The sequence below is a fragment of the Serratia sp. N21D137 genome (assembly GCF_047530005.1).
In the GTDB taxonomy this organism is placed as follows: domain Bacteria; phylum Pseudomonadota; class Gammaproteobacteria; order Enterobacterales; family Enterobacteriaceae; genus Chania; species Chania fonticola_B.
This window is the reverse complement of record NZ_JBLJAJ010000002.1, coordinates 1-56,672: the sequence shown is the minus strand read 5'-3', so window position 1 is coordinate 56,672 and position 56,672 is coordinate 1. Positions and strand designations below refer to the sequence as shown.

Sequence of the window (56,672 nt, the reverse complement as noted above, 5' to 3'; positions counted from 1 at the left end):
CTCACTGATGTTCCTCAAACCGGGGGACCGCGTACCGGTTTCCAAGCTGACTCGTGGTATCAACCTGCAATCCGGTAACGATGCCTGTGTCGCCATGGCGGACTACGTCGCGGGTAGCCAGGATGCGTTCGTGAACCTGATGAATACCTACGTCAAACAGCTCGGCCTGCAAAACACCCACTTCCAAACCGTGCACGGCCTGGATGCGGAAGGTCAGTTCAGCTCGGCGCGTGATATGGCGTTGATCGGCCAGGCGCTGATCCGCGATGTGCCAGACGAATACGCTATCTATAAAGAAAAAGAGTTCACCTTCAACAATATCCGTCAGATGAACCGTAACGGTCTGCTGTGGGATACCAGCCTGAACGTCGATGGGATTAAAACCGGCCACACCAATTCGGCGGGTTATAACCTGGTAGCTTCAGCGACGGAAGGCCAGATGCGTCTGATCTCCGCCGTGCTGGGTGGCCGTACCTATAAAGGCCGCGAAACCGAGAGCAAAAAACTGCTGACCTGGGGCTTCCGCTTCTTTGAAACCGTCGCACCACTGAAAGCAGGCAAAGAGTTCGCTTCTGAACCCGTTTGGTTCGGCGATGCCGATCGCGTTGAGCTGGGCGTAGACAAAGATGCCTACCTGACCATCCCACGCGGCCGGATGAAAGATTTGAAAGCCAGCTATGTGCTGAACACCCCGGAAATTCATGCTCCGCTGGCCAAAAACCAGGTCGTTGGCACCATCAATTTCCAGCTGGATGGCAAAACCATCGATCAGCGCCCGCTGGTGGTGCTGAACGAAGTGAAAGAAGGTGGCTTCTTTGGCCGCATCGTGGATTATATCCGCCTGATGTTCCATCACTGGTTCGGTTAACCCTTGAATCGGCTGAGTTCGGCCCCATATAACAATTAACACTAACTCCCGCCCCGGCGGGAGTTATAATTTAGAGATCCGCCACAGCTGGAGCGCACCTACATGCAAAAGACTAAACTGAACGAACTGCTCGAATTCCCTTGTACCTTTACCTACAAGGTAATGGGTCTGGCACACCCCGAGCTGGTAGACCAGGTGGTTGAAGTGGTGCAACGCCATGCTCCAGGGGATTACAATCCTCAGGTCAAACCGAGCAGCAAAGGCAATTACCACTCCGTTTCCATCACCATCACCGCCACCCATATCGATCAGGTGGAAACGTTATATGAAGAGTTGGGCAATATTGAAATTGTCCGTATGGTGCTGTAATTACAGCATAACTCCCTGCCAGCCAACCTGGTTCAGCGCCACCGCTGTCCGGGTTGCTCTGGTTCGCCAGGGATAAATGCTGGTCGCGGGCCAGAGCGCCCGGTATAATGTTTTTACCACTTCTGTAACCTGACGATGCCCCGCTTGCAACACAATAAGATCATTCTCCGTCAGCTAGGGTTGCAGCCCTATGAGCCTGTATCCCAAGCCATGCACAGCTTCACCAATCACCGCGACGAATCCACGCTCGATGAATTGTGGCTGGTGCAGCATCAAGCCGTGTTCACCCAAGGGCAGGCCGGTAAGGCAGAACATCTGCTTATGCCAGGCGATATCCCGGTGATCCAGAGCGATCGCGGCGGCCAGGTCACCTATCATGGCCCCGGCCAGCAGGTGATGTACGTGATGGTGGATCTGAAGCGCAACAAGGTGGGTGTTCGCCAACTCGTCACGGCCTTGGAAGAGACCGTTATCAATACCCTCGCCCATTTCAAGATCGAATCACGCGCGCGCCCGGATGCGCCCGGCGTGTACGTGGGTGAACAAAAGATTTGTTCATTAGGCTTGCGGATCCGCAAAGGTAGCTCATTTCATGGCCTGGCCCTGAATGTCGCTATGGATCTCACCCCTTTCCAACGCATCAACCCCTGCGGTTATGCCGGAATGCAGATGACACAAGTCAGCGCGCTGGCACCAGGTGTCGGGATCGCCGATGTGCATCCCATTCTGGTACAGGAATTTGTACATTTACTCGGCTACCAGACGGTCGAGCTTCGTAACTGGAACCTGCACGATTATGAGTAAACCGATTCAGATGGAACGCGGCGTCAAATACCGCGATGCAGACAAAATGGCGTTGATCCCGGTAAAAACGGTCATCACCGAGCGCCAGGAATTGTTACGCAAACCCGAGTGGATGAAGATCAAGCTCCCTGCCGACTCTATGCGCATTCAAGGCATCAAGGCCGCGATGCGCAAAAATGGCCTGCATTCGGTCTGCGAAGAGGCGTCATGCCCCAACCTGTCTGAGTGCTTTAACCACGGTACCGCCACCTTCATGATCCTGGGGGCCATCTGTACCCGTCGTTGCCCATTCTGCGACGTGGCCCATGGCCGCCCGGTGGCTCCCGATGCCAACGAGCCGGAAAAGCTGGGGCAAACCATTGCCGACATGGCACTGCGCTATGTGGTGATCACCTCGGTTGACCGTGACGATTTACGTGACGGTGGCGCGCAGCACTTTGCCGACTGCATTACCGCCATCAGAGCCAAAAGCCCGAACATCAAGATCGAAACCCTGGTGCCAGACTTCCGTGGCCGTATGGATCGTGCGCTGGAAATCCTTACCGCCACGCCACCAGACGTGTTTAACCACAACCTGGAAAACGTGCCGCGTGTTTATCGCCAGGTACGTCCCGGGGCTAATTACGAGTGGTCATTGAAGTTGCTGGAGCGCTTTAAGGAAGCTCACCCCTCGATCCCGACCAAATCCGGCCTGATGGTGGGTTTGGGTGAAACCAACGCGGAAATCGTGGAAGTGATGCGCGATCTGCGCCGTCATGGCGTAACCATGCTGACGCTGGGGCAGTATCTGCAACCAAGCCGTCACCATCTGCCAGTGCAGCGCTATGTCAGCCCGGCGGAGTTTGACGAAATGAAAGAAGAAGCGATGGCAATGGGCTTTACCCATGCTGCCTGCGGCCCGTTTGTGCGCTCGTCCTATCATGCGGACTTGCAGGCCAAAGGGCTGGAAGTGAAGTAACCGCGGTAATCTTTTGTTACGCTTCACCTGCGATTAACGTCAAAAAACGGATGTCCTTGCGGCATCCGTTTTTTATGGCTCAACAGCAGAAACGTTTAAACGTCTTTCTTTTCGACGCTCTGCTGCGCGGTAGGCGTTTCAGCCGTATTCTGTGCAGGAGGGGTGTCATCGCCCACCGCTTTTTTAAAGCCTTTCAGCGCAGCACCCAGATCCGCGCCCAGAGTACGCAGTTTGCTGGTGCCGAACAGCAAGACGATCAACACCGCAATGACCAGCAGCTTGGTAATACTGATACCTTCCATATTTACCTTCTTTATTCATTTATGGCTGCAGGACGCAGCGCTGGAACAAACTTTGTCTATGGGTATTTAGCGACTTTATTTCGGCTATAACAACAACCAGTTGTAACAAGGTGAGATCTACCCAAGATGTTCTATGCTTAGATTATAGGGCATATTCTTAGCTATTCGCTTTTTTCCGGCTCCAGGCCGGCTGCATAATTCATCACAGGGATACATGGGATGCCAACAGCTCTATCGGCTATTAACACCCGGCGTGCGGGCCTCAACTTCGCCAGGCGCCTCTACCTGCCACGTATTGTCGGCCTGGGGATTGGTTTCTTGTGCGTACTGACGGCGCTCTATCCAGTTCATCAGCCGGTTGGCGTGTGGATCTTGCTGGCAGTGAATGGTTTTATCTGGCCACATGTCGCTTATCAATGGTCTATCCGCAGCGAAGCCCCCTACGCCACCGAGATCCGCAACCTGCTCATCGATGCACTGCTAGGTGGGATGTGGGTTGCCATCATGGGTTTCAATGCGCTCCCCGCCGTGGTGATCCTGTCGATGATGGGGATGAATAATATCGCTTCCGGTGGGCCGTCTCTGTATTTCAAAGGCCTGATAGCGCAAATTATCGGGGCGCTGGTGACCAGTGCGATACTGGGCTTCCCCTTTACGCCACAATCCACACCGCTGCAGGTTTATCTGTGTCTGCCGATGATCTTCATCTACCCAGTCTTCCTGGGTTATGTGACCTACCAAACCGCCAAGCGGCTGGCAGAAAAGCAACAGGAGTTATTGCGCATCAGCACGCGTGATGGCTTGACCGGCGTGTTTAACCGCCGCCATTGGGAACACCTGCTGCACAATGAGTTTGATAGCTGCCGGCGCTATAACCATCCGGCTACGCTGATCCTGATGGATATTGACCATTTCAAAGCCATCAACGACACCTTCGGCCATGGGCTGGGGGATGAGGCGCTGATCGTTCTGGCGGAAGAATTGGTGTTAGGGCTTCGGGCGATGGATATCGTGGGGCGCTACGGCGGTGATGAGTTTGGCGCGGTGTTGCCAAATACCAGTGCCGAACAGGCCAGCCTGGCGCTCCACCGCATTCAGGAGCGCCTGAACGAGGTCGTCTTCCGTGAAGCCCCTGGGTTAAAGCTGAATATCAGCGCCGGGGTCGCCGATTACCAGCCCGAAATGCCCGGCTACCAGGAATGGTTGAAGGCCGCCGATACCGCACTGTATCGGGCAAAAAATAATGGCCGCAACCGGCAGGAACTCGCCGTACATCAATGCTAGCCCACTAGTTTATTAAGTTGATAGCTTAATGACTTGATAAATTGGTTGGAGAAATGGCGTCGAGAAATAGCGTAACAGGTGTGCGGTGTTAACTGCGGTTATTGAAGTGAGTAATTCCTGTCTGGCTGAAGCTACTACAAAACCACAGCGACAAGGTGTAAAATCTGCCCCGCGCGATTGTTTCGCGCCAACAAACGGAAATGACATTCCTCCATAACCGCCTTTCACAGGCTGATGATGTCTACGTAACCTCTCAGAGAGGTGCGTAGGCGCTTGCCTGAACCTTTCTGAGCATCTTCCATCTTTAGATAGGGTTTATCACCATGTGGAGTTCTTTACTGGCTGTATTTATTGGCGGTGGTTTGGGTAGCGTCTTGCGCTGGGCAGTGAGCCTTAAGCTCAACCCTGTACATCCTCATATTCCCTTGGGCACTTTGACCGTAAACCTGGTGGGGGGGTTTATCATCGGGCTGGCCTTGGCGTTGTTTATCCGTATGACACACATTGACCCAGTTTGGAAGCTGCTGATCACAACCGGCTTTTGCGGCGGGTTGACTACCTTCTCTACCTTCTCGCTTGAAGTGGTTTATCTGTTGCAGGACGGGCGCGTTGTCTGGGCCATCACCAATATGCTGCTCAACCTGGCGGGTTCGCTGGCGATGACGCTGTTGGCCTTTATGCTGGTCAGAGCGTTCTACGGCCAATGAAAACTCGGGGCTTAATGTTTTCTTAATCTGCCATCGGGATAATCCTCGCTCAGTAACCTGTGCTGAGTGAGGAATTGAATGTTTACCCTGCCAAAAACCACTACTGAATGGATTGTCACCCTGACGTGCGTGCTGATCGTCCTGGCCTTCATCAAGGTTTACCTGTTCTCTTAACCTCCCTGGCCTGAAAAAAAAGCATAAAAAACCCGCTCATGGAGCGGGTTTTAACAATTTTGGCTACTGTAGCTTAGATAGCGATAACGTTAGCAGCAGATGGCCCTTTGGCACCGTTCGTGATTTCAAATTCTACACGCTGGCCTTCAGCAAGAGTTTTGAAACCATTGCTAGCGATGGCAGAGAAGTGAACGAAAACGTCCTTGCTACCATCTTCAGGAGTAATGAAACCGAAACCTTTAGATTCATTAAACCACTTAACGCTACCTTTAATCTTAGACATCAAACTTACCTTTAACGTGAATGTAAGACACAAAATGTGTGTCCAATACAGTACAGCAATTAGACGGGATTTTGTCCACAACACAGATCACATAAAATCGATAAAAAGTGAAAAAGTCGGTTATTTACCCTGTAAATTGATGTCCGCGGTTACCAGAGACGGCCAAGGCAGCCCAATCAGCCAAAAAACCTTTGAGAGACCGATTAAACACCTATGTGGCCCATTGTTGCCCCTGAACCCGCCGTTTTTAGGTTTTCGTCTTGCTGATGAAACACCGTCCCCCCTGTCACTGCAAGGCATTACGCGTTATCATTAGCGCTGTTACGAACGACCTGATGAGAATGACCATGAACGGCAAGATAACGACTTTTTTTGAAGACAAAGGCTTCGGTTTTATCACCGACGAGAACGGGGAAAATCGTTATTTTCACGTGATTAAAGTGCAAAACCCAGAGCTGATTAAGAAAAACGCGCTGGTAACCTTTGAGCCAACCAACAATACCAAAGGGCCATCGGCCTATGCGGTAAAGGTACAAGCACCAAGCAAGTACATCACCATCGCCAACGAGAGAATCAAAATCTCCAGCATCAAGTCCTTCGATACCTTCACCAAAGAAGTGCCGGTCAAGGTGGAGGTCGATAAAGAGAACACCGTGTTGTCCGTTGGGTTGCTGATGAACCGTATCCGTCCGCAAGTCGCCGAAGCGCCACAAACCGCCACGGAAACGCTGCGTATGCTCTCAATCACCACCTTCCAGAACGCGACTCACGTCTTCTCTGAGCATGAAATCGATATCGATGAAACCGTGCAGGCGTTGAAGACCCTATAGCCCCTGAAAACATTGGAAGCTATTTAATAGCACCTGTGTTAGCGTGGGTTTTCACCTGACACAGGTACGCGATATGTCTGAATCCACCAGCGTTAAAGGTTACAATAACCGCACCACTCAAATTGCCTGCCCAAAGTGTGCTTATGTTACCGAACAGCAATGTTCAAAACTGCGTAAACTCAGCACCTTGATTTGCCCTAACTGCGGCACGCAATTCGCACCAAAACAGGGCTGAAACGCTATTTGAATATGACATGGTTGAGGCTGTTGCCGCTGACCATGTTAAACGATTCGACGCAGTTACGGCCCTGGGACTTGGCACGATAAAGCGCAATGTCGGCCATATTCATCAGCTGTTCCAGTGATTTATCCTCATTCATTGCCAAACTCGCCACACCCACACTAATCGTGATCCGCAATGGCGCCTTGCCGTTGGGGTTCAGTTCGGCGCTTTCTATCCGCCGACGCAAATGTTCCCCTAAGGCCACGGCCTGCGTCCCCAGCGCCCGCGGCAGCATAATGGCAAACTCTTCGCCCCCCAGTCGGCCAAATAACTGGTCGTGGCGCAGTTCACGCCGCAAAATATGAGCGAATGCCGCCAGAACGTGGTCACCGATGGCATGACCATGGGTATCATTGATCAGTTTGAAGTGATCGATATCGATTAACAGCAACGACACCGCCTCTTTCGTACGCTGCTTCTGTTCCAGCATTTCCTTGCCTTTGCGCGTTAAAGCACTACGCGCCAGAGTCCCGGTAAGGAAGTCGTGATTAGCACTGTGTTCCAGCCGGCGCAGCAGTTTACGGCTAACGGCAATCGAGCTGGACAAAATCAGTGGCCCCATCACCAGCATGGCGATGCCCAAACGGGCTGACATCAGGCTGTCCATCACCGCCCCTCGCGCTCCCGGCGTTTCATACAGCATCAGATTGGCAGAAATGCTGACAATCTCCGTCACGCCGGTAAGAAACGTCAGCAAGGTGACGGTAAATAAATGATAACGCACGGCGCACCATAACAGTGCAGGGATGGGGAAGGCTATGGCGCCCGGTCCACCGATATACACGCTAAGCGCCAATGAAAGCAACAACGCCAGCAAAGGCAGGCTGGAGCGCAATTGCCAGCCAAATTGCAGGCTCAGCAATTGTTTTAAGCGTGGGGCGGCAAGCACGACCGGCAGGATTAACAGGTTGGTCGAGAACTGTTCGCTAAACCAGGACATCCAGGCAATGATCAGCGTATTGTTGTATTGACTGTCAGTGCGTAACACCGACAGCGTTGCCGACAGCGCGGCCCCAAGCAGACAGGCAGTAAACATATACAAAATTGCCTGGGGCTTGCCCATACGCCGTTGAGACTTGGGCAGCATCGACATCACGGCATAGCCGGTGGCAATCAGCGCCATATTGCAGGCATTTAGCCAAAGTACCAATGGCCAGTTTTCGCCGGTGCTGAGATCGGCGGCGATCATGCCAAGATAGGTACCTATCCCCCCCAACATCGTCGCATAGCCAGGTTTACGCAGCATCAAGCCAAGCAAAATAGCATTCACCGGCCAAAACAGGGAGAGCGACCCTAACGGACGGGTGAAAATGCCAAACAAGGAAAGTAGGTAAGCCAATAAAAATACATTGACCAACAAAACCGTCGCTGGCAAACGTTGTCTTTCTACGCTCATGAAATAACCTGCGAGGCAATAATAACAACACTGACTATAAGCATGCTTTCTTTCCCCAAAAAAGTCGCAACGAACCACAACGCCCATTAAAATGGTCAATTAAATCAATCAAAAACCCTATCGTGTCTTATTAGTTTAATTCGCCGATGACAATGTAAAACCCTGTTCGCTGGACTCATCCCTTTAGCGAACATGGTTGTTAACAGCATAGTCTAAATTGTTAACGCTATTGAAATAACAAACCATGAGAAATTATAAGGGTATAAGGTTAAGATTCTTCTTACTTATGGGTTATTTTCCTGCAACGCCAGCAGAAGCGCAATGAGAAAAGCCCGTAAAGAGCTGCGGGCGGGCTGGAGATCGACAACTAAATTGACAGTTTCGGCGCAGGCCCACAGGCCAGTACGGGTAGTGATGGTAAAGCAGCAAGCTTAAGCAGACCCTAGGGGTAAAAAAGCCCGGCTAGGAACCGGGCATAAAGTTACGAAATGCAGTGTTAGCCCAAACGGGCTAATAACTGGCTTATCATAACCCTCAATTGTGCAGAAAAAGTGGATCACTATAAGCTCCCCCCCCCCTCTTGACCAGCAAGTCACCTCGCTATCTAACCGCTGCCAGCCGGGGTAATACCTTGAGCACACTGGACGCGCAAAAAAAATCCCGCACAAGGCGGGATAAAATCAAAGGGATGGTAATACACTACAGGACTAACACAACATCATCGGGCTGGAATAACCTTACCAGCGCGAGTGTATAGAAATGTCATGCTTGGGTAAGGATGATGTGCCAGATGTAACGCCTGATAGAAGGCACTGACAAACTAGTAGTTTTACTTTGACAGGACATTAATTGTAACCAACGGCAACATGGTTTTTTTATGGTGTGTGCAGCATACCAATCGCCGCTTAACGGGTAAATTGCAGACCTTGCATTACAAACCCCTTGGAAACGCCATTGCGTCAAGGTTTATTAATGAGCTATCTCTGCCGTAATAAAAACCAATCTGTAACAACGCTATTTTTCTGTAAAAGCTCTCCCATGTCCTATTTTGCAGGTTAGTGCTATATTTTTTAGGCCCCCCCCCCTACTTCATGATGAGAAGTATATGAAAAAAAATCGTTTTGGCGTTGCCGCGGCCGCTTTGGCTGCAGGTATGTTGCTGGCGGGATGTACCTCCAAGGTTGCAGAAACTACGCAGTATTCCGGATTCCTGCAGGACTACAGCAAGCTGCAAAAAACGGAAACCGCCAGCGGGCATCAGGTATTGCGCTGGGTAGCTCCCGGTTTTAAAGAGTCTGACTATCGTGGCATCTATATTACCCCGTTGGTCTTCTACCCACCGGCAAAACCCACTGCTCGGGTGAGTCAGCAAACGCTGGATCAGATCAGAGAATACGCCAGCACCTCACTAAGAAACGCCGTTGCACAACGTACAACATTGTTGCCTACCCCATCAGGCTCACGCGTCCTGGTCGCTAAAGTCGCCATTACTGCGGTAACGGCTGAAAACGAAGGGGTGCAATTCTATGAAGTTGTTCCTATTGGAGCCGTCATTGCCACCACCATGGCTGCCAGCGGACACAGAACGCAAGACACCGCGTTATTCATGGAAATCAAACTGATCGATCAAGATACCGGTAAAACGGTCCTGGCCGTAGTACGTAAAGGCTTGGGTAAAACGGTCAATAATGAAAATGCCCCAATCACCTTGGCCGACGTGAAGAAAGCCATTGATGATATGGTGACAGATGTTGTGAACTTTCCGAAACTATAATTAGTGCTGCAAAAGAGGGGGAAATAGTTTTCCCCCATCTTTTCCTCTGCTCCCTCTTTCCCCATTTAATATGTGAACACCATCACATCCCCCGTTATCGATAAACAAGCTGGGACAAATGTCCCGAGCAATATTCTAATATCAGAGCCAGCTTCCAGTTTTACGCCCTTTTTGACATTGCCGTCGGACCGGCGTCCTGTCCTTACCTGCCGAGGAACTTTATAGTTAACGCTATGCAGAACGACAAAAAAAACAGTGAATGGTTGAGCGTTGTCGAGTTGGTGACCGGTGATGGCATACTTTACGACCTGCTGAAATATTGCCCGCTGGCTATTTTACGCCGTTGGCAGTTGCAGCAAGTCAGGCCAGGTACGCTGATATGTCAACAACATGAAATTTGTCATGAATTTCACCTGATAGCGCAGGGTAATGTGGACGTATTTATTCACGCCGACGATGGGCGTAAATATTTACAGGCACGCTACCACGCCGGAGACATGCTGGGTGAGCTCGAGATCTTTGAGCAACGGCCGTATATCTGCTCGGTAGAAGCGACCAGTGAAGTGACGTTACTGACGCTTTCACGCAGCGATTTTTGCCACTGGCTGACGGTCGACAACTACTTCAACCAGAAAATCATTCAGTCGTTCAGCAGCCAGTACTATCAGCTGTCGAAAAAAGCGGGCGAAGACAGTCTCTATTCATTGCACCAGCGCGTCTGCCATGCGCTGTGGCAAAGCTACCAACACCAGGGAGCCAAAAATGAAGGAGAAATTACCATTAATAAACAACAGCTCAGCGAACAGTTTGCCGTGGCCCCACGCAGTATCAACCGCATCCTGTTTGAACTGCGCGAGCAGCAAATTATTACGGTCAACGGTGAACGGATTGCGGTAATCGATCCAGTCCGGTTACACCAACAGGCCGAGTTTTAATTTTTGGCCTTAATGCCACCAGTATAAAACGCAGGTAAGTTCCATGACTCAACTACAACCGCATATCCGGCTTAGCCGGCAGATGACACACGCCCATTACGCGCTGTTACCGGGCGATCCACAACGCGTCGAACACGTTGCCCGCTTTCTGGATCAGGTGGAGGATTTTGGCCAAAATCGCGAATACCGGGCGCTGCGCGGTTGGTTTCGTGGCATGGAAGTCCTGGTGATATCCACCGGCATGGGTGGACCTTCTACCGCCATCGCCGCCGAAGAACTACATCAGATCGGCGTAGACTGCCTGGTGCGTATTGGCAGCTGCGGCGCGATGCAAAGCTCAATGAAGCTGGGCGATCTGGTGATTGCCAGCGCGGCAGTGCGCGATGAAGGCACCGGCAATGCCTATATCCCCGCAGCCTACCCGGCCAGTGCCGACTGCGGCCTGGTTTATCTGCTGCGCCAACAGGCACAAAAACTGGGATACAGTACGCACTGTGGCTATGTGCGTAGCCATGACAGTTTCTACACCGACCGCGAACAGGAGATCACCGATTTTTGGTCGGCCAAAGGTATTCTCGCCGCCGATATGGAAACCGCCCCGCTGATGGTCGTTGGCGCACTGCGTAAAATGCGCATCGCCTCTATCCTGAACGTGGTGGTGGAACACCAGGGTTGCCTGGAACAGAGCATCAACGACTATCAACAGCAGGAGCATTCCTGCCAACGTGGCGAGGAACGCGAAATCGTGCTCGCGCTCGAAACGCTGTATCAGGATCATCTTGAGAGGACGCAATAATGGATTTTTTCAGCATCAATAACGTCATGGTCAACATTCCTCTGGGCGAAGGTGGCTATGCGCTGTCATGGATCGAAGCCATAGGTACGGTGTTTGGCCTGCTGTGCATCTGGTTTGCCAGCAAAGAGAAGATTATCAACTACCTGTTTGGTTTGATTAACGTCACGCTGTTTGCCGCTATCTTCTTCCAGATCCAACTGTATGCCAGCTTGCTGTTACAGGTGTTTTTCTTCGCCGCCAACCTGTACGGCTGGTATGCCTGGAGCCGTCAGAACGAAAATAATGAAGCCGCGCTGAAAATCCGCTGGTTGCCACGGCAAAAGGCTCTCACGCTGCTGGTGGTTTGCGTGGTGGCCATCGGCCTGATGTCGCTGTTTATCGATCCGGTATTCGCCGTGCTGACGCGCATTGCCATCGGCATTATGCAGGGAATGGGGCTTTCGGTGGTGATGCCTGAACTGCAACCAGACGCCTTCCCACTATGGGATTCCACCATGCTGGTGCTGTCGATCGCCGCCATGGTGCTGATGACGCGCAAATACGTCGAGAACTGGCTGCTGTGGGTGCTGATTGACGTGATCAGCGTAGTGATTTACGCCATCCAGGGGGTTTATGCCATGTCGTTGGAGTATATTTTACTGACGGTGATTGCGCTGATGGGGTCGTTTGCCTGGATCAACAGTGCGCGCCAACATGGCTCAAAGCCGTTGCAACAAGAGACAGCACTCAAGGCAATGCCTTGAAAATGGCGGGTATCCCCCCCATGTAATCCGTGTTGTCTGCCATTTCGGTAGGTCTAGCGAAAGGAAATGAACATGTTAGAGAATTATTTTGGCTCTGGGATCGCTCCAACGGAAGAGCAAAAACGCAGATTACTGGCGGTGCAGGCAGCACTGGAACTGTTGAAGGCAACGCTGTCTGACACCAACGACGGCAACGGTGTCGAATACCAGCTGAAAACGGCAGAAAAGCACGTCAGCTCTCTGGCAGATGCCATCCAGGCTGCCGTAGAGAAGAAGTAACGTCCTTGCTTTGCTGGCCCCTGCACAATTCACGTTGTGCGGGGGTTTTTATTGGCTGCTCTCTTCAACAAAAACCTCTTGCCTCCTCCGCTGTTTTTATCCGCAATTCATATTTGTGCCAGCACTCACATATTTAACCAGGGAATTTTTGATTCCCATTCACAACCGTTCCCCTCTTCCTATAGTGTGAAAATCAATCACCAAGAGGGCGATAACTAAAAAATCAAACCTGGACTTTCTTATCAGCATTAAATCATGTGCGGCGTAGGTTGCTTATTGGTTCGCTATTATCTGTTTATTGTTAAATAACTTAAATTAATTACCTCAAGCACAAATCGTTAGAGAGTTTAATACATCCAGCTCAACTCATTATTTTTTAGTGAGTCGCTTTAGTTCGCCTCATATTAATAAAAAAACAAGAAAAATGACTTACCTTACACAGGATCATAATAATGAAAACAATACCTCTGGCATTACTCCTTCCTGCCCTGCTAGCCACCAGCGCCGCCGAGGCAGTGACGGTCTATAACAGTAAAGGAACACAACTCGATATTTATGGCCGTATCGAGGCACAAACCGGCAATGAATGGACAGATGAACACACCAATGCCACCAACCTGACCGGCCGTCTTGGCTTTGAAGCCAAACAAAAGCTCGATGAGCAATTCGGCCTGTTTGGCAAGTTGGAATGGCAGGTTAATACTCAGAAGAACGATACCGAGGTCGCCGAAGATAACTGGGATATTCGTTATGGCTATATCGGGATTGACGGTAAGGATCTGGGGAAACTGATGGTTGGCCGTACGCGCAACCCGATGTACCAGTGGATGGGCATCACCGATCGTTACATGAACTACACGGCTAACGTTTACTCCAACTGGGTCGGCACGCGTATCGACTCCTCCTATCAATGGAACCGTCAGGACGGCACATTACAATATGAATATACCTATGCCGGGCTGGACGTTCGCACCGCCTACGTGATGGGTAACGGTGCAAGCGACAGCACCGTTGACGATGGTTATATGGCCAGCCTCGGCTACGCTTTTGAATTCCCGGTGATGGGTACGCCACTAAAAATCAAACCGGTGATTGCCTGGCAGAAAATGACCAAAGACCCCAAAAATACCAGTCTAAGCGGCAACTACACCGATTATACCCAAAAAGGGATTGGCATACGCCTCAGCTACGACAAGGCTTATCTTGGTATCAACGTTGGCCGACAAACCTACGAGCAAACCGGCAAGCCAGATAAAGATTATGATGCCTTCGACTCGCTGGCTGAATACTGGTTTACCAGCAAAGTCGCGCTACGTGGTGGCTACTCGCAGTTGATCGAGTCTGAAAATGATTATGCCCACCGCAAACAGTGGATCTCTGAACTGGAATATCGCCTGAAAAAAGATGTACATCTTTCTGCCACCTACATTTATGACGATCGGCAAAGCTACGATTCGGCAGAAAACCTGTGGGTACTTGGGTTACGTTACGAATTTTAATCACTGCGCAAGGATGGAAAACATGAACAATTTTCTCAGTTTATTCGCCGTGTTAGCGTTGAGCGCCAGCGTCAGTCACGCAGCCGCGCTGCCAAAAGAGAGCGGTAGTTTCGATTTTACCGTGCCACAAACCGGCAAGAAGATGGAGGTCTTCAGCTACCAGCCTCCTGGTGCCAATGCCAACACCCCAGTGGTATTTGTCCTGACCGGACTGAACCGTAATGCTGATGAGTACCGCGACTCGTGGGTAGAAAATGCCAAGAAAAACAAACTTATCGTCATCGCCCCGCTGTTCTCCGAAGCCGATTATCCCGGTAACGACGGCTATAACCTGGGGAATATCGAGAATGCCAAAACCCACCAGGTCAACCCTAAAGGGGAATGGGCTTTCACGGTCATTGACGATCTGTTTGCCGATATGCAAAAGCAGGGGATCACCAAACAACAAGACTATTATTTATTTGGTAACAGCGCTGGCTGCCAGTTTGTTCACCGGATGCTGACCTTTGTCCCTGAGGCGAATGTCAAAGCAGCCATTTGTGCGGCAGCCGGATGGTGGACCATGCCAGATGTGGAAAACCCCTGGCCCTATGGCCTGGACAATGCCCCGGTGAAAGTGACGCAAAAACAGCTGGCCGACTACTTTGCCAAACCCGTGTTGATCACCGTCGGTGAAAAAGATAACGATCCGTATCACCCTTTGCTGCGCCGCTCTTATGAAGCCATGGCACAGGGGGATAGCCGGTTAACCCGTGCACAAAGCTATTTCCTGACGGCGCAGCAGAAAGCCAAACGCTATAAGGTCGACTTCAACTGGCGCTTTACGACCTTGCCCGACGTTGGGCATAGCGGCTCGAAGATGTCTGCCTATGGCGCAGAGCAATTTGCCTGGTTTGAACAGCATGGCGAGTTCAAGGTACAACCGTAACTTGAGGAGAACGCGCTACTGCCAAAGCAAGCGGTAGCGCGGGTCAGAAGGGAATGAGAGATGACACACACTTCTGACAAGGGAATTTTTGATTCCCCTTTTTTCTCCCTTGGGTTTTGTTATTAATGAAGGAAGAAATGGCGTAGAGGGGAAAACTGACATGAACAGAGCGGAATTCACTCAACGTATTGCCAGCATTGATAATCTGACCGAAACGGATCGGCGTATCATCGACCATTTTGACAAACACTTTGAGTCCATCCCCTACAGCAAAGTGATCGATGTTTGCCATGAGATCAACATCGCCAAGTCAACCTTGGGGCGATTTATGATGAAGCTCGGCTTCACCGGCTTTCGTGACTTCAAAGAGTCCACCATCGAGCCAGAGCAGCGCAGAAACATCTCCCCCATAGAACGCTTCGACAACAGCAAAAACAGAAAAAACGGCATCGAATTCATAGAAAAACACTGCGGCGAGATCACCGATAATATCAACAATACGTTGAAAAACATCAATCGCCAGCATTTGGAGAAAACCATCGCGCTGATTTGCGATCCGGAAAAAAGGCTGTATGTGATTGGCAGCGCAACGGCACATGCCTTGGCCGAGTATTTTTATCTGCTTGGCCGCTATATCAAAAAAGACATTGTGCTACTGGATGCCAATATTGCCAATTTACCGCATAAGCTAATCGACTCGAGAAAAGGCGATGTGCTACTGGCGATTTCTTATTATCGTTTTTCCAGCGTGACGACAAAGTTGATAAAATGGTTTTATCAACATCGTGGCGATACCATCGTTATCACCGATAATGCCGTCAATCCGTTCAGCCACTTCGCCACGGCGATGTTGCTGATGGAGAGCCAGCATAGCGGGCTGTTCAGCAGCCGCAGCGCGGGCTTCGTATTAATCGAGGCGCTGGTCAATTATATGGGCGAAGTGAAAAGTAACGAATTAAACGAGAACTTCAACGTCATGGAGTCGTTATTCGAGGCATTTAACGTTTTCAATAAATAACACCAACACCAGGCAGTATTAATATTCACCAACCATCTTTATAGCCCTGTTGCTTCAGGGCTAAGCATTGACTTACCAGAATGCCATGTAGCAATCCATTTCTGGCGTTTATTTAATGAAAAGAGGCTTTATCATGAGCAGTGAAAACAGCGCAATCCCTGTTTGCCCTGAGCAGCAAATTCTACGTACCTCACAGGGGAATTTATCTTTCCGCGCCTGCGGTGAGGGCGAAACCCTGATCTTTTTACACGGTATTCTGGGCAGCTCAAAAGCCTGGCCATTCCAGTATGCCGCCTTTTCTCCCCGCTACCGCGTCATGGCTTGGGATGCACCGGGTTATGCCGACTCCGTGCTGGTTCCGGCCGAGATCGACGCTTTTGTGCAGATGCTGCATGAGTGGGTGCAACACTGCGGGGCAGAGAAAGTCTCCCTCGTGGGGCATTCAATGGGCGGCACCGTTGCCAGCCGCTACGCCGCCCGCTATCCAGAGCGGGTAAAAAACCTGGTGTTGTCCTGCACCCATCCCGGCTATGGCGCGCCAGAGTCGGCCCCAAGTTCGGAAAAGCTGGAAAAGCGGCTGCAAGAGCTTGCCGAAATCGGCCGCGAAGCCTACGGCAGAAACCGCGCTCGAGATCTGCTGCCCTTCCCGGATGTGCCCACAGCGGTGCTGGACTATGCGGCAGACATTGCGGCAGGCACCAATCTGGAAGGCCTGAGGCGTGCCACTCGCATGTTGCAACTCGCCGACAACCGCCCGCTACTGCCCCAGCTCAAGATGCCAACGCTGATCCTCACCGGTGAAAAAGACGCCGTGGTGCAACCACAGCTCAAAGCCGATCTGCTGGCGCTGGTGCCCTACACCCAACATATCGAGATGCCCGGTATGGGCCACGCGCCTTATTTCCAGGCTCCGGACTATTACAACACGCTATTGCATGAGTTTTTTGCCAAACACGCATAAGGGGAAATGATGACTGGATTTATCATCGGGATGATCGTTACCGTATTGGCGGCCTGGTTTATTATCAAAAACTACCAGCCGCAAACCGTGTTACTGCTGGCGGGGCTGAGCCTGCTGCTGATCACGGCGGTGTTCTTTCCCGAGCAATCGATATTGTACGGCAAGGCCAAATCCATCGGCTGGGTTGGCGGGGATATTTTCGCGTTCGTGAAAGAGTCTTTGACCACCCAGGTGGCGGGCATCGGTTTGATCATTATGGCGGCGGGCGGTTTTGCCGACTATATGGATCACATCAAAGCGTCGAACTCGATGGTAAATCTGTGCATCAAACCCTTGCAGATGATCAAGGCTCCTTACCTGATCCTGGCGATCGGCTACATCTTATCCCAGTTGCTGCACGTGGCGATTTCCAGCGCGGCCGGTCTGGCGATGCTGCTGTTGGTCACCTTCTTCCCGGTGTTGGTGCGGCTTGGAGTCAGTAAAGCCGCCGCCGCCTCGATGATCGGCATGTCGGCGTTTATGGATCTCGGCCCGGCGGTGGGCACCGCCAACCTGGCAGCCAAACATGCCGGTATGGAAACCGCCGTCTACTTTGCTCACTACCAACTGCCGGTCGCCACCGGCGTGATGCTGGCGGTAGCGGTACTGATCTTCTTCACCGCACGCTACTTTGACGCCAAAGACGGGCATATCGTCACCCAACAGCAGGTGGAACAGCCAACCAGCGAAGACACAGCCAAGGTACCGGCATTCTACGCTTTCCTGCCGGTGTTCCCGGTGATACTGGTGATCGTCTTCAGCCCACTGGTGATCAGCAGCATCAAGATTGACGTGGTGACAGCGATGATTATCGGCACCCTGTTGGCATTTTTCTGCGAGTTGCTGGTACGGAGAGATTTCAAAACCGCCTGCAAAGGCATCCAGGTGTTCTTCAAAGGCATGGGCACCATGTTTACCAGCATCGTTTCCCTGCTGGTGTGTGCCGACGTTTTCGCCCAAGGCTTACAGATCATCGGGGCCGTTGACTTCATTATTCACACCGTTCAGGCCGCGGGCTTTGGCTTTGGCAATATGACGATAGTGATGGCCCTGCTGGTCTGCGTGACCGCGGCGCTGACCGGCTCCGGCGTGGCGGCGTTCTTCTCCTTCTCTGGGCTGGCTCCAGGCATTGCCGCCAAGTTTGGCGAAAGCGCCGTCAGCATGATCCTGCCAATGCAACTGATGGCCGGTATGGGAAGATCGATTTCCCCGGTGGCAGGGGTGATCATTGCCGTCAGCAAGGCCGGTGAATGCTCGCCGTTTATGATTGTCCGCCGTACGCTGATCCCCGCTGTAGGCGGGATGATCACCATGCTGGTGCTAAACGGCATCTTGAATTAACACCCTGTTAAAACTCGGGGCAGGGAACTCTCTGCCCTATCATCAAATCCTCGCCAACTGTCCATTTCCTGACCATAAACCTGGTCTTTTCTGAAATGTTTCACCGCCTCTATATCGCCTGGTTTTCCCTCTGTACACTGCCTGAAATTACCCCTCACCCCAACCCTCTCCCACAGGGAGAGGGAGCTGTCTGGAGTCTGCGGTTAGCCCGCGCAGCTTCGGAAAATTGGGTGTAAGAACAAGAAAGGCAAGGTATTACGCAAGGCAATCAACGAACTCGATCGGTCCCCTCGCCCTTTGGGAGAGGGTTAGGGTGAGGGGAACCAAAAACACCAAACCAAAACGTCGAATTTATTAACAAGGAGTGTTGATATCATGTTCTCAAAGATCATGTTTATTCTGTTTGCCGCCACCGTGGTATTGGTGCTGATTAACTGGGAACGCCTGTGGGACTATATCCGCCCAATGGTGTAATTCAGCATAACCCTGCCCCTGCAAAAAAGGGGCAGGTAATTCACTGAGCGCTAACGATGGTACAGTCCCATTGCTGGTTTACCTCGCTCTGATTAGCGGGAACGCAGATCTAGCGCCACGTCGACGATCATATCTTCCTGACCGCCCACCATGCGGCGTTTACCCAGCTCGACCAGAATATCCACCGCGTTGATACCGTATTTCACCGCGGCCACTTCACAGTGGCGCAGGAAACTGGAGTAAACCCCAGCGTAGCCCAGCGCCAACGTTTCACGATCGACACGAACGGGCCGATCCTGCAATGGGCGCACCAGATCGTCCGCCGCATCCATCAAGGCATACAGATCCGTGCCATGGTGCCAGCCAAGTTTATCCGCCGCCGCAATAAACACCTCAAGCGGCGCGTTACCGGCTCCTGCCCCCATCCCTGCCAAGCTGGCATCCACGCGATCGCACCCTTCTTCCACCGCCACCATCGAGTTGGCGACCCCAAGGCTGAGGTTATGGTGCGCATGGATACCGGTATGCGTTTCTGGTTGCAACACCGCTTTCAAGGCTCGGAAACGGGCACGGATATCGTTCATATTCATCGCGCCGCCAGAATCCACCACGTAGATGCAGGTTGCCCCGTAGCTTTCCATCAGCTTGGCCTGGCTGGCCAGATTTTCCGGCGTCGTCATATGGCTCATCATCAGGAAACCCACGGTATCCATGCCCAGCTCACGGGCATAGGCGATATGCTGTTTGGAGACATCGGCTTCGGTACAGTGAGTGGCGACACGCACTACCCGCGCCCCGGCGTTATAGGCATCCCTCAAATCGTGAATGGTGCCAATGCCCGGCAGCAGTAAGGTGGCGATTTTAGCGTGGGTGGTGACGTCTGCCGCCGCCGCAATCCACTCCAGATCGGTATGTGCGCCAAAGCCGTAGTTGAAGCTGGAGCCCCGCAGACCATCACCATGCGCCACTTCAATCGAATCCACCTTCGCCCCATCCAGCGCCCTGGCAATGTCCTGCACATTTTGCAGCGTATATTGGTGACGGATCGCGTGCATCCCGTCGCGCAGGGTCACATCCGAGATAGTGATTTTTCTCTCGTTCATAGCCGTTCTCCAGCAACGTGCGCCATGGCCTGAGCCATACGCTCGGCGGTCGCCAGCGCAGCGGAAGTCATGATATCAAGGTTGCCTGCATAGGCAGGTAAGTAGTGCGCCGCGCCTTCAACCTCCAGAAACACCGAGGTTTTCAGGCCAGAAAAACGGCCAATCCCCGGTAAGTTAAGCGGTGCATCGGCAGGGATGACATCGAACTGTACTTTCTGCTTCAGCCGATAGCCGGGCACATAGGCCTGCACGGCCGCCGCCATTTCATTGATTGAAGCCTCAACCTTGTCTTGATCGACGGCTTCACTCAACACATAGACGGTATCACGCATCATTAAGGACGGTTCCGCCGGGTTCAACACGATAATCGCTTTGCCCCTCTCTGCCCCGCCAACTACCTCGATGGCCTTGCTGGTGGTTTCGGTAAACTCGTCGATATTGGCGCGGGTGCCCGGCCCGGCAGACTTACTGGCAATGGAGGCGATAATTTCGGCGTAATGAACTCTGGCCACCCTAGCTACCGCTGCCACCATCGGAATGGTCGCCTGCCCGCCGCAGGTCACCATATTGACGTTGACCTGGCTCAGATTTTCCTCCAGGTTCACTACCGGCACGCAATAAGGGCCAATCGCCGCAGGTGTCAGATCGATCAGCCGGATCCCCGGTTTGGCCGCCCGCAGGATGGCATCATTTTTAACATGAGCACTCGCGCTGGTGGCATCAAAGACAAAATCAATGTCGGCGAACTCAGGCATCAGGATCAGCCCGTTAACGCCGGTATGACAGGTTGCAACCCCCATCCGGCGAGCACGAGCCAGGCCGTCCGATTCAGGATCGATCCCCACCATCGCCCCCATCTCCAGATGCTTGGCGTTACGCAGGATTTTAATCATCAAATCGGTACCGATATTACCGGAACCGATGATCGCCACTTTTCTCTTGCTCATCATTGGCTGTCCTCATAGAAGTGGGCAGAAACCGTGCCGACGCCTTCAATTGTTGCCGTAAAACTGTCACCTGCTTGCACCGGCACCATCGGGCCCAGTGCTCCAGTCAGCACAACATCACCCGCTCGTAACGGCGTGCCGAGGCTGGCCATTTTGCGTGCCAACCAGACGGCAGCATTAATCGGATGCCCAAGACATTCACTTCCACGCCCGCTAGACACCACCTCGTGATTGCGCGTCATGCTCATGCCGCAATGTTGCAGATCCACCTCATCGATGCGACGCACCGGGCCACCCAGCACATACACGCCACAGGAAGCGTTATCCGCCACGGTATCGACAAACGCGATCGACCAGTCCTTGATGCGGCTGCCCACCACTTCCAGCGCTGGCAATACCCACTCCACTGCGCTACATAACTCATCGAACGTGGTATCGGCATGCGGTAAATCACGATCCAGCACCAACGCAATCTCCGCTTCGATACGGGGCTGCATCACCCGCGAAAATGGAATGTCCTGGTTGGTGCCGTAGCACATGTCGGCAAACAGGGTGCCGAAATCCGGCTGGTCAACTCCCAGCTGTTGCTGAACCTTGGGATGGGTGAGCCCTACTTTGCGCCCCACCACTCGGCGGCCAGCAGCCTGCCAATGCTGTACGTTCAACTGCTGGATGGCATAGGCCGCCTCGCCGTTGTCGAGGCCTAGGCGATCGCGCAAGGGCTCAATCACCTTGCCGCTGAACTCGGACTGCCGTAGCGCCGCAGCCAATTGCTCCAAATTGTCATCACTCATCATTCGCTCCCTGATTAATGCTTGAGAAAATCCACGACCATGCGGTTAAAGCTGTCGGCATGTTCCCATTGCGCCCAATGCCCACAGTTGCTGAACACATGCAGTTGTGACCCGGCAATGCCCGCCAGCAGGCGCAGCCCGGTATCCATCGGCACAAAACGATCGTTACGCCCCCAGACGATCAGCGTCTGGGCTTTGATTTCACCCAGGCGCGGGCTAAAATCCGGGAACTGCTTCGGATTGACCGACAGGCTCTTGACGAAGTTCTCCAGGTGGTCACGGTGCGCCAGAATATTGTCGAGGCGGGTTTTGAACAGCGCTTCAGTCAGATCGCTGGGATCGTAAACAAAAATGTTCATCATTTTGCGCAGGTTCTCGATGTTTGGCTCACGGTAGAGCCCCTGCAGCAGCTTGATCCCTTCCGTTGGCATCGGCACAAACGGGCTAGCACCACCGGTACCGCCCCCCATCAACACCAGTTTGCCAACGCGCTCAGGCCAGGTCAGGGTAAACGCCACGGCGCTGTGGCCGCCCATCGAGTTCCCCAGCAGATGTACCTGCTCCAGATCCAGCGCGTCCACCAGCCCTTTCAAAATGCGGGCATTGAGATCCGAACGGGAACCGGTACTGACAATAGAATCACTCTTGCTCCAGCCAGGGAAATCCAACAGGATCACGCGATAGCCCGCAGTCACCAGCGGTTGAATATTACGGCTGAAGTTCGCCCAGCCGCTGGCTCCGGGGCCGGAACCGTGCAGCATTACCACTGTTTGTGCACCGCTGCCACAGTCGTTGTAATGGATACGCAGGCTGGCTTCACCCTCTTGGATTTGCACGAAGCGGCTGGTATTTTCTTCAGTAAGGTCAAAAGATTGCGATGTCATGATGGTGTTCCTTTATCGTTATTATTTCCGCGGTGCGGCGCTAATTGAGCCGAACCCGGTGATCCACTCGGGAAGCTCGCGGTAATAGCGCCCCTCGGTCTGATAAGGACCAAACGCCGATAGTGCAGCAAAGGCGGCCATCCAGGCTTTAACCTCATGGGTCGAACGGCCGGCGATCGCCGACAGTTCGTCATTACCCAACCCATCCAGTTCCGCCAACTGTCCGCCGGAAAGAATGTCCATAAACTGGTTGTCCCAGACCGGGTTGAGAGGATGTAAGGTGCTCTGATCCTGCACAAAAGCACGGGCGGCAGAGATAACGCGGTGCTGGCGTAATTGGCGCTCGTCTGCCGGTAATTGGCGGCCACTGCCCAACAGGCGGTCACGCATATGAGCGTCAGCCTCGGCCAACTGAGGTACCGGCGGCTGGTGCGAAAGCCCACCAGAGCCCAGGATCAATACTCGTTTATCCAGGCCACGGGCAAAACGCCCGATAGCTTCACCCAGCAGGCGCGTTCGCTTGAAGCCAGGCAAGGGTGGCGCGACCCCATTGATAAATACCGGCAGCACCGGGTAGTTCGCCAGGCCACCGAGCAAATACTCCAGCGGCTGGGCAAAACCATGATCCACCTGCATGCAGTAGGAAACCGCAACGTCGACCCCCGCATCCAACACCGATTGAGCGCAGGCCTCAGCCAGCTTCGCAGGCACCGGCAGCTCGCCAGCGGCACTGCTGAAGTCACCTATCGCCGTAGCGGCCATACCAATGCAGAACGGCGGCATGATGTCGTAGAAAAAGCCGTTGTAATGATCTGGCGCGAACAGGATCACCAGTTCAGGATCAAATGCCTGGATCCGCTGCCGTGCGTCGGCAATAGTTTTTTCCACTTCGGCCAGCACCGCTGGGGCCGGATCAACGTAGCCCACTAACGGGGAATGAGAGAGACAATGAAGATAAGCGTTCATATCAAGCCACCTTGTTTTTAATCATTAGCGTGTTTAGCGCGGAACGGCTATTCCAGACGGTTCAGGTTCCGGGCGTAAAAGCCCCCCCTCACCCGCTCGCGACACCAGATCAACTCCCTCTCCTGCGTAAGAGAGTGGGGTGAGGAGGGGAGACCGGTTAGCCATGACAGGGCTAAATCAAGCTCTTTAGTGCAACCTGTGGATCAACCAATAGCCTTTCATCTATCTGGCTACCTTGCTGGATCAGCCTGCGAAGATGGCGCATTTCCCGCCCCTGGTTCAGCGTGATGGCCCCCATCAGCCGACCCTCTTGCAACCCAAACCAGATGGCGCTGTGCGCCTCAACGCTGCCGCGCACCAACCAATATTCGCTCTGCATGGCCCCGATAAACTGAATATTGCTGTCGAACTGATCGGTCCAGAACCACACCGGCACCGTGGGCGGTAACGGCTGTTCCAACATGGCACAGGCCGCCACCAGTGCCTGCTGGTTGGCGTTATCCCAGGTCTCCAGGCGGACAAGTTGCTCACCCTGACGGCGTAAGGTGACATCTCCAGCCGCATAAATATTGGCAACCGAAGTACGGCAATGGTCGTCGACAATGATGCCGTTGGCAGTCGCTAACCCTGCCTGGATAGCCAGACGATCGTTGGCTTCAATGCCGATGCCATAAATCACCGCGTCACCCATCAGCCGTTCACCGTCCTGCAACGTCAGCACTACGTTTCCCTGTTCCAGAGCGGCGTGCTCAATCTGGGCATTAAGGCAAAGACGCACCTGATGCTGTTGATGCAGGCTCATCAGATAATCGCGCACCGGCGGTGGAGCATTGCGCCCCATCACCATCGCCGCCTGCTCAATCACCGTCACCTCACAGCCACTCTGCTTCGCACTGGCTGCCAACTCGAGGCCAATGGTGCCGGCACCGACAATCAGGATCCGTTGGTTGGCAGTCAGTGCTTCACGTAACCGCCTGGCATCTGCCGCAGTACGCAAGGTATGCGATTTATCACCCAACGCATCCAGCGATGTGAGCCGTCGAGCCTTGGCCCCGGTCGCCAACAGCAACCGGTCCCACTCCAGTTCTTCACCATCAGCCAGCAGCACCGTGTGCTGTAAGGTATCGATCGCGACAACCTGCGTATTGCGGCGCAGGACAATGGCATTCTCCTCATAGAAGGAAGCAGGCAGAATGTCTTGCAACTGCGGGGTGGGCGACAGCAACATGGCTTTCGACAAAGGGGGACGTTCGTACGGAATTTCCGGCTCTTCGCCGATCAGGGTGATGCCACCGATAAACCGTTGTGCGCGTAGGGCTGCGGCCGCCATAGCTCCGGCCTGACCACCGCCGATAATCACTATCTGTTTCATGTTGGCTCCTATAGCTGCAATCCACCCGCCACGTGGCGAATACCCCGAATGGCCAGGCCCGCATCGGCATTGATCATCACGCCGCTCAACGTCCGGTTGTTACGGCGCGAGGCCAGCATCAGGTAAGGGCCGGTAAAATCTTCCGGCGCAGGGGAAAATTGCAACGGCAAAATGGCGGCAATCTTTTCCGGCGTCAGCGATTGCATAATCGAGGTGTCCTGCTGCCCAAGCGCCTGTGGACCACGCAAGTCACTGGCCATGCCACAAGGCCCGACGCCATTGACCCGAACCTTGGGGGCCAGTTCATAAGCCAACTGACGGATCAGCCCTACGTCAGCATGCTTGCTGGCGGTATACAGCGGGCCGCCGCCGCCGGGATACCAGGCCGCATTGGAAAGCGTGAAGATCATACTGCCGCAGGAGTGGATCAATGCCGGAGCGCTGGCTTTGGCGCCCAACAGATAGCCTTTGACGTTAACGGCAAACAGCTCGTTAAAGCCGGACTCCAACTGCTCCGCCGGTGTCGCCAGCAACGAGGCATTATGATCCCAGATACCGGCATTGCCGATAAAACAGTCCAGACGCCCAAAGCGGGACAGCGCCATCTCCACCGCACGCTGATTATCGGCAAAGGAAGTCACGTCACCCTGCACAGCCACAACCTGCTCGCCAAACTGCTGCTGTAACCGGCTGACCTTTTCCGCTGAACGTTCCAGGGTCGCCACCCTGGCACCCTCCTCGATAAAGCGCGCCACCAGAGCCAGCCCCAAGCCTGAGCCGCCACCGGTTATCAGCACTACGTCATCTTTAAGATCGGACATCAGACGCCCTCCGGTAAATCGATAAACACGGCCCCCTCTAACACGGTGACCTGGTAGGTTTGCAGCGACTCCGTGGCGGGCATGCACAATGCTTTACCGGTCTTCAGGCAAAAGCTGGCCGAGTGCAGTGGGCATTCCACGGTCGCGTCATCCTCGATATAGCCCTCAGACATCGACGCATTGCCGTGGCTGCAACGATCGTTGATCGCGTAATATTCACCGCCCACGTGAAACAACGCGATCGTCGGCTCAGTATCGAGCCGGAGAGCTTCCCCCTCCGGCAACGCCCCAACAGCACAAGCATGGATTCGTTTTATCAGAACAGGATGCTCATGTTGTGGGAGGTGATAACCGCCTGGTCGAGAATGATTTCACGCCCACACAGCCCCCAGCCCTCCTCGGTTGAACGGCGGCGCAGCAGATCGGTACGGGTGCCAACGTAGATGGTTTCGTCACGCTCTTTTTGCGACCGGTAAAGCAGGTAGTTCACCCGCACGGAGAACACATCGGCCTGCGCCGTTTCGCTGATAATGCAGTTGTTGACCATATGCCGAGTGCGGGACGGCGGCTCCTCAGCCCAGGCCATCCCGGTTTCCAGACGGGCGATCCGGCGTTCAAGCTGTGATTTGGTGTCGTTGAAAATCCAGGTGGTCGGCGGTTGAACGCCTTTGCGCCGATCGCGAGTCTGGGCATTAACCCTAGTGCGCATGGTGTAGCTCAAATCATCGTCAAGCAGTTCCAGCCAGGCACGGAACGCCCAGTCATCCAACAGGGCGGCTTCGTGGTAGAGAAACTGGGTAATCTGATGCTGGAGTTCCATAGAGATCGGATGACTCATTTCATCACCTCCTGCTGGTAGGCTGCGGTTTTCTCTTGGACTTCCTGCCAAGTATCGCTGCTCAGCAAATCCGCCCAACGTTGGTACATGCCGCGCGCGGCGGTTTCAGAAAAGATATAGTTGGTAATACCAGGGATACCGTCTTCACGGCGTTTTTCCTGATTCAGCCCCATCTCCAGGCATAATGGATTGTGACGGGCCTGGTGGCCTTTGAGCAGTTTCTGGATCTCAGCCCAGTTTTCCGAATCATCCTGCTCAAGGAAACCGGCAGGGCCAAAGGCTCGAGTGGCGCTATTTTCAAACGCCGCTTTGGTTTCCGGCGAGGCGGCCTTGTCGGCAATGCAGAACGCCCAAACCTCAACCTGATCTGGCCCACGGGGATGCCAGACACGCATAGTGGCGGTGCCATTGAGCCAGGAAAGCGTAGGGAAAATATTGTTATGCCCGGCCAGGCGCAAAGCACGGATCTTGCCCAGACGCTGCTCGGCTTCGGGGTAGCTTTCCCGGTAGTAGCGCGAGACTTCACCATCAACCCACACGTTGGCGTCCGGCTTTTCGGTAAAGAAGAAGCCGCAGCCGTGGCCATCCTGACCGAATTGCACCGCGTCTTTGGCGGTTTCCCACACCGGGCGTGCGGTCTGGTCATTACCCAGTTTTTTATCGCTGCCATCCTGCATGCCGCCCAGTACCTGTACCGCCGAGACATGGCTGAACAGGGCATGATACTGATCGCTGGCGAACTGCTCGGCCGGGAACTTCCAGTTGCAGTTAATTACCCACTTCTGCACGCCACCGACAATTTCGGTGCCGCCTTCCCGCCGATCCAGCAAACCATTCAGATACCAGGCCATATCACCCAGATACTCTTTGAGTGGCGGAGCACTGGTATCCCAGTTGCCAAATATCAGGCCTTTATAGCTTTCGACACCAGGCACTTCCTTCAGCCCCCAATGCGATTTGCACAAGCCTTGTGGATAGGCGCGCGGCTCCAATGGCACCTCAGTCAATTCGCCATTGATGCCATAAGACCAGCCGTGATAAGGGCAGGTAAAAGCACGGGTATTGCCACTGTCCGCGTAGCTGACACGCATCGCGCGATGGCGACATTGGTTGAGAAACGCTTTGATGGAGCCATCTTTCTGACGGATGACGACTACCGCGTCTTCACCCATGTAGGTGTTAAAGAAATCGCCTGGTTTTGGTATTTGGCTTTCATGGGCCAGAAACAGCCAGCAGCGGCCAAATATACGCTCCAGCTCTAATTGATAAATGTCCGGATCGGTATAGATCCGTGGCAGAACTTGCCCATTCCGGGTGTCGATCAGGCTATAAACATCTAATTTTGCGTTGGTGGTCATATTATTTGATCCTCATCCAAGATGATGTATTGACCTTCGTAGGGGTTACGCAAAGGATGTTGCTTTCCAGTTACTATTTTGTGAAATAGTAAAAAACGACCGTACCAGACATTTTTTCTATGATGGGAGAAAAAGGCATGGAGCTAAGACACTTACGTTATTTTGTCGCGGTAGCCGAAGAACTCAATTTCACCCGGGCCGCCGAGAGGCTACATACGTCGCAGCCCTCATTGAGCAGCCAGATAAAAGATCTTGAGGGTTGTGTCGGCGCGCCATTATTAATAAGAAATAATCGTCAGGTTTCGCTAACCCGCGCCGGAGAGGTGTTTTTACATCAGGCGATCAATATTCTTGAATTGTCAGAGCAGGCAAAACAGCTGGCGCGTAAGGCCATGGAGCAACAGGTTCGGCTGATCATTGGCTTTGTACCCTGTGCGGAAGTGAATATCCTGCCCGACGTTCTGCCCCAGTTACGCCTGAGGCTACCGGCGTCCAGTATCGAACTGGTGAGTATCATTACCACTCAGCAAGAAGATAAGTTATTGAAAGGAGAAATTGACGTTGGTTTTATGCGCCGTCCGATTATCAGTAATCAGCTGAACTACCGGGTGGTTTATCGTGAGCCCTTGGTAGTGGTGATGCCCATCGATCACCCACTGAGTAAAGAATCGCAGCTAGAACCGCATCATCTTGATGGCGAAAATTTTATCAGCACCGATCCGGCCCACTCCGGCGCGTTGTACCAGATGGTGACAGCCTATCTCGCCGAGGCCCGGTGCAAGCCCAAGATCGTGCAGGCAGCGACCAATATTCTGGTCACCATGAATCTGGTGGGAATGGGGCTAGGCTTGTCCATTGTGCCGCGCTATGTCAGCCATTTTCAGTCATCGAACGTGGTCTTCCGCCCGCTACCGGCCAGTGCACCACAGATCGAATTATTGATGGCGTGGCACAGAGAGAACAGCAGCCCGGCGCTGGCACAAATGATTGATCTGGTGGAAGAGCAACCTGAGGTTTAGCAGCATCCAGACCTTTTTTCACTTAGTCTCAGAACCCACTACTTGGGCGGGTCTTTGAGAGATTGCTAGGCGACAGCTTCGCGCTTTTCCTTACGCACCACGTTGACCCGCCAGATGCCAAAGCACACCAGCACCAGCGCCACGGCATAACGCCATTCCATGATGCTTTCCTGTAAGAAAATGGCCGACAGCACCGCGCCGGAAACCGGGATCAGGAAGTTGAACGGCGCAATCATGCCCACGCGGTTATATTTCAGCAGCAGGCTCCAGAGCGCAAAAGCGACCGATGACAGCAGCGCCAGATAGCTCAGGATCGCCACCGATGCCCAACCGTGGAACTCTAACCGTCCCCCCGCCAGATATCCCCCTACCGTCAGCATCACGCCGCCGATGGCCAGTTGCCAGCCGGTCATAATAGTCGGATCGACGGTCTGCGAAATGCGTTTGCCATACAGCGTAGCGGCCGAAAGGATAAACGCAGCGATCACCACAAAACCGTCCCCCAGCCAGCTAAAGCTGAAGTCCATCAGTTGACTGTTGAAGTTCACCACCATCACCCCGGCAAAACCCACCACGCAGCCGACGATTTTATTCATGCTAAGACGATCGTTTTTATAAATGAAATGCGCCAGCAACACGCTAAAGAAGGTGCCGGTCGCGTTCATGATCGATCCTTTTACCCCAGTGGTGTAGGCCAGACCGATATAGAAGAAAACGTATTGCAGCGCCGTTTGCGTGCTCCCTAACACCACCAACTGTGAATACTGGTGCCGTGACAAACGGCCGATGGGTTTACCCTGCAAGATGGCAAACAGCAGTAGCAAGGCCCCGGCAATCACAAAGCGGTAACCGGCAAAAACGATCTTGCCGGGGAGATCGTCGGTGGCGATCTGGAAAATGTCATAACCGTTTTTAATCGCCGGGTAGGCACTGCCCCACAGCAAACAGCAGAAAGCCGCACACAGCCAGACGAACTTCGGCTGGGTAAACAACGACAGGTTAGTCTTCACGCCCCTTTCCTTTCAAAAAATTAAAATCCCGTTTCATAATTGCGTATTATCCGTCAAAACAAAAAAATAGCCCGCTGTTTAATCAATAATTTGGCTGATCTCTTCGCCGTCACAACGCGTTATGATAGGGCAGGATAATCAACACTCAGGAGAACATGGCGTGTCTACCGCAACCTTTAGCCGTTTAACTTCCCTTCTTGACCAACACCAAGCCCGCTATCGCGTGGTTGAGCATCCTAAGGCAGGCAAATCCGAAGAAGTCGCCAAGATACGCGGCACCCAGTTGGGGCAAGGGGCGAAAGCGTTGGTGTGCCACGTCAAGGGCAACGGCATCAAGCAGCACGTGCTGGCCATCCTGCCCGCCGACCAACAGGCCGATCTCGGCGCGTTGGCACAGGGTGTTGGCGGGACTCGCGCCTCTCTGGCCAGCCCGGTGGAAGTCGACCAACTGACCGACTGCGTCTTTGGCGCGATCCCGCCGTTCAGCTTCCACCCGGATTTGCTGCTGGTGGCCGACCCGCTGCTGTTTGAGCGCTTTGACGAGTTGGCCTTTAATGCTGGCACGCTGGAGCGTTCGCTGATCCTCAACACTGGGGATTATCAGCGCATTGCTGAGCCTAGACTGGTGAATTTCGTCCGCATGGCGTGATTTATTGTTGGCGCAGTAGCAGCTTGGCCATATTGATGGCCTCAATCAGCTGTGGCCGATTAACCCGTGGTGATTGGCTGTCCAACAGGCGTTGCCACAAGTTTATCGCCTTGGCATATTCCGTATGCAAAAAGGCATCGGCAGCCAGCAGCATCAGCGCCGAGACCTCATCCTTATCCAGTGCCAAGGCCTTTGCTATATTGCTCTCCACCTGTGGGGTAATCCGCTGCCCCGCCTGGTAATAAAGCACCGTTGCCAACGCCGAGTACAGTTCAGCATTCGCCCCCCGCAGAGCCAAAGCCCGCTGATAGGCAACCTGCGCATCGGCAAAATTATCGTTAAACAGATAATATTCTGCCAGCTGCGCCCACAACACGCTGTCTTGCGGTGATTGCTCGATCTGTTGCTGTAACTGCTGTAACTCGCTTTCGGCCTGCTGCTGAGGCGTGAGCGGTTGGACAGGCAAGCTGCGCATATGCTGTTCGGCCAACACGGTGGCCGGGCGGCCGCTGGCCACATACCAACCCGCGGTGAGGCCAAGCACCAGCACGATAAACAGCAGAGGGTAAGAGCGCGATTTCATTCCGCTTTCCTCCGCCGCCATAACACCAGCCCGATCGCCCCTAACATCAGCGGTGGCAGCCCCCAAAGTAACAACGTAGAGGACTCAAAAGCCGGTTGGTAGCGGACAAAGTTGCCGTAGCGTGCCGTCATAAAATTCATGATTTCCGCCTGCGTTTTGCCTTGTTCGGTCATGGCGAACACCTCATGGCGCATGGCGACCGCCGCAGGGGCATTGGACTCCAGCAGGCTCTGATTCTGGCATTGCGGGCAACGGATCTGGCCTGCCACTGCCAGAGCCCGCTCCTGCATTTCCGGCGAGGTGAATGCCCAGGTATCGACGATCTGGGCTGCCAGCGGCAACGTGATGCCCCCCCACAACAACAGAGCGATTAACCAGCGCATGCTTGCCTCCTTTGCCAACCGGTAGCCAACACGCCAATCATCATCAACGCCCCTCCCCACCAGATCCAACGGATGCCGGTCTGCACATAAAAACGCATGGCGTAACGCTGCTCGCCACTTTTTTCACCCATCACCACGTACCAGTCATGGAAAGCGTTCCAGTCGATGCCTGGCTCAAACATCTGTTGGCGGCGGGCGGTGTAAAACCGCCTTTCAGGCGTCAACTGAGCCACAGGCTTGCCTTGCTGGGTAACCTCAATCACCGCCTGTTCACTGGTGAAATTAGCCTGAGCCAGAAGATCTACCGAACTCAGCGTAAATTGGTATCCCGCCAGGCTGACCGTCTCACCCACGGTGACGTTCAGGCTGATTTCATGGCGTTGCAGCGCCGAACTGGCGATGCCTAATGCCGTCAGCAGCACTCCGGCATGAGCGATCCACTGGGCGTAGCGCCGCCGCCTAAATCCGCCGTAACACATCAACACCAAGCCCAGCAGCCCAAACGGCAGCAGCACCAGATTGAAATAAGGCGCGCCGACCGAGATCTGCCCCCATCCCATCATCCGATAAAGCATCGGGTACAAAGTGCCCACCAGCACGATCAGGGCTGCGGAACTGAGCAGCAACAACGCGCCTAACAATGCAGGTTTCACCGGGGACGTTACGGCTTTCCCCCGGTTGGCCCGCAAGGCATAGATCAAAAACGACGATCCACTAAGAAAGGCAAACAGGATAAACAGCGGTAATGCGCGCTGCTCATCCAGCGCAAAGGCGTGCACTGAAACCAGGATGCCTGAACGCACAATCAGGGTGCCCAACAGGCTGAGAACAAAGGTGCCCAACGTCAGCAATAGCGACCAATGCCGCAATCCTCCAGTACGCTGGCCGACCGCTAAACTGTGTAACAAAGCGGTCGCGGTCAGCCAAGGGAGCAGCGAAGCATTCTCCACCGGATCCCAGAACCACCAGCCGCCCCAGCCCAGTTCGCTGTAAGCCCACCAGGACCCCAAAATGATCCCTGCGGTAAGGAAGCACCAGGCCGGTTTGGCCCAGCGCAGGCACTGCCCGGCAATCTCGGCGCTAAACTCCCCTTGCAGCAAAGCAGCCAGCATCAGAGCACTGCAGGTGGCAAACCCGGCATAGCCCAAATAGAGCAGCGGAGGGTGCAGGATCAGGCCGATATGTTGCAGCATCGGATTCAGATCGCGCCCTTGAACCGCGGCGGGGAAGAGTCGAACGAAAGGATCGGAGAAGAACAGGATAAAAAGCAGAAAACAGCCGACGATCAACGCCAGAATGGCCAGCGTGAGCGGCTGTAGTGAGCATAGTGATTTGGGGCTGAACAAGGCAAAGCAGGCAGACCAACCGGCCAGGCACAGCAACCAGAGCAGCAGCGAGCCTTCATGCCCACCCCACAGCGCCCCGGCCTTCATCAGCGGTGGCAACTGGCTGTGACCATGTTGGGCTACGTACATGACCGAGAAGTCATTACTCAAAAACAGCTGTAGCAGAATGGCGAAAGACAGTGCGATTAACACAAAAATGCTCAGGTTCCAGCCACGCGCTGGCAACAGCCCACCCCAACGGCGATCCATCAACGTCAACAGCGTGATGCCAGCCAGCAGCAGCGACGCCGTGCAGGCCAGCAATAACGCAATAAATCCCAGCTCGGGTAACCACAACACATCTACCGCCTTATTCTGCTACAACATGCCTTCAAGCTACTGTCATCTGCCCGGCATACAGAATGAAATAACGCAGCAACAGCACGCCACACAGGCTGGCGCCGCTGATCAACAGGATATGGAAACGCGCTTTCCCCCAGCCCAAGGCCTTCAGCAGCAATGGCATAATCAGCCCACAGCCGACGACGCCTAACCAGAACCACCAGGACCACCAGGACCAGAACCCACCGCCAAGCGCGGCCGACAAGGCACGGAGCTTGCCGTCATCCCCCAGCCACAGGCCGATGAAGAACGCCGCCAGCAGGAAGATCTCCAGCCACACCACCGGCGTCTCCAGGCGATGCAGGAAATGCACTTCCCGGCTGTGCAGATGACCTTTAGGGCCGAAGGCCGCCACCAGCAGTGCCACCGCGATCCCGGACGAAACGCCCGAGAACAGGAACAGCACCGGTAACAACGGGTTATTCAGCATCGGGTACGACTTCAGCGCCGAAAGCAGGAAGCCGGTATAAGCCCCCAACAGCACCGCCAACACCAGCATCACCGTTTCTATTGGCCGCAACAACGGCAGCAAGCGCTGCAGTAGGCGCGGGATCAGCGCCAACTTTGGCAACCAACGCTGTTGTAGCGCCGCCACCTCGTCACGGAAAATCAGCGCCAACCAGACCACCAGCACCACCATGTAGACCTGGAACAGCATCACCCCCATCGACATCACCGAGGTGAAGCTATAGTGGAACATCAGTTTCCAGAAGGTCCACGGACGGGTCAGATGGAAAATCAGGATCACCAGCCCAAGCATGACCGAGGTTGGCGCGACAAACAACGTGGTCAACATTACCCGGCTGTTAGAGGCCCCCTCCTCTGGATGATAGCGGCGCAACAGGATAGCCAGGGTGACCAGACCGGCGGAGATGCCGATCAGGAACAGGTAAATCGCAATGGGCCAGTCCCAGACCAGAGAGTCAAAATGAAAGGCAGAAGTCATTGACTTGTCTCCCCATATTTAAACGGCACGCGATACATTTTGGGCCGTGTCCCTAACGCTATCTTGTAGCGATAAGTGGTCTTTTGCTGCAACAGACGCGAAATATCACTGTGCGGATCGTCGAGATTGCCAAAGGTTAATGCCTTGGTGGGGCACGACAATACACAGGCTGGCTGCTTGCCCTGACGCAGGTTGGTCTTGCGGCAAAAATCGCATTTATCCGCCGTTTTGCTCACCGGATGAATAAAGCGTACCCGGTAAGGGCACGCAGCGATGCAGTATTGGCAACCGACACAGAGATCCGGGTTGACGTCGACAATGCCGCTGGCGGCATCGATAAACGAGGCCCCGGTTGGGCAGACATGCACGCAGGGAGCGTCATCGCAATGCTGGCACGAATGGCGGAAAAACCGGTACTTCACGTCCGGAAATTGGCCTATCGGTTCGCTACGAACGATCTCCAGGCGTGAAACGCCCACCGGCACCTGATTGACTTCGCGGCAGGCATCGATACAGGCGGTACAGCCGATGCAACGCGACTCATCGTGGATCATGCCGTAACGGATGCCATTGACGTTCATGGTGCGCGCCAGCAGCTTTTCCGCCAGGGTCGAGCCAGCCGCCAACACGCCAATACCTACGATAAAACGGCGCCGTGAGCAGCTCATGGCTGCCCCTTATCCAGCCTTACGGACGCTGGATTAAACGCGGGATCATCCTGTTGTTGACGGTGGCAGTCCACGCAGAGCTTGATGCGCCCCTTGTCGTTCAGCCCTTGTACCTTATCTTGCTGCGGGTGCAACGTATGGCAGCTGGCGCAGCTCACCTTGGCCAAATGTACATCATGTGGCCAGAAGGCTTTTTGCAACGTCTCCGGCAAGTGGCAAGACATGCAAACGCTGTTTTGCTGTTCCACGCCGAACATTGGCTCGTTGAAACGCATCACATCCTTCACGCCCTCACGGTGATGCAGCGAAGGTGAGCCGTGACAGTTGGTGCAGGTCAGCGGCAATTTGTTATTCGGGTTAATGGCTCCCGCATGTTTACCGTGCATCGCATTCTGTTGCGGCTTATGGCAGCGCAGGCAGGCCTCATCCGGATTACGTTGCAAGGTGACTTCCGCCGATTTCTGTTGAACCGCGGGGCTGTCGGTCTGGGCCGATACCGGTAATACTGTCAGCCAAAGGCTACAGGCAAGCACCCCGGTAGTTAATAACGAACGCAGTACGCTCATATTGACTCCATTTGTTTACGCCCCACACACGGGGCGGAGGGGTTATTTGCCTAACAGCCCGGTTTTACGTGCCTGTTCTTCCCACTGCGGTACCACCGTCCTGAGGAATTCCTGCTTTTCGGCGTTCAGCTGCGGCATGTCCATACCCAGCGCCAACTGTGCCTTTTCCTTGGTGGAGATGTCCGGCAGCTTGACTTCGGTGGTGATGCCCTTGGTCGCTAACAGACGGATCAACTGAGTACGAGCCTGTGCCGCCTGATCGAGCGCGGTGCCCAAAATGCGCAATGCAACTTCTGGCGCATGCATTTGAATACCGTGGGAAGCGATGGCAAAGTCCCAACGCCACTGTGCATGACGGATATGGGTCAAGATAGGCTTCATCTCGGCTTCGGTCGCTCCGGCATCCCAGGCCGCTTTCGCTTCAAAGTGCGCGTGAACCAGTTGGTCTTCTACCTTCAGCTTGATCTCGTTGATATCCTGCTTACGTTTTTCGACCACCGCCTGCATGCTGGCTTTATCCTGGGTGTGGCAGTTCTTACAGGTTTGTTCGAAGTTATCGAACGGGTTGCCAATTTTGTGATCGGTATAGATCTTGCCTTGGGCGTTTTGCACTTTCGGCATATGGCAGTCGATACAGGTGACGTTGTTCTTGCCATGAATACCCGCGCTCCAGGTTTCATATTCAGGATGTTGGGCTTTTAGCATTGGCGTCTTGGACAGCGGGTTGGTCCAGTCGGAGAATTCGATATTGTCGTAATACACTTCCATGTCATCGACCGTGGTGCCCTTGTCCCAGGGGAATTTCACCGCTTTGTCTTTTCCATCAAAGTAATACTCAACGTGGCACTGCCCACACACCATGGATTGCTGATCGAAGCGGCCGGCCTTGTCAAACGGCTTACCTATCGTTTCCATGGCACGAGCCGCGTAAGGGCGGGAAAGGTGTAGCGCAGGTTTACCAGCGGCAAAATCAGCGGAAGCGGTATTGTGGCAATCCGCACAGCCGAGGTTATTGACGATTTCCGGCCCGCCACGCGCCCATTTACCGTGGAAGTAGGCCGCTTCGCCCTGCTCGGCGATCACCCTGGCAACATCCGGGCTTTTGCAGCTCCAGCAGGCCATTGGCAACGGCCCATCTTCTGCCGTTTTCGGTGCACCGGTACGCAAGGATTCACGAATATCCGTGATGGCATAGGCGTGACCACGCGGTTTGTTGTAATCCTTGGCAAACGGGTACCCGGCCCAGAGAATGACCAGGCGCGGGTCGCCGGCCAAAGCATCTACCCGATCGGACTGCTCAGAGGTCGCCTGCCAGGACTTATATTGGTCAGGGTGAGGTGCAGAGAAGGTTTCATTCTTGGCTTCAACCTTCTGCGGCGTGGCGGCAGGTGTCGTATCTGCCTGTGCCGAGAAAGAGAGAAAAACCGCGTACATCCCTGCCAGAAATAGCATCAATAACTTGCTTACCTTATTCATAAGCATCCCATCCATTTTGCCTGCTTGAGAGCAGTGCTTTTATTAGTCGTTAAGTTCTTGTTAGAACAGATTTTCGCCATTACACCGTGCGTAGGGATACCATAGACCACACAAAAAATGTTGTCTTTGGTCAAGTTCCGGCAGGTTGTTCAGTTGTTGATTGAATTTTGCGAGGCAGCGCAAACTCGAACTAACTCTAATGAGTTATTGAAAGATAAGGGGTTGGATGGGGAAACAAAATGATGACACGTACTCGATGTTACTCCTCCCCCCCCAAAAAAGGAGAGGGACGAGTTCGGATCGGTAGTCAGAATCTGCGGCATGTTGCCCCTGGCCATCGCGTGCAAAAAAACCGCATTTTTTAATTGACTGACCGTCAGTCAATTACTACCGTAGCGCTAATCCATACAAAAAAGAGGGATTTAATATGGTACGTACAGTGAAAACACCAGAGGTGCGCCGGGCTGAAATTTTGCAGGCGGCAAGCGAGCTGTTTCAGGAAATCGGTTATGAGTCGACCTCTGTTGATTCCATCGTCCGCAGCGCAGGTATAGCCAAGGGGACATTTTATTACTACTTCAAATCCAAAGATGAAGTCCTGGCAGCGCTGGCACAGCAACTGTGTGCCGAGATGGTTACCCGCTCACAAATCATTGCTGACGATCCGCAACTGGGGGCGATTGAAAAGTTCTGCGCCATCATAGCCTCGCAGAATCAAACCGTAGAAGCCGGGCAGGCTTTGGTTGAGGACTTACACCGCCCAGAGAACCGCGCATTGCATGAGCGCAGCAATATTGAAACGGTGTTGGCATTTGGGCCGATCCTGGCAGCAGTGGTGGAGCAAGGAAACCAGGAAGGCGTTTTTCAGGTTGATGATCCGCTATCGACGGTGCAGTTCATTCTCGCCGGTTCGCTGTTCCTGTTCGGCCACCAGATGTTTAGCTGGACGCCAGAAGAGCAAGCCGCACGTATGCAGGCCATGTTGTTGCTGATTGAGCGCGCCTTCGGTGCCGTTGCCGGGTCTTTTGCCGCCGTATTAGGAGCCAGTATCCAAGGAGGGGAATAAGCTATGATCCCGGTGATCCGTTATTCTCCGTTACGCTTTTTTGGTCTGGTTTTTGCGTTTTCATGGTTACCGTGGGCCATAGCAGCCTATCTGAGCCATTCGCCGGATAGACAGCAGTCGTCGCTCTTCGTGGCTCTGCTGGGATTACTTGGCCCAGCCCTGGCAACAGGGGTGATGATATGGACGGCCCAAGACCGGCGGTTGTGGAGGGATATTCGCAGCAGAGTATTTTCTTTGGCAGGGATAACGCTGGGCCGCACGCTAACCCTATTGGGGTTAATTCTGCTGCCGTTACTGACGGCCATTTGGCTGTCAGTGCGGCTAGGTTTGGATACCAGCCAGTTTGCTTTTTCCAGCGGTTTTCTGCCCATGCTACCGCTGGCACTGATCGCCTCAATACTGGAGGAACTAGGCTGGCGCGGTTATGGCGTCGATAGCCTGAGGAGCCGTTGGCCAATGCTGTTGCCCACCTCGTTGATATTTTTTGGGCTATGGGCACTCTGGCATTTACCCTTATTCTTTATTGCAGACACCTATCAGCATCGACTATGGCAGGCCGGGGGAATATACGTTACCAACTTTTTTATCAGCATATTTCCTGCCGCCGTGCTGGCCAATTGGTTCTACTATCGTTGTCAGCGTAGCATTCCGGCAGCCATTTTATTTCACTTTACCCTGGTGATGGCGGCAGAGCTTATGCAGGTTGCACCGCTGACCAAATGTATCTGGACGGCCCTATTATTGTTGATTGCCACTTTACTTATTGCCATTGAACAGGAGCTATTTTTCAAAGAGTAAGTAACATTACTTCATTAACACCTTAATAAGAATAAAATTTCAGTTGTCAGCTTTTTAGCGGCTGATGGCAACCTTTTGACCTAAATCTGGAATATCTATCATGATGGAATATAATATTATATCTGTTCGTAAGCCACTTTTCTCAGTTAATGCCCTATCGATGTCGGCCATATTATTAACGGGCAATGCCTATGCTGGCGACTGGTCGGTAGGCGCTGGCGTTCTGGCAGAACAGTTACCCTATCGCGACTATGACGCACAATATATACCGCTACCGATTGTGACTTATCAAGGAGAGCAGTTTTTTATTAATAGCCAAGGGATCGGCATTAATCTATTGCGTTCAGAAAAGCACAATCTGCATTTGGCAGTTAACTACTCCCCGCTAAGCTTTAAGCCTGCGGATAGCGACGATCCGGCGATGAAGAAGCTGGATAAGCGGCGAGCGACCGCCATGGCGGGCATCGGCTATCAATATCATGCCGATTGGGGGAGCCTCAACGCTGACATTGCAACAGACGTGCTGGGCTATAGCGATGGGGTGATTGCCGATGTCGGCTATCAGTATCGCTTCCAGTTTGGCAAATTGCAGTTGGTACCTGGTTTCGGCATGCGCTGGCAGAACCGCGCCTTCAATAATTACTATTTTGGTATCAACGAAGGGGAATCACAGCGCAGCGGGATGCCACAATACCGGGCGAAAAGTGGCGTCACATCTTACATTTCTCTCGCCAGCTATTATGCCTTTAATAACGACTGGCAGCTGTTCCTGATGGGATTTAATGAGCAGATGAGCGACACGGTGAAAGATAGCCCGATGACCGACCGTGATTATAGTATCAATGCCGTGGCCGGTGTTTTATATAGTTTCTGATAACCCCCCCCTTAAGTACCTGCTTCAATTTAAGGGAAAAACCGAGCTCGCCATAACAAACTGCACCTTAAGCGGTTAATAATCCACTATGAGGTGCAGTTTGCTGGTCAGCCGAGCCGTTTTGAATAGTCACCAGCAGAGCGCTGATGACGGTAATGCCGGTGGTGTGAAAGAAGGCATAAGGCACATTTAGTTAATTTCTGGTAGCAGCAGTAAGTCTTGGTACTGCTGCTTATTTTTAGCTACTATTTCCATCACTTTCGCGCTATAGTCACTTTGTTCTTTTCCATTATCATCCTCAACTAATCCAGACACCCTCTTACATTCACTCCGGGATTTTAAACATGCAGGCCCAAGTCGATGCTCATATATTTTATAGGTATATAATATCGTAAGTTCAGTCAAGGACTGTGGCGCATAATTATTTTCTGATGCGCGATCGATATTTTTATTTATTTTTTTAACAACCTTTTCAACAAATTCCGATGAAAATTCACAACGACCTAATACTGGCCCATTCGACTTAAGACCCTCACCGTAACAGATAAAATCTATTTCACTGCCTTTTTTTAGATATTGCATCTTGTCATCTTTTTTATTAGCATAGAGATAAATGGCACTATTATTTTCACCATTGGCAACAATGACTGTTCTACCACTAGAGTCGGATTTTATAGCGCTGGCAACCGTTTTAATCCTGACCAGACCATCCTTGTATTTTTCATCAGATACCAACTCATTGTTTTGATAGTCAACAATTAATTGGTTTGCCGTTGTGTCCACGATGGACTGCCCAATAACAGCTTCTCCTCCCTTAAGATATGCAGCAGAATCATCATCCATCGAAAAGCGGCTAAACGCATTTAATCCAGCTTGATTTGCTGGTTTTAATGTCACTACATTCTGAGCGAAAACGCTACTACTTGCCAGCACCAATAATACAATCAGTTTTTTCATCCTTTAAGGCCCTTAATTGATTTTGAATGACGCAGCCCAGCTGCCGGTTAACGCTACTAATGAAAATACCAAACAGGCTGCGGCTATTAGTATGATCTTCACTTCTTCTATCTCCGCATTAAAATTTGGCATTATGTTAGCATCTGTTGATACAGAAATCAGTTGCCCTTATCTCGTTTTTTGCGGCGCATAGGTTGGGTGAGTATAACTTGGGCATTAATTTGATTTTTAAAATTAAAAGACCACCGTCGGCGTTTACCTTCTCACGAGCCAAATTGAGTAAGCTCCCAGCATCACTCCCGATAAAGCAAATCCCCATAAATCCCAGTCAGCACCCCACCCGGAGCAAACTGCTTTTTGATCCACTGGGTCACCTGCCCGGTTGCCGCATGCTGTGTCGCGAGCAACATGCTGGAATCCTGCCGTGGGTTATGAATGGCGCGGGTCGCCAATAGCCCTTCCGCTACCGGCTCACGCGCCATATATTCCGGCAAGAAACCAATCCCCTCCCCTAAAATCTGGCATTGGCACTTGGTGTTAAAGTCCGGCACCAGGATTGCTTCCTGCCCGTGCAGCAACCAGCCCACCTTCTTGTTGATGGTATGCGCGGTGTCTTCTACCATGATGTTGGGATAAAGCCGTAGCTGGCTCTCAGAGATCGGCTCTGGCATAAACGCCAAGGGATGATCGGGCGCAATGGCGAACACCCAACGGATGGCGCCGATTTCGGTGTAATCAATGCCGCCGCCGTCCAGTAACGTATCCGGTGCGCCAATGGCGATATTGGCCTGGTTGTTGATGATGGAATCCCAGACGCCGTTGTATACCTCGGTGGTCACCGTGATATGGCAGGTGGGGAATTGCTTCTTCAGCACCTGTAACAACCGAGCGGTATGCCGTGGGGTATAGAGCAACTGATTGATACAGATGCGCACACGCGCCTCTATGCCCTGAGAGATGGTATCAATACCGCGCTTGATGGCATGGAAGTCGTTGAGCAGGTCGGTCGCTTTACGGTAGAAGTAAAAACCGGACTCGGTGAGTTCGATGCTGCGCGTGCTGCGGTTAAACAGCACGACGTCCAGCCCGGTTTCCATCCGTTTGATGGTATAGCTGATGGCCGAAGTCGTCAGATCCAGCTCTTTGGCCGCCTTGCTGAAGCTGCCAAAACGCGCCGTGGTGGTAAATGCCAATAGGTTTTCTTCGGTAAAAATAGAATTCATGACTCCTCCTCCCCCCTGGGCGCATTGTTGAATGTATTTGTAAATCCTATGACACGCAACCAGTATTGAACAAAATTTAACACTGCCATTACAACTGATTTGAAGACAATCACACTTCTGATTATTAGTTTGGAGCCTGATGTGGCGGGAGGTGACAGCCCATTGCCCGCAGAGACGTTTGCCGCGACAAAAGGCGTAAAACATAAGAGAAAGATTGCGCCGACGCACAGTTTGCCTTTATTGTTGAATTACTTTCAATAATTACACCCTTTGCGATGAATGATTCTTAAGCGGATGTTTTTATCCAGCATCTGTTGCTATTCTCAGTAGCAATGAAAGCATCCAAAGCCCACTGGAAAAATAGGGAGCCAGAATATGTCTGATAAAGCGCTAATCACAGAATTTCTTTTTGCGGCGGAACAGGGCGACAGCGACGCGCTGAAAAGCTGCCTGAGTAAAGGGGCGGATATCAATGCCACCAACCGCCAAGGCCGCACCGCAATTACGCTGGCCAGCTTGAATAAACATTACGACTGCGTGGCATTATTAATCGCTGCCGGTGCCGATATTGATAAGCAGGATCAGACCTGTTTTAACCCCTTCCTGCTGAGCTGCCTGAATAACGACTTAACGCTGCTACGCCTGGTATTGCCAGCCAACCCGGATTTGGATCGCTTAACACGCTTTGGCGGTGTGGGTATTACCCCAGCCAGTGAAAAAGGCCACGTCGACATTGTGCGTGAATTATTGACGCGTACCGAAATTAACGTCAACCACACCAATTTTGTCGGTTGGACGCCGCTGCTGGAAGCCATTGTGTTGAATGATGGTGGTGCGAAACAGCAAGAGATTGTCAAATTACTGCTCGATCACGGTGCCAATCCGCATATGACCGACAAATATGGTAAATCTCCCCTGACGCTGGCCCGTGAAAAAGGCTATCACGAAATTGCTGAACTGCTGGTTGCCGCCGGCGCTTAACAGAGGAGAAATGCCATCGCACAGCCGCAGCGGCAGTGCATTACAGCGTTATCGGCGGAGGTGGCGTTCCCCCGCCAGCGGCTAAGTGGGCAGGTCGAACAGGTTTTTTCTCGCGCGGTAAACCTGTTCGTTCCCGAGCAGAACATGCTCTACACGTTATTAAGCGACGAGTACGATAACGCCCCCAATAGTTGCCGCATAGCGCTCAGGCACTGTGACCAGATATTTAGCCCAGGAGATCGCGTCGAGTTTTCTCAGGGTGGCATTGAAATAGGTCAGCATAGTTGGATTGATTTTTCCCACTGTCAGACATGGCAACAGCCTGACCTGTATTTAACCGAAGCAAGCAGAGCATCTATTGCTTGGCACCAATGGGGGGCATGCATTAACCAACAGGCTTCATCCGGTAATTCGCTGTTTAATTACCGTGGCGAGAATATATTTTATCGGGAAATGGCCAGATTATTACAACTTCATCGTGATGCGTTATTTCTGGCGATACGGCACAATGAAAATCCCGACGAAGCCTTACATTCTCTCATTGGTTTGGGAATTGGCCTGACGCCTTCTGGGGATGATTATCTGGTTGGGCTTTGCTCTATATTACTGCTGCCCGGTCATCCAGCGCAAAAGTATCGCGAGGTTTTTCTGGCGGTGCTGAAAAAAGTACAACATAAAACCACGCTGCTAAGCGCTATTACCTTAGAGGCGGCAATCAATCAGCGTTACCGACAGGTGATAAGTCACCTGTTAGAAAAATTAGTGCACGACGATCGTCACCTTATTATCGATACCATTAACAAGATTAAACAGATTGGTTCAAGTTCGGGCTGCGACATGCTGTATGGCATGGCCGATGCCTGCCTCTTGACCTCATATTTTGGAGAAAAATATGTCCATCAGGATAGTGGTAAAAAACAACACCTGGTTTGACTCTGTTTCGCTGATGTCTATTTCCACCAAAGCGAACAAACTTGAAGGCGTTGAACAAGCGTTTGTGGCCATGGCCACGGAGATGAACAAAGGAGTGCTGGAAAACCTGGGCTTGTTAACCCCAGAGCTGGAAGCCGCCAAAAACGGCGATCTGATGATCGTGATTAAGGGGGCCAGCGATGAAGCTAACGAGGCCACCCTACAGGCGATCGAAGCCTTGTTCACCCACAAAGATAAAGGTGGCCGCCACGAAGCGCGCTATGCCACTCTCGCCAGTGCGAAAACTCATATTCCGGAGAGCAACCTCGCGGTGATCTCGGTAAACGGGTTGTACGCGGCACGTGAAGCCCGTCAAGCGCTGGAAAACGATCTCAACGTGATGCTGTTCTCCGATAACGTCTCCATCGAGGATGAATTGGCGCTGAAACAGTTGGCGCATGAAAAAGGCCTGCTGATGATGGGGCCAGACTGCGGCACCGCCATCATTAATGGCACCGCTTTGTGCTTTGGTAACGCGGTTCGCCGTGGCAACATCGGTATTATCGGCGCATCCGGCACCGGTAGCCAGGAGCTGAGCGTGCGTATCCATGAGTTTGGCGGCGGCATTTCGCAGCTGATTGGCACCGGCGGGCGCGATCTGAGTGAGAAGATTGGCGGCCGGATGATGCTGGATGCGATAGCGATGCTAGAGAACGACAACGATACAGAAGTGATTGTACTAGTCTCCAAGCCCCCTGCCCCAGCCGTGGCACACACCGTGCTCGAACGTGCCCGTGCCTGCCGTAAACCCGTAGTGGTTTGCTTCCTTGGGCGCAATGAGCCACCAGCCGATGAGCCAGGATTGCAGTTTGCGCGTGCAACCAAGCAGGCAGCGTTAAAGGCCGTGCTGCTTACCGGCATCAAAGAAGAGTCTCTCGACCTGCATCCACTGAACTGGCCGCTGATTGAAGAAGTGCGTGCCAAACTGACACCGCAGCAAAAATACATTCGCGGTCTGTTCTGTGGCGGCACCCTGTGCGACGAAGCGATGTTTGCCGCACTGGAAAAATACGACGACGTCTACAGCAATATTCAACCTGACCCGGCCATGCGCCTGAAAGACCTCAACTGCAGCGTGGCGCACACCTTCCTCGACTTTGGCGATGACGACTTCACCAATGGCAAACCGCACCCGATGATCGACCCAACCAACCGCATCCAACGTCTGTTGCAGGAAGCGCGCGATCCCGAAGTCGGCGTGATCGTGATGGACTTCGTGCTTGGCTTTGGATCTCACGAAGATCCGGTGGGCGTAATGATCGAGGCGATCAAAGAGGCTAAGGCGATTGCGGCCAGCGAGGGCCGACCGTTGGAGATCCTCGGCTATGTGCTAGGTACCGATCTCGATACGCCGTCGCTACAGCAGCAGTGCCAGATGCTCACCGATGCGGGCGTGATCTGGGCTAGCAGCAGCACCAATACCGGATTGCTGGCGCGTGAATTTGTCTGTAAAGGAGGGAAAGCCTGATGAGCCACTCATTATTTAACCAACCGCTGAACGTTATTAACGTCGGTATCGCCATGTTCAGTGATGACCTGAAAAAACAGCATGTGCCAGTAACCCAGCTCGATTGGACTCCGCCAGGCCAGGGCAATATGGCGGTGGTTGAGGCGCTCGATCAGATTGCCTCCCCAGCGCTTGCCGAGAAAGTGGCTGCCGCCAACAAACTGGCGCTGGAACGCATTATTCAGTCGCATCCGGTGCTGGTAGGTTATGACCAGGCAATCAACGTCGTCCCAGGGATGACGCGCAACACCATTTTACATGCAGGCCCGCCGATCACCTGGCAGAAAATGTGCGGTGGGATGAAAGGCGCGGTCACCGGTGCGCTGGTGTTTGAAGGATTGGCAGCCAACCTCGAGGAAGCCGCAGAACTGGCCGCCTCCGGCGAAATCATCTTCTCACCGTGCCATGAGCATGACTGTGTCGGTTCGATGGCGGGTGTGACGTCTGCATCGATGTTCATGCATATCGTAGAAAACAAAACCTACGGCAACCGCGCTTATACCAATATGAGCGAGCAGATGGCGAAGATCCTGCGCATGGGAGCCAATGACCAGAGCGTGATCGACCGCCTGAACTGGATGCGCGATGTGCAAGGTCCGATGCTGCGCGATGCCATGAAGCTGGCCGGTGAGATCGACCTGCGGCTGATGCTGGCGCAGGCGCTGCATATGGGCGACGAGTGTCACAACCGCAACAATGCGGGCACTACGCTGCTGATCCAGGCGCTGACGCCGTGGATTATCCAGGCGGGCTACCCGGTTGAGCAGCAGCGCGAGGTCTTCGACTTTGTCGCCAGCAGCGATTACTTCTCCGGCCCAACCTGGATGGCGATGTGCAAAGCGGCGATGGATGCGGCACACGGCATTGAATACAGCACCGTGGTCACCACCATGGCGCGCAACGGCGTTGAGTTTGGTTTGCGCATCAGCGGGCTACCGGGCCAGTGGTTTACCGGCCCGGCACAGCAGGTTATCGGCCCGATGTTTGCAGGCTATAAACCGGAAGACTCGGGGCTGGATATCGGCGACAGTGCCATCACTGAAACCTACGGCATTGGCGGTTTTGCCATGGCGACCGCTCCGGCCATCGTCGCACTGGTAGGGGGCACCGTGGATGAGGCGATTGATTTCTCGCGTCAGATGCGTGAAATCACCCTGGGCGAAAACCCTAACGTCACCATTCCCCTGCTGTCGTTTATGGGGATCCCAACGGCGATCGATATTACCAAGGTCGGCAGCAGCGGCATCCTGCCGGTGATCAACACCGCCATTGCCCATAAAGATGCGGGGATTGGCATGATCGGTGCCGGGATTGTCCATCCACCGTTTGCCTGTTTCGAGAAAGCAATACTGAGTTATCGCGACCACTACTGCCAATAAAAAAATAACGGGGCTAACCCAGCGTTAGCCCCACCTGACACCAGAGAGTTGTTCACCTGCAGGACCAATGGCGATCCCGTGGATCGTCGAGAGTTGTTAAACGACCTGTGAAGGATTTTCCATGAACAAAATGAAATTAGAGTGGAAACGCGGTGACTGGGCAGCCTACTTCGGGCTGATGACCAATAACCTGACCAACCTGCTCACCATGATGGGGCTGCTCATCTTCGTAGTGGGTATCCCAAAAGAGATCGTCTACGGGCGCATAGCCCCGGCCTTTGGTCTGGCCGTGATGATGGCCAGTATCTGTTACACCTGGTTTGGGCTGCAAATGGCTCGCCAGACCGGGCGGAGCGATGTGACCGCGCTGCCGTCTGGCCCGAGCGCACCGTCTATTTTTACCGTGACCTTCCTGGTGCTGATGCCGGTTTATCAGTCCACCGGCGATGCGGACTTTGCCATTTCGATCGGCCTGGTGTGGTGCTTTGTTGAGGCACTGATCCTGGTGGGCGGCTCTTTCCTCGGCGAAACCATCCGCAAGATGATCCCGCGCACCGTGCTGCTCTCCTGCCTTTCCGGCTTGGGGCTGTTGCTGCTGGCGATGAACCCGATGCTGCAAGCGTTCGAAGCGCCAACCGTTTCGTTCATCGTGCTGCTGCTGATCTTTATCAACTGGTTTGGCAAAAAGCCCATATTCGCCCGCATTCCGACCGGTTTGCTGCTGCTGATCGCCGGTACCGCGCTGGCGTGGATCTCCGGCCTGCAAAGCCCAGATGCGATTAAAGCCTCGATGTCTTCCTTTGGCTTTAACCCGCCGGGATTCCATGTTGACAGTTTTATGCAGGGTCTGCCACATGCGCTGCCGTATCTGGCCTCCGCCGTCCCGCTGGGGCTGGCGAACTACATCTTTGACCTGGAAAACATTGAGAGTGCCCATGCTGCCGGTGATGAATACAACACCCGTAAGGTAATGATGGCTAACGGGCTTTCCTCCATGTTCGGCTGCCTGCTGGGGAACCCGTTCCCGGTGACCGTGTATGTTGGCCACGCCGGTTGGAAAGCCATGGGAGCCAGCATTGGTTACACCTTGGCGTCCGGCGTGACGATGTTCCTGGTACCGCTGTTCGGGCTGGGTGCCTTTATGTTGGCGGTGATCCCGATGACGGCGATCGTACCCATCCTGGTGTTTATCGGCGTGGTTACCGCCAACCAGGTGGTGAGGGAAACGCCGAAAATCGAAGTCCCGGTGATCTTCATCTGTCTGTTCCCGTGGATCGCCAACTGGGGATTAACCGTGGTTAACAGCGTGCTGGGTGCGGCGGGCACCTCGTGAGCCAAGCTGGGCGCAGAGTTGCTGCATAGCAAAGGTGTGTATTACCAGGGACTGGTGCATTTGGGTAGCGGTGCGCCGCTGGCCAGTATGCTTTGGGGATGTGTCGCGATTTTCGCCATCATCAACAAACCGCTGCGTGGTGCGGTAGCGGCGGCAACCGGTGCGCTGCTGGCGCTGTTCGGCGTGATCCATGCGCCAGCCGTGGGCTTTGCCGAGGGAAGCTCATTGCTGTTCACACTGGCTTACCTGATGATGTCGGCCATGTTTGTACTGAAGCATTTTCTCGATAGCCGTGAAACGGTGGCTGCCGCAGTGCAGGAACCCAGCAAGACAGCCTAAGCCCTCACCCCAACCCTCTCCCATAGGGAGAGGGAGCTGACCGGCATCTTGGATAAGGCTGTGCGGCTTCGGAAAGTAGGGTATAAGAACAAGAAATACAAGGTATTACACAGGGCAATCAGCACACTCGATCGGTTCCCTCTCCCTCTGGGAGAGGGTTAGGGTGAGGGGACATTTATAGACTCCCGCCCCTGTTTAAACGGCCTTTTTAATCGGAAAACCCAGATGAAAGAACTCGTCGTCGTCGCCATTGGTGGCAACAGCATTATCAAAGACAACGCCAGTCAGACCGTAGAACATCAGGCCGAGGCGGTGAAAAAGGTCGCAGACTCGGTGCTGGAGATGCTGGCATCGGATTACCACATCGTACTCACCCACGGCAACGGCCCGCAGGTGGGGCTGGAGTTGCGCCGTGCCGAAGTGGCTCACGAACATGAAGGGCTACCGCTGACCCCGCTGGCCAACTGCGTGGCGGATACCCAAGGCGGTATCGGCTATCTCATTCAGCAGGCACTCAATAACCGCCTGGCGCAGCATGGCGGGCAGAAAGCGGTAACCGTCATCACGCAGGTTGAAGTGGATAAACAGGATCCCGCCTTCACCACCCCAACCAAGCCGATTGGCGCTTTCTTTAGCGAACAACAGCGCGATGCGTTATTGCAGCAATACCCAAGCTGGCGGTTTGTCGAGGACTCTGGCCGCGGCTATCGCCGGGTGGTCGCCTCACCGGAACCCATCAGGATCGTGGAAGCCGACGCAATCAAGGCACTCACGCAGCAAGGGTTTGTAGTGATCGGCGCGGGTGGCGGTGGCATCCCTGTCGCGCGTGATGCACAAGGGGATTACCAAAGCGTCGATGCGGTGATCGATAAAGATCTCTCCACTGCCCTGCTCGCCAGGGAAATCCGCGCCGACGTGCTGGTGATCACCACTGGCGTAGAGAAAGTGTGCATTCACTTCGGCAAACCGAATCAGCAGGCGTTAGGCCAGGTGAACGTGGCCCAAATGACCCGCTATATGGCAGAGGGGCACTTCCCTGCTGGCAGCATGCTGCCGAAGATCGTCGCCAGCCTGGCGTTCTTGCGCGATGGCGGCAAACGCGTCGTCATCACCTCGCCGGATTGCCTCCCCGCCGCACTGCGCGGTGAAACGGGCACCCATATCGTTAACCTCTGAGAGGGAAGAACAGATGAATGAGAACAAAAGCCGCCGTGAGTTTTTGAGCCATAGTGGCAAAGTGGCTGCGGCCTGCGCACTATTGGGTGCAACCTCCTCCGTCGGTTATGCTGCTACCCCGGCAACCGCGAACTGTGAGACGGACCAGCGCATGAAAATTAGCGACAAACACTATTATCTGGATAACGTACTGCTGGAGGCGGGTTTCGAATTTGACGGAGCAACGCCGGTCAGTACCCACACCGAACTGAAAACGCTGGAAATCAACCAGGGCAAGATCGTTGCCCTGCGCGACAACCGCCAGCATGCGGACAGTACGCTGCCGGTCTACGACGCTGGCGGCAAACTGATGCTGCCCGCCATGCGTGATATGCACATCCATCTGGACAAAACCTTTTACGGCGGCCCATGGCGTTCGCTGAATCGCCCGGCGGGTACCACCATCAAGGATATGATTCGGCTGGAGCAGAAACTGCTGCCGGAGCTGCAACCTTACACCCAAGAACGGGCCGAAAAGCTGATCGATCTGATTCAGTCCTACGGTTCCACTACCGCTCGCAGCCATTGCAACGTTGAGCCAACCTCCGGTCTGAAAAACCTGGAGAATCTGCAAGAAGTGCTGGCACGCCGCAAATCTGGCTTTGACTGTGAAATTGTCGCGTTCCCACAGCATGGCTTGCTGTATTCGAAATCAGAGCCGCTGATGCGTGAGGCAATGCAGGCAGGAGCACATTACGTCGGTGGCCTGGACCCGACCAACGTCGATGGCGCAATGGAAAAGTCGCTCGATAGCATGTTCCAGATCGCGCTGGATTATAACAAAGGGGTGGACATCCACCTGCACGAAACCAGCCCGGCAGGCATTGCGGCGGTGAACTACATGGTGGCAACCGTCGAGAAAACGCCACAACTCAAGGGCAAACTGACCATTAGCCACGCCTTTGCGTTGGCGATGATGAATGAACAGCAGGTCGATGAAATCGCCACCCGCATGGCGGCGCAGCAAATCACTATTGCCAGCACGGTACCGATTGGCACTATGCATATGCCACTCAGCCAACTGCGCAAGAAAGGCGTGTTCTTGATGACCGGCACCGACAGCGTGATCGACCACTGGTCGCCGTATGGCCTGGGTGACATGTTGGAGAAAGCCAATCTCTATGCACAGCTCTACATTCGCCCGAATGAGGGAACCTTATCGCGCTCGCTGGCTATCGCCACCGGTGATGTCTTACCGCTGAACGATAAGGGCGAACGCGTATGGCCGAAAGCCCAGGACGATGCCAGCTTCGTGCTGGTTGATGCTTCCTGCTCCGCCGAGGCGGTAGCGCGTATTTCCCCAAGGACCGCCACGTTCCATAAGGGCGAGATGGTTTGGGGTCACGTTGGGCAAGGGAGCAAGGCTTGATATATTGGGTTACTGTTGTTCATGGTGACGACTAGGGGCGCTGCATGCAGCGCCCCTAGGGTATAAGCCGGTTAAAACCTGGTTATTATCAGCTTAAATCCACATCCTTGCTGCCAAACAGCCAGGTCAGAATAAATCCGGCAATATAGGAGATCAATATACCGGCGACATACACCAGCATGCCCGCGAAAATCCCCTTGGCTGAGGTCATTAATGGGATCGACACCAGACCCGAGGGGCCAAACACCGTATTCAGCCCCACCGGCAACCCCATCCAGGCAACCAGACCGATAAAGAAACCACCGACCGCGCCCCCCAGACAGGCAGTAACGAATGGCTTCAGGCGCGGTAAGGTGACGCCATAAATCAGCGGCTCACCAATCCCCAGCAGGCCGGGGAAAATGGCCCCTTTAATCTGGGTACGCAGCAGAGAGCCTTTAGGGGAGCGAGCAAACAGCGCCAGCGACGCCCCCACCTGCCCTGCACCGGCCATCGCCAGAATAGGGAACAGCGAGTTAAAGCCCTGCGCATCCATCAAGGCAAAGTAAACCGGCACAAAGCCCTGATGAATGCCAAACACGACGGCGATCAGGAACAACCCGGCCAGAATGGCGGTGCCGAACGGGTTGCCGTTCAGGTGCATAAACAGCCATGACATGCCCTTAAACAATTCACCGCCAACCGGCATAATCACCACAAAGGTAATGGCGCCAGTGATCAGCAGGGTAATTGACGAGGTCAGGATCATATCCAGATTATCGGGGATCATCCGGCGTACCTGCCTTTCGATCCATGCGCCCAAGATACAGGCCAGTAGAACCCCAATGATGTTACCGCGTGGGTCGATCGCCAGCCCAAAAAAGTCGCTCATCCCTGCGTAGTAGCCGGTAGTCCCTTCTGGTACATAGCGTAAAACAAACAGCGAAGCGATGATCGCACCGTTAACCCCGGTGCCACCAAAGGCCTTCTGAGTGTTAAAGCCAATCAGGATACTGAGGAAGGTAAACAAACCGATGCTGAACACTTTCATGTAAGCGATCAGCCCTTTGAGCCATGCGGCCGGTGCCACGCCCTCCACGATCAGCGTTTGCTGCATCAGGGTAGCGATCCCCAACAACAACCCTGCGGCAATAAAACCTGGGATCAACGGCGTAAAAATCGTGGCAAACTTAGTCAGAAAATTATGCACCGCGCTATTTTGCTTGGCTTTCATCTGCTGCTTGTTTTCACTTGCCAAGGTCTGCAAGTCAGCTTGCTCGGCATTTCCCCGTTCCTGCTGCGGCTGCGCCGTTAACAACGCATTCATCATCTCGCTGGCAGTTTGCGCTTTGCCAGGACCAAGGATAACCTGCAGTTGATCGTCGCCGTTAACTACCCCCATTACGCCAGGGATCTTCTTCAACTCATCGACTCGTATTTGCTGACGATCTTTTAACGTCAGACGCAGCCTGGTCATGCAGTTACCGCAGATAATGATATTTTTACTGCCACCCACCAGGAGTAAAATTTGCTCTATCATAGGAACGGTGATTTTCGCCATGGTTATGCCTGTATCCCTTGCAGTGCTTGACGGACAAATCCTTTGTTTTTACTCAAAACCGCGCTGGCCTCAGGTGCAGACAAGCCGCCGAGGATCATGACAATCGCGGTTTTGCAGTGGCGCTGACATTGATTAAGTGCCTCTTCCGCCTCTTCCGGGCTGCACTCCGTGGCTTCGACCACGATATTAACCTGGCGCTGTATAAGCTTGGCGTTGGTGGCCTCCACATCGACCATCAGGTTGCTGTAAACCTTGCCGCTGCGGATCATCGCACCGGTGGTGATCATATTCAGAATTAACTTCTGCGCCGTTCCCGCTTTCATGCGCGACGACCCCGTCACCACTTCTGGGCCCACCACCGGTTCAATGGCGATATCCGCCGCCTGGCTCATTGCGCTATTTGGATTGCATGAGATGGCCACGGCAGTCGCCCCAACGCTACGAGCATACGCCATAGCCCCCAGTACATAAGGGGTGCGGCCACTCGCTGCGATACCAACCAGCACATCACGTGCATTGAAACCGAGATTACGCAGATCCTGTTCGCCCATTTGCGGATTATCTTCGGCATTTTCTACCGCCTGTAAAATCGCGGTATGGCCCCCTGCGATCAGCCCAACCACCTGCTCACGCGGTGTACCGTATGTTGGTGGGCACTCACTGGCATCCAGGATCCCCAACCGGCCAGAAGTCCCCGCACCGCAATAAATCAATCGGCCACCGCAGGCAAAAGCGTCTACCACCAGATCCACTACCCTGGCGATTGCTGGCAAGGTAGCAGCTACCGCCAGCGGCACTTTTTGGTCTTCGCTGTTGATCACGGCGAGCATATCCAGAGTGGGCAACGTATCAATTTGCGAACTGGCCGGGTTGCGGCTTTCCGTCACCATCTGGCTTAAATTTATCTTCATAGGGGCTTCCAATGGGTTAAGATTTTCGACAATGTTAAGGAATTATTTATTCGGCAAATGTGATAATCGTCACGGTAAGTCGATTCCAGGCGCGAGGTAAAGCAGGAATAAAGCGCAAAAAAAACCGCCATTTAAATTTTAATTTTCAACAATTTCAAATAAATAAGCCAAAGGAATGAAAAGCCCCCGAACTGGAATAATCTATTACACACAGTGGAGATATTGTTGATGTCAGTCCTGAACGAAATCACCTGGTTGCTGCCAAGCCTGGCCGAAAACCAGCAAAAAATCGCTAAATATATCCTTGATAACCCGGAAGCCGTCCTGAGCATGTCTTCATCCCAGTTTGCTGAAGATGCTGGTGTCAGCCAGTCAGCCATCGTCAAGTTTAGCCAGAAAATCGGCATGAAAGGCTTCCCCGCACTGAAAATTGCCATCAGTGAGGAGCTGGGCAGAAATAACCTGTTCAAGTCCTCTCCGCATAAGGCCTTGCATAACGCCATCTCGTCGGAAGATTCTTTGATGGTGGTGGCACAAAAACTGGCTCATGAGAAAAATACCGCCATCGTAGAGACGACAAAAAGGATCGATTTCCCCATTTTCCAACGGGTGGTTGATATCATCGATAACGCTCAACGCGTGCAGATCGTGGGTATTTGGGGCTCGGGCCTCACCGCCAAAGATTTGAGCTACAAATTACAAAAGATCGGTATCCTGAGCCTGGTGGAAGCCGACCTTCACGTCCAGATCGCCACCGCACAGGCGCTAACCCCCAAAGACGTTCAAATCGTTATTTCTTTCAGTGGCCGCAGGAAAGATATGCATATCGCCGCCTCGATGGCAAAAGCACAGGGAGCGACGGTGGTCGCCATAACCGGCAGCAAGGACAATCCTTTAGCCAAAATAGCCGATTATGTATTGGAAAGTGTCTCTGATGAAAACGAGTGGCGGAGTTCTTCGATTTCGTCCAGAACCGCACAGAATACCCTGACAGATTTGATTTTCCTGGCGTTAATGCAACGACGCAAAGAGATAGCCAAACCTCTGGTGCTGAATGCGAGCATGACCATTAATAATCTGGACGACTGACCAGCAGAAAAAACCGAATACCATTAAAACAATGACAAGAATTATCTTAACTTTTTATGACGGGATTAAAATAATTAGCGCAAGATATTCTTGCCCTTAAAGGGTTATTCTTTGCTCGCCCCCTTTACCAATCAAGCTGGTCGATACAATGCCGGTATAAAAAACCGGCATTATTCCTTTACGCATCACAAACACGAATCGATCAACTGTGATAATTATCACTTTATTACCTGACTTGGAATGTACAATCGCCGGAAATTGATACCTCGGAGTCATCCCATGAAAAAAATAATACCGGCCATCTTTTTATTTAGTGCCGGAAGCTACGCGGCCGCTATTCCAGAAGCCCAACTAAAAGAAATGTGGCTTTCCCCCAAAGGCGCGGCTGAAAAGCTCAGTACCGACATGAGTTTTGCAGAAAAACTCGGGCAAATGTTGATGGTTGACATTCGTTCCTGGGATGAAAACAGTAGCGAAAGTAAAACGCCTTTTATTGAGATGAATACCCACGTCAGTAAAATGATGACTGACTATCATTTGGGCTCAGTGATCCTGTTCCGTGAAAACCTGATTAACACCCCACAAACGGTTGAGTTGATTAATAATTTCCAGCATGCACGGACTAATTTACCGCTGTTTATCAGTACCGATCAGGAAGGCGGATATGTTACTCGTCTACGTGTGGGCACCGAGATGCCGGGCAATATGGCCTTGGGGGCTACCGGTGTGGCCGATTTAGCCAAACAGGCTGGGAATATTCATGGTTATGAGTTAACCAGCCTTGGGTTTAACTTTAACTTTGGGCCGGTAGTGGATGTGAATAACAACCAGAATAATCCAGTCATCGGCGTTCGCTCTTATTCCGACGATCCGATTCTGGTTGGGCAATTAGCTCGCAGCTATATCGAAGGTATTCACCAATATCCGGTGCTCACCTCTCTGAAGCACTTCCCTGGGCACGGCAACGTCGCCTCGGATACCCATTTTGCCCTCCCCAGCGTCAACACGGATAAGGCTTCATGGCAACAGACCGAACTGAAACCCTTTGTCGACGTGATGCCCGATACCGATGCCATCATGACCGCCCATGTGGTGGTGCCAGCGCTTGATAGCACCCTCCTGACCAACATCAAGGGAGAGAAAATCGGTACCCCGGCCACCTTATCCAAAGCAATCTTGACCGATACCCTGCGTAATCAACTCAAGTTTGATGGGCTGATCCTGACGGATGCCATGGACATGGGGGCCATTACCGGCAATTTTGACCGTCATTGGTCCATCAAGCAGGCTATTTTAGCCGGTAATGATATTGTCTTGATGCCTATAGGGATTAAAGACAGCGCCAGTATTGAACAACTCGGCGAACTGTATGCTTATTTGCAGGCCGAAGCGGAAAAAGATCCGGTGCTGAAGCGACGCATTGAAGATTCTGCGCAGCGGGTGATTTATACCAAGCTCAGCAAACGCATCTCCCCTGCGCCTCATGATGCTGCCACGGCTGAAACCATTGTCGCCTCCAAGGCGCACAAGGATCTGGAAAACGCCATTTCGGAGCAGGCCATTACGCTGATCAAAAACGACCGGGTGCTGCCTTATGCGCTTAAAGCACAAAACAACATCATGGTCTTTTCGGACGAAGGCCCGCGCAATGAGTTAATCAACAAGCATTTAGCTCAGATTGCCAATGAGTTGAAAGTGGGCTTAAACGTCAAAGATCAGGTGGTTAAGCTGGATCAGGACACATTAACAACGGAAGAAATTGAGCAGCAACTGCAAGATCAACAGTTGGTTATCCTGGCCACCTACAACCTGAAGCTCAACCCGGCCAACGCCCAACGGGTAATGCCTCCAATTAGTAGAACATGTATTTCTCAATAAAGGCACCAATGACTTTTTCATGCAGCTCAACAGAGCGTGAGAAGCAGATAGTTTTGCGAGTGAGTCTTTTGATGCGTGTACGCAGT

57 protein-coding genes, 1 pseudogene and 1 riboswitch (1 of these 59 running past the window's edge) are annotated in these 56,672 nt (G+C 53.2%); of the genes and pseudogenes, 32 read left to right on the top strand and 26 right to left on the bottom strand.

What is annotated here, in order from left to right; translation table 11 throughout:
* The 4 genes from dacA to lipA all read left to right on the top strand — a co-directional run.
* Positions 1–868 carry the 3' portion of a D-alanyl-D-alanine carboxypeptidase DacA gene (gene dacA / locus ACMV5H_RS02070; protein ID WP_021805336.1) on the top strand. The gene continues 344 nt to the left of window position 1, outside the view, so the window shows 868 of its 1,212 coding nt (coding positions 345–1,212); its start codon lies off the left edge, out of view; the stop codon is at positions 866–868.
* Positions 869–970: 102 nt separating this feature from the next.
* Positions 971–1,237: a DUF493 family protein YbeD gene (gene ybeD, locus ACMV5H_RS02065; RefSeq protein ID WP_021180010.1), complete on the top strand. Its 267-nt coding sequence runs from the start codon at positions 971–973 to the stop codon at positions 1,235–1,237.
* Between the two features lie 135 nt (positions 1,238–1,372).
* Positions 1,373–2,041, top strand: a complete 669-nt coding sequence (gene lipB, locus ACMV5H_RS02060) for a lipoyl(octanoyl) transferase LipB (RefSeq protein ID WP_037375143.1) — start codon at positions 1,373–1,375, stop codon at positions 2,039–2,041.
* A complete protein-coding gene (gene lipA, locus ACMV5H_RS02055; RefSeq protein ID WP_414821384.1) occupies positions 2,034–2,999 on the top strand; it encodes a lipoyl synthase in 966 nt (321 codons plus the stop codon). The genes lipB and lipA overlap by 8 nt, the downstream gene beginning before the upstream one ends.
* A 95-nt stretch (positions 3,000–3,094) precedes the next feature.
* Here the strand turns inward: lipA and tatA are convergent, their stop codons facing one another.
* Complete coding sequence (gene tatA, locus ACMV5H_RS02050; protein ID WP_021180013.1) at positions 3,095–3,301, bottom strand: Sec-independent protein translocase subunit TatA; 207 nt, start codon at positions 3,299–3,301, stop codon at positions 3,095–3,097.
* A 219-nt stretch (positions 3,302–3,520) separates the two neighbouring features.
* Here tatA and adrA point away from each other — a divergent pair, with 219 nt between their 5' ends.
* Together adrA and crcB are read left to right on the top strand one after the other, a co-directional pair.
* A complete protein-coding gene (gene adrA, locus ACMV5H_RS02045; RefSeq protein WP_021805339.1) occupies positions 3,521–4,585 on the top strand; it encodes a diguanylate cyclase AdrA in 1,065 nt (354 codons plus the stop codon).
* Between the two features lie 187 nt (positions 4,586–4,772).
* Positions 4,773–4,836, top strand: a riboswitch (Fluoride riboswitch).
* A gap of 72 nt (positions 4,837–4,908) precedes the next feature.
* Positions 4,909–5,292, top strand: coding sequence for a fluoride efflux transporter CrcB (crcB, locus tag ACMV5H_RS02040; protein ID WP_021805340.1), 384 nt, complete (start codon positions 4,909–4,911; stop codon positions 5,290–5,292).
* Positions 5,293–5,539: 247 nt separating this feature from the next.
* Here crcB and cspE read toward each other — a convergent pair whose 3' ends face one another.
* On the bottom strand, positions 5,540–5,749 hold the full coding sequence (gene cspE, locus ACMV5H_RS02035; protein ID WP_002210315.1) for a transcription antiterminator/RNA stability regulator CspE: 210 nt from the start codon (positions 5,747–5,749) through the stop codon (positions 5,540–5,542).
* Between the two features lie 347 nt (positions 5,750–6,096).
* Here cspE and ACMV5H_RS02030 point away from each other — a divergent pair, with 347 nt between their 5' ends.
* Positions 6,097–6,579: a cold-shock protein gene (locus ACMV5H_RS02030; protein WP_021180015.1), complete on the top strand. Its 483-nt coding sequence runs from the start codon at positions 6,097–6,099 to the stop codon at positions 6,577–6,579.
* A gap of 73 nt (positions 6,580–6,652) precedes the next feature.
* Positions 6,653–6,814, top strand: coding sequence for a YnfU family zinc-binding protein (locus ACMV5H_RS02025; protein WP_021180016.1), 162 nt, complete (start codon positions 6,653–6,655; stop codon positions 6,812–6,814).
* A 4-nt stretch (positions 6,815–6,818) separates the two neighbouring features.
* Here the strand turns inward: ACMV5H_RS02025 and ACMV5H_RS02020 are convergent, their stop codons facing one another.
* On the bottom strand, positions 6,819–8,258 hold the full coding sequence (locus tag ACMV5H_RS02020) for a diguanylate cyclase (protein ID WP_414821383.1): 1,440 nt from the start codon (positions 8,256–8,258) through the stop codon (positions 6,819–6,821).
* Positions 8,259–9,363: 1,105 nt separating this feature from the next.
* Between ACMV5H_RS02020 and ACMV5H_RS02015 the strand changes: the two genes are divergently transcribed.
* The 10 genes from ACMV5H_RS02015 to dcuC all read left to right on the top strand — a co-directional run bounded on the left by ACMV5H_RS02015 (position 9,364) and on the right by dcuC (position 18,571).
* Positions 9,364–10,032 (top strand): DUF3313 domain-containing protein, encoded by a 669-nt coding sequence (locus tag ACMV5H_RS02015; protein ID WP_414821382.1) that lies wholly within the window; start codon positions 9,364–9,366, stop codon positions 10,030–10,032.
* Positions 10,033–10,265: 233 nt separating this feature from the next.
* On the top strand, positions 10,266–10,967 hold the full coding sequence (locus tag ACMV5H_RS02010; RefSeq protein ID WP_414821381.1) for a Crp/Fnr family transcriptional regulator: 702 nt from the start codon (positions 10,266–10,268) through the stop codon (positions 10,965–10,967).
* Between the two features lie 43 nt (positions 10,968–11,010).
* Positions 11,011–11,763: a nucleoside phosphorylase gene (locus ACMV5H_RS02005; protein WP_414821380.1), complete on the top strand. Its 753-nt coding sequence runs from the start codon at positions 11,011–11,013 to the stop codon at positions 11,761–11,763.
* Entirely contained in the window at positions 11,763–12,506 is a 744-nt protein-coding gene (pnuC, locus tag ACMV5H_RS02000; protein ID WP_059200125.1) for a nicotinamide riboside transporter PnuC, read from the top strand. The genes ACMV5H_RS02005 and pnuC overlap by 1 nt, the downstream gene beginning before the upstream one ends.
* 72 nt (positions 12,507–12,578) lie before the next feature.
* On the top strand, positions 12,579–12,785 hold the full coding sequence (locus ACMV5H_RS01995; protein ID WP_021180021.1) for a hypothetical protein: 207 nt from the start codon (positions 12,579–12,581) through the stop codon (positions 12,783–12,785).
* Between the two features lie 452 nt (positions 12,786–13,237).
* A complete protein-coding gene (locus tag ACMV5H_RS01990) occupies positions 13,238–14,284 on the top strand; it encodes a porin (RefSeq protein ID WP_179252154.1) in 1,047 nt (348 codons plus the stop codon).
* A gap of 22 nt (positions 14,285–14,306) precedes the next feature.
* Entirely contained in the window at positions 14,307–15,212 is a 906-nt protein-coding gene (locus tag ACMV5H_RS01985) for a hypothetical protein (RefSeq protein ID WP_094983101.1), read from the top strand.
* A 160-nt stretch (positions 15,213–15,372) separates the two neighbouring features.
* A complete protein-coding gene (locus ACMV5H_RS01980; RefSeq protein ID WP_414821379.1) occupies positions 15,373–16,230 on the top strand; it encodes a MurR/RpiR family transcriptional regulator in 858 nt (285 codons plus the stop codon).
* A 133-nt stretch (positions 16,231–16,363) separates the two neighbouring features.
* Positions 16,364–17,191, top strand: a complete 828-nt coding sequence (locus tag ACMV5H_RS01975; protein WP_414821378.1) for an alpha/beta fold hydrolase — start codon at positions 16,364–16,366, stop codon at positions 17,189–17,191.
* A 9-nt stretch (positions 17,192–17,200) separates the two neighbouring features.
* Positions 17,201–18,571: a C4-dicarboxylate transporter DcuC gene (gene dcuC, locus ACMV5H_RS01970; RefSeq protein WP_021805349.1), complete on the top strand. Its 1,371-nt coding sequence runs from the start codon at positions 17,201–17,203 to the stop codon at positions 18,569–18,571.
* A gap of 566 nt (positions 18,572–19,137) precedes the next feature.
* On the opposite strand, the gene mhpE is transcribed toward dcuC, so the two are convergent.
* From mhpE to hcaE, 10 genes are all read right to left on the bottom strand, one after another.
* On the bottom strand, positions 19,138–20,148 hold the full coding sequence (gene mhpE, locus ACMV5H_RS01965) for a 4-hydroxy-2-oxovalerate aldolase (protein ID WP_414821377.1): 1,011 nt from the start codon (positions 20,146–20,148) through the stop codon (positions 19,138–19,140).
* Complete coding sequence (gene mhpF, locus ACMV5H_RS01960; protein ID WP_071682360.1) at positions 20,145–21,095, bottom strand: acetaldehyde dehydrogenase; 951 nt, start codon at positions 21,093–21,095, stop codon at positions 20,145–20,147. Before mhpF ends, mhpE begins: the two co-directional genes overlap by 4 nt.
* Positions 21,095–21,889 (bottom strand): 2-keto-4-pentenoate hydratase, encoded by a 795-nt coding sequence (mhpD, locus tag ACMV5H_RS01955; RefSeq protein ID WP_021805352.1) that lies wholly within the window; start codon positions 21,887–21,889, stop codon positions 21,095–21,097. The genes mhpF and mhpD overlap by 1 nt, the downstream gene beginning before the upstream one ends.
* Before the next feature lie 14 nt (positions 21,890–21,903).
* On the bottom strand, positions 21,904–22,773 hold the full coding sequence (locus ACMV5H_RS01950) for an alpha/beta fold hydrolase (protein WP_094981128.1): 870 nt from the start codon (positions 22,771–22,773) through the stop codon (positions 21,904–21,906).
* Positions 22,774–22,794: 21 nt separating this feature from the next.
* A complete protein-coding gene (mhpB, locus tag ACMV5H_RS01945) occupies positions 22,795–23,739 on the bottom strand; it encodes a 3-carboxyethylcatechol 2,3-dioxygenase (RefSeq protein WP_414821376.1) in 945 nt (314 codons plus the stop codon).
* 172 nt (positions 23,740–23,911) lie between these two features.
* Positions 23,912–25,111 (bottom strand): 3-phenylpropionate/cinnamic acid dioxygenase ferredoxin--NAD(+) reductase subunit, encoded by a 1,200-nt coding sequence (hcaD, locus tag ACMV5H_RS01940; protein ID WP_115158738.1) that lies wholly within the window; start codon positions 25,109–25,111, stop codon positions 23,912–23,914.
* A gap of 8 nt (positions 25,112–25,119) precedes the next feature.
* Positions 25,120–25,932, bottom strand: a complete 813-nt coding sequence (gene hcaB / locus ACMV5H_RS01935; RefSeq protein ID WP_094981131.1) for a 3-phenylpropionate-dihydrodiol/cinnamic acid-dihydrodiol dehydrogenase — start codon at positions 25,930–25,932, stop codon at positions 25,120–25,122.
* The gene (gene hcaC, locus ACMV5H_RS01930; RefSeq protein WP_037375150.1) at positions 25,932–26,249 is read right to left on the bottom strand and encodes a 3-phenylpropionate/cinnamic acid dioxygenase ferredoxin subunit; all 318 of its coding nucleotides are present in this window, start codon (positions 26,247–26,249) and stop codon (positions 25,932–25,934) included. Before hcaC ends, hcaB begins: the two co-directional genes overlap by 1 nt.
* Positions 26,249–26,770 carry a 3-phenylpropionate/cinnamic acid dioxygenase subunit beta gene (gene hcaF / locus ACMV5H_RS01925; protein WP_021805358.1) on the bottom strand — a complete coding sequence of 174 codons (522 nt, stop codon included), beginning with the start codon at positions 26,768–26,770 and terminating at the stop codon, positions 26,249–26,251. The genes hcaC and hcaF overlap by 1 nt, the downstream gene beginning before the upstream one ends.
* Entirely contained in the window at positions 26,767–28,128 is a 1,362-nt protein-coding gene (gene hcaE, locus ACMV5H_RS01920; protein WP_115158737.1) for a 3-phenylpropionate/cinnamic acid dioxygenase subunit alpha, read from the bottom strand. The genes hcaF and hcaE overlap by 4 nt, the downstream gene beginning before the upstream one ends.
* Positions 28,129–28,265: 137 nt before the next feature.
* Here hcaE and hcaR point away from each other — a divergent pair, with 137 nt between their 5' ends.
* The gene (gene hcaR / locus ACMV5H_RS01915; protein WP_115158736.1) at positions 28,266–29,147 is read left to right on the top strand and encodes a DNA-binding transcriptional regulator HcaR; all 882 of its coding nucleotides are present in this window, start codon (positions 28,266–28,268) and stop codon (positions 29,145–29,147) included.
* A 65-nt stretch (positions 29,148–29,212) separates the two neighbouring features.
* Here hcaR and ACMV5H_RS01910 read toward each other — a convergent pair whose 3' ends face one another.
* Positions 29,213–30,157 (bottom strand): DMT family transporter, encoded by a 945-nt coding sequence (locus ACMV5H_RS01910; RefSeq protein WP_021805361.1) that lies wholly within the window; start codon positions 30,155–30,157, stop codon positions 29,213–29,215.
* Between the two features lie 160 nt (positions 30,158–30,317).
* On the opposite strand from ACMV5H_RS01910, the gene ACMV5H_RS01905 reads away from it, so the two are divergent.
* Positions 30,318–30,806, top strand: coding sequence for a YbaK/prolyl-tRNA synthetase associated domain-containing protein (locus tag ACMV5H_RS01905; RefSeq protein ID WP_021805362.1), 489 nt, complete (start codon positions 30,318–30,320; stop codon positions 30,804–30,806).
* Between the two features lies 1 nt (position 30,807).
* Here ACMV5H_RS01905 and ACMV5H_RS01900 read toward each other — a convergent pair whose 3' ends face one another.
* Genes ACMV5H_RS01900 through nrfA form a run of 7 tightly spaced genes read right to left on the bottom strand, consistent with a single transcriptional unit; the run spans position 30,808 to position 37,113 of the window.
* Entirely contained in the window at positions 30,808–31,389 is a 582-nt protein-coding gene (locus ACMV5H_RS01900; RefSeq protein ID WP_059200111.1) for a hypothetical protein, read from the bottom strand.
* Positions 31,386–31,772, bottom strand: coding sequence for a cytochrome c-type biogenesis protein CcmH (locus tag ACMV5H_RS01895; protein WP_115158735.1), 387 nt, complete (start codon positions 31,770–31,772; stop codon positions 31,386–31,388). The genes ACMV5H_RS01900 and ACMV5H_RS01895 overlap by 4 nt, the downstream gene beginning before the upstream one ends.
* Positions 31,760–33,457 carry a heme lyase NrfEFG subunit NrfE gene (nrfE, locus tag ACMV5H_RS01890; RefSeq protein WP_115158734.1) on the bottom strand — a complete coding sequence of 566 codons (1,698 nt, stop codon included), beginning with the start codon at positions 33,455–33,457 and terminating at the stop codon, positions 31,760–31,762. Before nrfE ends, ACMV5H_RS01895 begins: the two co-directional genes overlap by 13 nt.
* Before the next feature lie 31 nt (positions 33,458–33,488).
* Positions 33,489–34,445 (bottom strand): cytochrome c nitrite reductase subunit NrfD, encoded by a 957-nt coding sequence (gene nrfD / locus ACMV5H_RS01885; RefSeq protein WP_414821375.1) that lies wholly within the window; start codon positions 34,443–34,445, stop codon positions 33,489–33,491.
* The gene (gene nrfC / locus ACMV5H_RS01880) at positions 34,442–35,113 is read right to left on the bottom strand and encodes a cytochrome c nitrite reductase Fe-S protein (protein WP_021180036.1); all 672 of its coding nucleotides are present in this window, start codon (positions 35,111–35,113) and stop codon (positions 34,442–34,444) included. The genes nrfD and nrfC overlap by 4 nt, the downstream gene beginning before the upstream one ends.
* Complete coding sequence (gene nrfB, locus ACMV5H_RS01875) at positions 35,110–35,679, bottom strand: cytochrome c nitrite reductase pentaheme subunit (protein WP_081367049.1); 570 nt, start codon at positions 35,677–35,679, stop codon at positions 35,110–35,112. Before nrfB ends, nrfC begins: the two co-directional genes overlap by 4 nt.
* 42 nt (positions 35,680–35,721) lie before the next feature.
* Positions 35,722–37,113, bottom strand: a complete 1,392-nt coding sequence (gene nrfA / locus ACMV5H_RS01870) for an ammonia-forming nitrite reductase cytochrome c552 subunit (RefSeq protein WP_414821449.1) — start codon at positions 37,111–37,113, stop codon at positions 35,722–35,724.
* A 469-nt stretch (positions 37,114–37,582) separates the two neighbouring features.
* Here nrfA and ACMV5H_RS01865 point away from each other — a divergent pair, with 469 nt between their 5' ends.
* The 3 genes from ACMV5H_RS01865 (at position 37,583) to ACMV5H_RS01855 (ending at position 39,893) form a co-directional block, all read left to right on the top strand.
* Entirely contained in the window at positions 37,583–38,221 is a 639-nt protein-coding gene (locus ACMV5H_RS01865) for a TetR/AcrR family transcriptional regulator (RefSeq protein WP_021805370.1), read from the top strand.
* 3 nt (positions 38,222–38,224) lie between these two features.
* Positions 38,225–39,019 carry a type II CAAX prenyl endopeptidase Rce1 family protein gene (locus tag ACMV5H_RS01860; RefSeq protein ID WP_414821374.1) on the top strand — a complete coding sequence of 265 codons (795 nt, stop codon included), beginning with the start codon at positions 38,225–38,227 and terminating at the stop codon, positions 39,017–39,019.
* Positions 39,020–39,179: 160 nt separating this feature from the next.
* Positions 39,180–39,893, top strand: coding sequence for a MipA/OmpV family protein (locus ACMV5H_RS01855; RefSeq protein ID WP_181817515.1), 714 nt, complete (start codon positions 39,180–39,182; stop codon positions 39,891–39,893).
* A 189-nt stretch (positions 39,894–40,082) separates the two neighbouring features.
* Here the strand turns inward: ACMV5H_RS01855 and ACMV5H_RS01850 are convergent, their stop codons facing one another.
* Together ACMV5H_RS01850 and ACMV5H_RS01845 are read right to left on the bottom strand one after the other, a co-directional pair.
* Positions 40,083–40,850: an OB-fold protein gene (locus tag ACMV5H_RS01850; protein ID WP_414821373.1), complete on the bottom strand. Its 768-nt coding sequence runs from the start codon at positions 40,848–40,850 to the stop codon at positions 40,083–40,085.
* A gap of 293 nt (positions 40,851–41,143) precedes the next feature.
* A complete protein-coding gene (locus ACMV5H_RS01845; RefSeq protein WP_021180041.1) occupies positions 41,144–42,073 on the bottom strand; it encodes a LysR substrate-binding domain-containing protein in 930 nt (309 codons plus the stop codon).
* Positions 42,074–42,448: 375 nt separating this feature from the next.
* Between ACMV5H_RS01845 and ACMV5H_RS01840 the strand changes: the two genes are divergently transcribed.
* From ACMV5H_RS01840 to ACMV5H_RS01810, 7 genes and pseudogenes are all read left to right on the top strand, one after another.
* On the top strand, positions 42,449–43,054 hold the full coding sequence (locus ACMV5H_RS01840) for an ankyrin repeat domain-containing protein (protein ID WP_071682309.1): 606 nt from the start codon (positions 42,449–42,451) through the stop codon (positions 43,052–43,054).
* Between the two features lie 39 nt (positions 43,055–43,093).
* Positions 43,094–43,987 carry a DUF2877 domain-containing protein gene (locus tag ACMV5H_RS01835; RefSeq protein WP_414821448.1) on the top strand — a complete coding sequence of 298 codons (894 nt, stop codon included), beginning with the start codon at positions 43,094–43,096 and terminating at the stop codon, positions 43,985–43,987.
* Entirely contained in the window at positions 43,947–45,494 is a 1,548-nt protein-coding gene (fdrA, locus tag ACMV5H_RS01830) for an acyl-CoA synthetase FdrA (RefSeq protein ID WP_414821372.1), read from the top strand. Before ACMV5H_RS01835 ends, fdrA begins: the two co-directional genes overlap by 41 nt.
* Entirely contained in the window at positions 45,494–46,912 is a 1,419-nt protein-coding gene (locus tag ACMV5H_RS01825) for a DUF1116 domain-containing protein (RefSeq protein WP_414821371.1), read from the top strand. Before fdrA ends, ACMV5H_RS01825 begins: the two co-directional genes overlap by 1 nt.
* A gap of 121 nt (positions 46,913–47,033) precedes the next feature.
* Positions 47,034–48,584 (top strand): annotated as a pseudogene (locus ACMV5H_RS01820) (xanthine permease).
* 225 nt (positions 48,585–48,809) lie between these two features.
* The gene (locus tag ACMV5H_RS01815) at positions 48,810–49,760 is read left to right on the top strand and encodes a carbamate kinase family protein (protein ID WP_414821370.1); all 951 of its coding nucleotides are present in this window, start codon (positions 48,810–48,812) and stop codon (positions 49,758–49,760) included.
* Positions 49,761–49,773: 13 nt separating this feature from the next.
* A complete protein-coding gene (locus ACMV5H_RS01810; protein WP_115158726.1) occupies positions 49,774–51,168 on the top strand; it encodes an amidohydrolase family protein in 1,395 nt (464 codons plus the stop codon).
* An 88-nt stretch (positions 51,169–51,256) separates the two neighbouring features.
* Here the strand turns inward: ACMV5H_RS01810 and murP are convergent, their stop codons facing one another.
* On the bottom strand, positions 51,257–52,708 hold the full coding sequence (gene murP, locus ACMV5H_RS01805; RefSeq protein ID WP_115158725.1) for a PTS N-acetylmuramic acid transporter subunit IIBC: 1,452 nt from the start codon (positions 52,706–52,708) through the stop codon (positions 51,257–51,259).
* 2 nt (positions 52,709–52,710) lie between these two features.
* On the bottom strand, positions 52,711–53,619 hold the full coding sequence (murQ, locus tag ACMV5H_RS01800) for an N-acetylmuramic acid 6-phosphate etherase (RefSeq protein WP_414821369.1): 909 nt from the start codon (positions 53,617–53,619) through the stop codon (positions 52,711–52,713).
* A gap of 228 nt (positions 53,620–53,847) precedes the next feature.
* Between murQ and ACMV5H_RS01795 the strand changes: the two genes are divergently transcribed.
* Together ACMV5H_RS01795 and ACMV5H_RS01790 are read left to right on the top strand one after the other, a co-directional pair.
* A complete protein-coding gene (locus tag ACMV5H_RS01795; protein WP_059200098.1) occupies positions 53,848–54,708 on the top strand; it encodes an SIS domain-containing protein in 861 nt (286 codons plus the stop codon).
* Between the two features lie 279 nt (positions 54,709–54,987).
* Positions 54,988–56,586 (top strand): glycoside hydrolase family 3 protein, encoded by a 1,599-nt coding sequence (locus ACMV5H_RS01790; RefSeq protein ID WP_414821368.1) that lies wholly within the window; start codon positions 54,988–54,990, stop codon positions 56,584–56,586.
* On the opposite strand, the gene ACMV5H_RS01785 is transcribed toward ACMV5H_RS01790, so the two are convergent.
* The coding region (locus ACMV5H_RS01785) for an IS1 family transposase (protein ID WP_414821447.1) at positions 56,561–56,672 on the bottom strand (112 nt) is incomplete at its 5' end. The genes ACMV5H_RS01790 and ACMV5H_RS01785 overlap by 26 nt on opposite strands.

What these genes read in the sequence shown, in the direction of transcription:
- nrfB (WP_081367049.1), bottom strand. Translation starts at nt 35,679, where the DNA reads ATGAGCGTACTGCGTTCGTTATTAACTACCGGGGTGCTTGCCTGTAGC.
- nrfD (WP_414821375.1), bottom strand. Translation starts at nt 34,445, where the DNA reads ATGACTTCTGCCTTTCATTTTGACTCTCTGGTCTGGGACTGGCCCATT.
- ACMV5H_RS01810 (WP_115158726.1), top strand. Translation starts at nt 49,774, where the DNA reads ATGAATGAGAACAAAAGCCGCCGTGAGTTTTTGAGCCATAGTGGCAAA.
- mhpB (WP_414821376.1), bottom strand. Translation starts at nt 23,739, where the DNA reads ATGAACGCTTATCTTCATTGTCTCTCTCATTCCCCGTTAGTGGGCTAC.
- ACMV5H_RS01950 (WP_094981128.1), bottom strand. Translation starts at nt 22,773, where the DNA reads ATGACATCGCAATCTTTTGACCTTACTGAAGAAAATACCAGCCGCTTC.
- hcaR (WP_115158736.1), top strand. Translation starts at nt 28,266, where the DNA reads ATGGAGCTAAGACACTTACGTTATTTTGTCGCGGTAGCCGAAGAACTC.
- ACMV5H_RS01990 (WP_179252154.1), top strand. Translation starts at nt 13,238, where the DNA reads ATGAAAACAATACCTCTGGCATTACTCCTTCCTGCCCTGCTAGCCACC.
- ACMV5H_RS02020 (WP_414821383.1), bottom strand. Translation starts at nt 8,258, where the DNA reads ATGAGCGTAGAAAGACAACGTTTGCCAGCGACGGTTTTGTTGGTCAAT.
- hcaD (WP_115158738.1), bottom strand. Translation starts at nt 25,111, where the DNA reads ATGAAACAGATAGTGATTATCGGCGGTGGTCAGGCCGGAGCTATGGCG.
- dcuC (WP_021805349.1), top strand. Translation starts at nt 17,201, where the DNA reads ATGACTGGATTTATCATCGGGATGATCGTTACCGTATTGGCGGCCTGG.
- ACMV5H_RS01980 (WP_414821379.1), top strand. Translation starts at nt 15,373, where the DNA reads ATGAACAGAGCGGAATTCACTCAACGTATTGCCAGCATTGATAATCTG.
- fdrA (WP_414821372.1), top strand. Translation starts at nt 43,947, where the DNA reads ATGTCCATCAGGATAGTGGTAAAAAACAACACCTGGTTTGACTCTGTT.
- murP (WP_115158725.1), bottom strand. Translation starts at nt 52,708, where the DNA reads ATGGCGAAAATCACCGTTCCTATGATAGAGCAAATTTTACTCCTGGTG.
- murQ (WP_414821369.1), bottom strand. Translation starts at nt 53,619, where the DNA reads ATGAAGATAAATTTAAGCCAGATGGTGACGGAAAGCCGCAACCCGGCC.
- ACMV5H_RS01985 (WP_094983101.1), top strand. Translation starts at nt 14,307, where the DNA reads ATGAACAATTTTCTCAGTTTATTCGCCGTGTTAGCGTTGAGCGCCAGC.
- mhpF (WP_071682360.1), bottom strand. Translation starts at nt 21,095, where the DNA reads ATGAGCAAGAGAAAAGTGGCGATCATCGGTTCCGGTAATATCGGTACC.
- lipB (WP_037375143.1), top strand. Translation starts at nt 1,373, where the DNA reads ATGCCCCGCTTGCAACACAATAAGATCATTCTCCGTCAGCTAGGGTTG.
- ACMV5H_RS01865 (WP_021805370.1), top strand. Translation starts at nt 37,583, where the DNA reads ATGGTACGTACAGTGAAAACACCAGAGGTGCGCCGGGCTGAAATTTTG.
- crcB (WP_021805340.1), top strand. Translation starts at nt 4,909, where the DNA reads ATGTGGAGTTCTTTACTGGCTGTATTTATTGGCGGTGGTTTGGGTAGC.
- ACMV5H_RS01815 (WP_414821370.1), top strand. Translation starts at nt 48,810, where the DNA reads ATGAAAGAACTCGTCGTCGTCGCCATTGGTGGCAACAGCATTATCAAA.
- ACMV5H_RS02015 (WP_414821382.1), top strand. Translation starts at nt 9,364, where the DNA reads ATGAAAAAAAATCGTTTTGGCGTTGCCGCGGCCGCTTTGGCTGCAGGT.
- cspE (WP_002210315.1), bottom strand. Translation starts at nt 5,749, where the DNA reads ATGTCTAAGATTAAAGGTAGCGTTAAGTGGTTTAATGAATCTAAAGGT.
- ACMV5H_RS01795 (WP_059200098.1), top strand. Translation starts at nt 53,848, where the DNA reads ATGTCAGTCCTGAACGAAATCACCTGGTTGCTGCCAAGCCTGGCCGAA.
- ACMV5H_RS01975 (WP_414821378.1), top strand. Translation starts at nt 16,364, where the DNA reads ATGAGCAGTGAAAACAGCGCAATCCCTGTTTGCCCTGAGCAGCAAATT.
- ybeD (WP_021180010.1), top strand. Translation starts at nt 971, where the DNA reads ATGCAAAAGACTAAACTGAACGAACTGCTCGAATTCCCTTGTACCTTT.
- ACMV5H_RS01825 (WP_414821371.1), top strand. Translation starts at nt 45,494, where the DNA reads ATGAGCCACTCATTATTTAACCAACCGCTGAACGTTATTAACGTCGGT.
- ACMV5H_RS01845 (WP_021180041.1), bottom strand. Translation starts at nt 42,073, where the DNA reads ATGAATTCTATTTTTACCGAAGAAAACCTATTGGCATTTACCACCACG.
- ACMV5H_RS01790 (WP_414821368.1), top strand. Translation starts at nt 54,988, where the DNA reads ATGAAAAAAATAATACCGGCCATCTTTTTATTTAGTGCCGGAAGCTAC.
- ACMV5H_RS02025 (WP_021180016.1), top strand. Translation starts at nt 6,653, where the DNA reads ATGTCTGAATCCACCAGCGTTAAAGGTTACAATAACCGCACCACTCAA.
- ACMV5H_RS02010 (WP_414821381.1), top strand. Translation starts at nt 10,266, where the DNA reads ATGCAGAACGACAAAAAAAACAGTGAATGGTTGAGCGTTGTCGAGTTG.
- ACMV5H_RS01855 (WP_181817515.1), top strand. Translation starts at nt 39,180, where the DNA reads ATGTCGGCCATATTATTAACGGGCAATGCCTATGCTGGCGACTGGTCG.
- ACMV5H_RS01850 (WP_414821373.1), bottom strand. Translation starts at nt 40,850, where the DNA reads ATGAAAAAACTGATTGTATTATTGGTGCTGGCAAGTAGTAGCGTTTTC.
- tatA (WP_021180013.1), bottom strand. Translation starts at nt 3,301, where the DNA reads ATGGAAGGTATCAGTATTACCAAGCTGCTGGTCATTGCGGTGTTGATC.
- adrA (WP_021805339.1), top strand. Translation starts at nt 3,521, where the DNA reads ATGCCAACAGCTCTATCGGCTATTAACACCCGGCGTGCGGGCCTCAAC.
- hcaF (WP_021805358.1), bottom strand. Translation starts at nt 26,770, where the DNA reads ATGAGTCATCCGATCTCTATGGAACTCCAGCATCAGATTACCCAGTTT.
- ACMV5H_RS01840 (WP_071682309.1), top strand. Translation starts at nt 42,449, where the DNA reads ATGTCTGATAAAGCGCTAATCACAGAATTTCTTTTTGCGGCGGAACAG.
- mhpE (WP_414821377.1), bottom strand. Translation starts at nt 20,148, where the DNA reads ATGAACGAGAGAAAAATCACTATCTCGGATGTGACCCTGCGCGACGGG.
- nrfC (WP_021180036.1), bottom strand. Translation starts at nt 35,113, where the DNA reads ATGAGCTGCTCACGGCGCCGTTTTATCGTAGGTATTGGCGTGTTGGCG.
- ACMV5H_RS01900 (WP_059200111.1), bottom strand. Translation starts at nt 31,389, where the DNA reads ATGAAATCGCGCTCTTACCCTCTGCTGTTTATCGTGCTGGTGCTTGGC.
- ACMV5H_RS01995 (WP_021180021.1), top strand. Translation starts at nt 12,579, where the DNA reads ATGTTAGAGAATTATTTTGGCTCTGGGATCGCTCCAACGGAAGAGCAA.
- ACMV5H_RS01895 (WP_115158735.1), bottom strand. Translation starts at nt 31,772, where the DNA reads ATGCGCTGGTTAATCGCTCTGTTGTTGTGGGGGGGCATCACGTTGCCG.
- pnuC (WP_059200125.1), top strand. Translation starts at nt 11,763, where the DNA reads ATGGATTTTTTCAGCATCAATAACGTCATGGTCAACATTCCTCTGGGC.
- mhpD (WP_021805352.1), bottom strand. Translation starts at nt 21,889, where the DNA reads ATGAGTGATGACAATTTGGAGCAATTGGCTGCGGCGCTACGGCAGTCC.
- hcaE (WP_115158737.1), bottom strand. Translation starts at nt 28,128, where the DNA reads ATGACCACCAACGCAAAATTAGATGTTTATAGCCTGATCGACACCCGG.
- lipA (WP_414821384.1), top strand. Translation starts at nt 2,034, where the DNA reads ATGAGTAAACCGATTCAGATGGAACGCGGCGTCAAATACCGCGATGCA.
- nrfA (WP_414821449.1), bottom strand. Translation starts at nt 37,113, where the DNA reads ATGTACGCGGTTTTTCTCTCTTTCTCGGCACAGGCAGATACGACACCT.
- hcaB (WP_094981131.1), bottom strand. Translation starts at nt 25,932, where the DNA reads ATGTCCGATCTTAAAGATGACGTAGTGCTGATAACCGGTGGCGGCTCA.
- ACMV5H_RS01860 (WP_414821374.1), top strand. Translation starts at nt 38,225, where the DNA reads ATGATCCCGGTGATCCGTTATTCTCCGTTACGCTTTTTTGGTCTGGTT.
- ACMV5H_RS02005 (WP_414821380.1), top strand. Translation starts at nt 11,011, where the DNA reads ATGACTCAACTACAACCGCATATCCGGCTTAGCCGGCAGATGACACAC.
- ACMV5H_RS02030 (WP_021180015.1), top strand. Translation starts at nt 6,097, where the DNA reads ATGAACGGCAAGATAACGACTTTTTTTGAAGACAAAGGCTTCGGTTTT.